This window comes from Mycobacterium sp. 852013-50091_SCH5140682, from assembly GCF_001665685.1.
In the GTDB taxonomy this organism is placed as follows: domain Bacteria; phylum Actinomycetota; class Actinomycetes; order Mycobacteriales; family Mycobacteriaceae; genus Mycobacterium.
The window spans coordinates 1-57671 of record NZ_LZTB01000011.1; the positions used below are offsets into that span (position 1 = coordinate 1).

Sequence of the window (57671 nt, forward strand, 5' to 3'; positions counted from 1 at the left end):
CCCCCCCCCCCCCCCCCCCCCCCCTTTTTTTTTTCAAGCAGAACACGGCAAACGCGATGCAGCGTAGTCTCGTGGGCTCGGAGATGTGTATAAGAGGCGGCGGCCGTACGCGCACTGCGGTAGCACTACCGCGCGAAGCGGAACAGCTTCTTGTTCGCGAACTCGAGCATGCCGACCCTGCCCAGCTCACGGCCGTAGCCCGACTTCTTGACGCCACCGAAGGGCACGTCGGGGCCGCCGAGCATGCCGGCGCCGATGAACACCATGCCGACGTCGAGACGGTCCCCGATGCGCTCAGCTCGGGCCAGGTCGTCGCAGATGACGACGGCGCTCAACCCGTACGGCGAGGAGTTGGCCAGTTCGATCGCCTCGTCGTCGCTCGACACCCGATACAGCTGGGCGACTGGACCGAACAGCTCCTGACTGTAGATGTCCATGGCGGCAGTGATGCCGGTGATAATCGACGGGGTGTAGACGTTGCCCTGGGGCTCGTTGTCGCCGACGAGAATCTCCGCGCCCTGGTCGAGCGCGCGCTGCACCTGAGCGGTGAGATCCGCCGTTGCCCCTGCCGACGACAGCGGACCGAAATCGCCTGCCTCATAGGACTGCCCGCCGATCGCCGCCGTGAACTTCTTCGCGAACTCCTCGAACAGTGCGTCGGCCACCACAATTCGTTTCGAACCGCTGCAACTCTGGCCGGTGTTGTCCATACGGCCGATGACCGCCTGTTCCACGGCGTGGTCGATGTCGTCGGTGTCGAGCACGAGGAACACGTCCGATCCACCGAGTTCAAGCACGCATTTCTTGAGCGCACGCCCCGCCTGCTCGGCCACGATCGCTCCCACACCCTCAGAACCGGTCAGCGAGATGCCCTGGACGCGGTCGTCGGCGATGATCTCCGAAAGCTGGCGGTGGGTAGCGAATACGTTGACGTACGCCTCATCGGGAAATCCCGCGTCACGGAAAAGCTGCTCAAGGGCAAGCGCGGACTCCGGGCATTGACTGGCATGCCGGAGCACAATCGTGTTGCCCAGAATCAGATTCGGTACCGCGAAGCGTGCGACCTGGTAGTACGGGTAGTTCCACGGCATGATGCCGAGGATGACACCGGTGCCCTGGAAGCGGAGGAAGCTTTTCAGGCCGTCCGCCACTTCGAGGACCTCATCGGCCAGCCACGCCTCGGCGTTCTTCGCGAACGCCGCTGAGATCGCGGACGAGAACCGCACCTCACCGATCCCCTGGTCGACAGGCTTGCCCATCTCCCGGTTGATGATCGCGGCGAGCTCGTCCTCGCGCTCGAGGAACAGTTCCGCGAGACGCTGTGCGAGGGCCGCGCGCTCAGCGACCGACGTCTCGCGCGCCCAAGTTTGGTAGGCGCGATGCGTCGACGCGAGAGCGGACTCGATCTCCTCCGCCGTGGCCGCGGGGTATTCAGCGAGGACCTGGCCAGTTGCCGGGTTGGTGACCGCAAAATTACTCATAGCGGGTGTCTCCCCTTCGATTTCAGTGCGCGACCGCAGCAGAAGTGGCCGGGTAGAAGCGCTGACGCGCCCGCCCACGGAGATGCTCAGCGGTGCCGTCCTGGTTGCCGGGCCGTTCTGAGGTCATCGGGACGCCGACATCCCAGAACGCGCCATTGCCGGTCAGATAGCGCCACGGTTCGACCTTGGCGACGATGACCGCGGGTCGCGCCTCCACGCCGCGAGCGTCGGTCAGCGCCGCGTTGAACTCGTCGATCGTCGTAGCAGTCCATGCTGCGCATCCCATGCTCGCGGCGTTCGCGGCCAGGTCGACATCGACGACCGGGCCGTCCAGACGGCCCGTCGCGTCGTTCCGCTCACGCAACTGCGTCCCGAATTCGGCGTCGGGACCACCCTTGGCAACCTGCAGCGGCCAGATGCACTGGTTTCCACGGTTGTCGATGACGATGACCGTGATCTTCTTGCGTTCCTGCACCGCCGTGACGAGCTCGGTCGGCTGCATGAAGTAGGTACCGTCGCCGATGAGTACGAAGACATCTCCGGGCGTATCTGCTCGCGCGATCCGATGGCCGAGTCCTGCCGGAATCTCATGCCCCATGCAGGAGTTCGCGTACTCGAAATGGATGTCGGTGCCGTTGGAGGCATCCCACGCCTTGTGCACGCCCTCGACGACGCCGCCCGAACCCAGGACCAGCACGTCATCGCTGCCAGTGTGCCGGTTCAGGGCATCGATCACCTGCGCTTGACTCATGTTCTCGTCAGGGAAGTCCTGAAGGTCGTGTACCAGCCGCTCCTGAGTTGCCTTCTGCGCAGCAGCGATCTCGTCCCGGAACGACTCAGCGGTTCCGTAGCCCGCCGACGCCAACTCGGTGTGCAGCGCAGTGAGTGACAGTTTCGCGTCGCCGACGACGGCGAACGAACCCATCTTGTGTGCGTCGAACGAGTTCACATTGAGATGAACGAATTTCACGCCGGGGTTTTGGAACAGTGAATGCGACGCAGTGATGAAGTCCTGCAGGCGCGTCCCCACGGCGATCACACAGTCGGCCTGACCCGCGATCTGGTTTGCTCCGAACGTGCCCGTGACACCGACGCCACCGACGCCCAGCTCGCCGAGGGGGCCACTGCCCTTGCCGGCATAGGTTTCAGCCACTGGGATGCCGAATTCGGCACTGAACCTGGCAAGTTCATCGGATGCCTTGGAGTAGCGGACGCCTCCTCCGGCAACGATGATGGGGCGCTGCGCATTTCGGATGATCTCGGCGGCGTCACGGATCTCGTCCTCGGTCGCGGGCCTGCGGCGGATCGGCCAGACACGCGGCGTGAAGAACGACTCGGGGAAATCGAAGTCGGCGCCCTGAACATCCTGCGGAAGGCACACGACCACCGCGCCGGTTTCGACCGGATCGGTCAGGACACGCATGGCCTCGGGCAGGGTGGACAGCAGCTGCGCCGGGTGGGTGATCCGGTCGAAATAGCGACTGACCGGACGGAAACAATCATTCGCCGAGACGTCGCGCTCAATCGGGTGCTCGATCTGCTGCAGCACCGGATCGCCGAACCGATTGTTGATGATGTCCGCCGGGAACAGCAGCACCGGAAGGCGATTCGTCGTTGCTGTGGCGGCGCCGGTGATCATGTTGGTGGAGCCGGGGCCGGCTGAAGCCGTGCAGGCGAGCGTCGACATGCGGTTGGTGGCCTTGGCGACACCGATGGCCGCGTGGACCATCGACTGCTCGTTCTTTCCCGGGTAGTGCGGGAAATCGACCCCGTACTCATCGATCCCTTGCGCAAGCCCGACCGAGTTTCCGTGGCCGAAGATGCCGTACATGCCGGGAATGAGGCGTCTGCGCTCACCGTCCATCTCGCTGTACTGGACCTGCAGGTATTCGACGATGGCCTGTGCCACGGTGCGCCTGCGGACGTTCTGGCGGACATTGTTGATCTCGGCGTCGGTGCCGGCGTCGACCGCGGCTGTGCTGCTCATGCGTTCTCCTCAGGTTCGAAACTACGTCGGCGGTGCGCCGACCCGTTCTGAAAATCAGGTTGTCACCGCGACGAGAACCCGTTGTGTCCCAATTTGATACGGGTTCGGGTTCCGGGCCGGGTGGAGGTGGGGCTGGTGTCGGTGAAGGCCGCTCAGAATCGGTACGGCTCGTGCGGGCCGACTGACGGAAGCGGACGCGGCCGCTCGCAGGTGCTCTCGATGTCGATATGCCGCCCGAGCTCGGACGACGCCTCGAACGCCAGAAGGATCTCCAGTACGTGGTAGGCGAAGTCGCCTCCCGTACGAGGTTCGAGACCGGTACGGATCGCATGCCCGAACTCGGCCAGACCGATACCGCGGTACGCGTCGTCGCGATGGGTGATCGGAGTCTCGCGCCAGTCCCCACCACCCGGAGGCGTCATGTCCAGCGAAAGGTCGCGGGGTTCTCCGCGGCGCAGCACCGGGGCGCCCGAGAAATGGTCAGGATTGGGCGCCGCCAGGGAACCCGCCGTACCGTAGATCTCCAGGTGGGGCAGGTTGTGGTTCCACACATCCCAGCTGACGATCACCGTGGCGGCCGCACCTGACTCGAAGTCGATGGTGCCGGTGACATGCGTCGGCGTCTGAATGTCGATGAGACCGTTGGATTCCCCGGACTTGCCAGGTCGAGGGCGGGTCTCCGAAGAGCGCGGCGCAGTGCCCGCGACGCGGCGGGCGGGGCCGAAGATGTTCACCAAATTCGTGATGAGGTAAGGCCCGATGTCGAGCATCGGCCCCGCGCCAGGGCTGTAGAACGGGTCGACGTTCGGATGCCAGTGCTCGTAGCCGCGGCAAGCGAACGTGGCAACCGCGGCGACGGGGCGCCCGATCCAGCCGTCATCGATCAGTTTGCGGCTGGTCTGCATACCGGAGCCGAGGAACGTCGCCGGGGCCGAACCGACCTTCACCCCCTGCTCTCGCGCGGCGTCGAGGATCTGCCTGGCCTCCTCTAGCGATGTCGCGAAAGGCTTTTCCGAAAGAACGTGCTTGCCTGCAGCGATCGCCTTCAGTGTGACGGGTGCATGCAGCTTCGGTGGGGTCAGGTTCAGGACGAGCTCGACCTCGCCGTCAGCGAGGAGTTCCTCGGGGGTGAGCGCCTTCGGTACCGAGTACTCCGCAGCGCGGGCCGCGGCGGCGTCGGTATTGACGTCCGCCAGGGCCACCACGTCGACCTCGGGGTGAACGCCGATCTTGTCCAAATACTGGTTCAAAACGTTCCCGACACCGATGATGCCGACTCGAATGGGTTCCATCTTTTCTGTTCTCCGTCGATGTTTTGTTGTGGGACAGCAGGTTTCAGCGCGCGGTCAGCCGCTCACGACGGGTCTTCACGGTTGCTTCCTGATCGACGACGCCGTCCGCGATCACGACACCGTAGTCGGTGAGCGCGGCCTGCGAGGAGATCCGGCATTCGCGCAGATCGTCGAGCACGGCGTCCGCATCCCGTTGCAGCGGGTCGCCGTAACCACCACCACCCGGCGTAATCGAGACGATCTTCTCGCCGCGCCTCAGGTCGTAGCGGCCCACGATCGGGATCTCACGACGCCGGCCGGTGTCGATGTCCTCGACCCAGGCGTCCGGAACTGAACCGCCCTGTCCGCCCCGGACGCCCTTGGGCGGATTCAGCTTCCCCTCGATGCCATAGGTGAGGGTCACCGCGTCGACTCTGGGCTCGATCGTGACTCGGGTGGCCAGTCCACCCCGCAGCCGGCCCGCGCCGCCTGAGTCGGTGACGAGCATGCGCTCACGGATCAGGATCGGGTAGCGCTGCTCGTCGACCTCGACGCTGTCGTGGTAGAGCAGCGCGCCGCATACCGGCCGCTGGTAGGTCGGCCAGCCGTCCACAAACGGAGTCGCAGGTCCGCCGACCCCGCCCACCAGAATCTGATTCACATATGCGTTGCCGTTACGCTCGTCGGTTCCCGAGATCACCGATTTCGCGGGTGCCTGCCCTGCCGCGCCCTCCGCAGTGCCATAGCCGTCGCCGATCTGCGAGAACGCTGCCTGCACCAGGTTGACGATCCGGTCGGCAAGGTTCGTCGTGCCCGACGAGCATGAGAAGGGATGTTTCGGCACCCCCACGGCGCATCCGTCGCGCAGCAGAACCTCGATCCGTCGGAATGTTCCGGCATTGCTCGGCAGATTCTCCGGTATGCCCGAAAGGATTCCGGCAAGCGCAGCTCCGGTCGCAGTGGCACGGGTCAGATTGAGCCCGTTGGGCAGATTGTCCGGGTTGTCCCGAAGATCGATCGAGATGCTTCCCTGGGCCGGCTTGACCTTGATCGTCGCCTGCAGCGGGACTCCGTCCGGACCGGTGCCGGGGAACGGGTCATGCGCGGTCGAGCCGTGGAGTTCGTATTCCGGCAGCGTCGCAATTGCGCTCGCGGCCAGGCGCTCTGAGTAGTCGAACCACGCGTCCACGAAGTCGACGAGATCATCGACACCGAACTTCTCGGCAAGCTCATGGATGCGGCGCTCGGCGATGCGCGAAGCTCCCACCGATGCCAGGTAGTCGCCGTACCACTGATCGGGAACGCGGATACGGGACCGGCACATGCGCACGATGTCGTCGATGTCGGTGTAGTCACGCTGCACCCTCACGCAGGGAAAGATCAGCGCACCCTCTTCGTAGACGTCGCGCGCGGTCGCGTAGAACGTCGTCGGCAGCGAGTTACCGCAGTCCGCCTGATGAGCCTTCGTCACCGCGGTGAAAACATGCCGCCCTTCGACGAATATGGGCACCAGGATGCAGTGATCCGCGGCGTGGGAGTTCCCGCGGTACGGGTCATTGTGAAGGAAGGCGTCGCCCTCCCGGATATCGTCGTGCAACTCGACCATGTCCTCGCCGAGAGGCCCGGCGCCGAACACGTGCACCGGCACGCCCTCTGCTGCCGCCAGCAATTGATTGTCAGCGGTCAGCACCGCGCACGAAAAGTCCCGTGCGGTGTTGATGACCGACGAACGTGCCGAGCGCAACAGGCCGTTCGTCATCTCGCGGACGATGCCGTCGAACGCGTTGGCAAGCACCGAAAGCTTGACTGGATCGAATTCGCGGGCCACGGTCACGCCTCCTTACGGGTCAAGTAGATGTTGGATCGGTCATCGAGCACGGCGTTCCACTCGGGCGGCACCACGATGGTCGTCGTCGGCTGGTCGATGACGGCGGGACCTTCGATCCGGTCCCCGGGACCGAGCGTCACTCCTCGATAACGGGGAGTGCGGTAGCTCTTGCCGCCGAACACCACCGAGTCGGTGCGGTGGAACTCACCGGCACCGTTGGTCGAGGTGTCGGCGCCGACCTGCTCGGGTCGCGGAATCTCGACGCGTACGCCCCAGGTGATGATCTCCACCCGGCTCTGGGGGTCGTGGGTGCCGTTGCGGCGGTCGTGTTCGGCATGGAATGCACGCTCAATCGTGTTGGCGGCGTTGCCCTCTGGATCAGGGATGCCACCGAGGTACACGCGGAGGTCCCAGGCCTGTCCCGGGTATCGCGCGTCCACAAAGTAGGTGACCTGGGCGCCGGAATCGGCGTGGGTGAAGCGTTTCGAGAAAGTCGCAGCCTTGACGCTCAACTCGTCGACGGCAGTCCGTGCCGAGGTCGCATCGAAACTGCGGGTGTCGTTGTGAAGCGGTGACAGGAACTCTGTCGCAATCGGCGCCCGATGCGCGCCGTAGGCCGCCAACACACCTGCGGTGGCGGGGATCAGCACCGTGTCTGCCTCCAACAGCGCGCCGATCGCGGCAGCGACCATCGCACCTGCGCCACCGCCCGCCACAACCAACGCTCCGCGCGGATCGACGCCGTGCTCGAGGGTGGCCTGGCGGATGGCCGTCGCCATGTGGTGCGCCGAGACATCCAGGATCGCTTGCGCGGCCTGGATCGTCTCCATCTGCAGCGGCTCGGCGATCCGGGTATCGATCGCCGCCACAGCGGCCTGCCGGTCCAGAGTGAACCCGCCCTCGAACCCGTCGGCGTCGAGATAGCCGAGTGCGACGCACGCGTCGGTGACGGTGGGCTGGTCACCGCCGCGGCCGTACGCTGCGGGACCCGGTGTGCTCCTGGCACTCTGCGGCCCGACGCGCAGCAGGCCTCCCCCGTCGATCCAGGCGATGCTGCCGCCGCCGGCACCGATGCTGGTGACCGCGACCGATGAGAGCCCCGTCAGGTGCCCGACGAATGGCTCACCGAGCCAGGCCTCCCGGGTGTGCCGGACCACGCCCTTCTCGACCAGCGAAACGTCGAACGTGGTGCCGCCCATGTCGCATACGACAACTGTGTCGTGGTCCGGCGCTGCGGCCGCACCGACGAGCGGCGCCATGGACGGTCCCGAATTCAGTAGCAGCACAGGCCGGTCGAGCACGTCGGCGACGTCCAGCACGGCACCCTCGGACGTGACCACCAGCAGGTCCCCCGAGAACCCGAACTCGACGAGATCCGACCGCAGCTTTCCGAGATGGTCGGCCATGAGCGGCTTGAGTGACGCATCGATCGAGGCCGCCGACGATCGCCGGTACTCCCGGATCGTGGGGTTCGCCTCGTTCGACAGTGTGTAGGGCACACCGGGCAGGATCTCCTCGATGAGCTCGGCGATGCGGCGCTCATGCACGTCGTTGATGATCGACCACAGACACGAAACCGCGACTGCCTCGATCCCCTCGTCCGCGAATGAGCGCAACACCGCGATGACCTGATCCTCGTCGAGCGCGACCAGCACATCACCCTCGGCCGACACCCGCTCCCGGATTTCGAAGGTCAGATGGCGGGGAATGTAGGGCGGCGGATAGGCCGCCTTGGAATCGAATGCGTCCCGGCGTCCGCCTTCACGCAGCAGCAGGGTGTCCGCAAAACCTTCGGTGACGAGCAGTGCGGTTTTGGCGACTTTGCCGGTCAGCACGGCGTTGGTGGCATGAGTGGTGCCGTACACGATCACGTCGGCGTTGCGCAGCACCACCTCGCCGCTCCACCCGACCGATTCGGCAGCACGGCGCACTGAGGCCTCGAAGCCCGTGAAGACCCGGTCATAAGTGGTCAGCGCTTTGCCGACCGCCATCTCACCGGTGTCGGAGCCGACCACCACGTCGGTGAACGTGCCGCCGGTGTCCACGGCAATGCGGTATCTGGCCTCGCCGCCGGCTGATTGCGGATGAACTTCGCTCATGTGTCGTCAGTACTTTCGTAGAACTTGTTTGGGAATGTCTTGGCGCTGCCGAGGATGGTCAGCGCGATCAGCGGTCGGCCACGCGGCTGCGGAGCAGGCCGACCCGCTCGATGTCGACCTCGACGGTGTCCCCCGGCTGCAGCCAGACCGGCGGAGTGCGCTTCGCGCCGATCCCCTGCGGGGTGCCGGTCGCGATCAGGTCACCCGGACTGAGCGTGAGGAAACTCGAGAGGTAGGAGACGACGCGCGCGACGGGAAAGATCTGGTAGCTCGTGTTCGAGCGCTGCATCTCGACGCCGTTGACCTTCGTCACCAACTCCAGGTCCTGCGGATCACCGACCTCGTCGAGTGTCACCAGCGCCGGACCCCAAGGAGTGGATCCGTCGACGGCCTTGCCTGCCAGCCACTGCGTGCCCCGGTACTGCAGGTCGCGCGCCGTGATGTCGTTCAACGGTGCGAGGCCCGCGACGTAGGAGAGCGCATCCTCCTCCGAGACCCGGCGCGCAGTCCGGCCGATGACGACCGCCAATTCGCCCTCGAAGTCGAGATTCTCACTGACCTCCGCTCCGCCGATCAGATCGTCCGGACCGATCAGCGTCGACGCGAACTTGGCGAAGATGTCGGGATAGTCAGGAAGTGCCCGTCCCGTTTCGGCCACGTGATCCTTGTAATTCAGCCCTACACACAGCACTTTGGCGGGGTCGACGATCGGTGCGGTCAGGCGCACCTGCGAGCGCTCCCCGACCCTGGCATCGGGATTCCGCCGGACCAGTGCATTCATGCCGGCCGATAGATCTGCAATGCCCGCCCCGTACAACTCGAGCAGTTCCCGCACGGAAGATGTTGTGCCGTGGACAGCCTCAGGCGCGTCTTCGAGCAAGCGGTGAAGGTCATAGACCACGTCGTCGACGAGTACGCCACCGCGGGTGGTGGATTGGTCTTCGTAGGAAACGATTCTCAAAGTTCACACTCCTTGGCGATGGCTCAGGACTGGGGGCAACGCTCGGCTACGGAGAGCACGGCGTCGGAGAGGCGGTCGGCAATATCGGTGACAACGTCCTCTGTCATGGGTGTCGACAAGGAAAGCAGGTTGGCCGGCGAACCGAGGAGGCCGCGTTCATAGGATGCCCACCACAGCCGATGTTGCACTGTCTCCTCGACCTTCTGAGCGCCCGCAGGGACGGCACGGAGCAGTGACCCGCGGCCGCGCACCTCCCAACCGGCGTGGGCGACACGGGAATTGACGGTCTTGCGGGCGGCGTCGCCGAGTGTGTTGAGGCGGCATACCTCCTTGTCGGTGTACAGCCGCAAGGCGACGGCCCCCGCGGCCATACTCACCGGGTTTCCCGAGAACGTGCCGCCGTGCGGCAGGCTGCCGGGCTTCGTCGGATCGACCTCAGCCATGAGCTCAGCCCGCCCGACGATCGCGCCGACAGGGAACCCTCCGCCGATGAGTTTTCCTGTTGTGAGCAGGTCAGGTTCGATGCCGTACTCACCACTGAATCCCCCGAACCCCAGCCGCAGACTGATCGTCTCGTCGATCAACAACACGATGCCGTGGCGAGTCGCCAGATCCCTTGCCTCACGGACGAATTCCTCCGAGATGGTGAGAAGCCCGGCGCGGTTGGGAAGCAGATCGAGGACGATCGCGGCATACTCCGCAGGCGCACTTTCGACCGCTTCGCGTAGGAACGCGGTGTCGTTCAGCGGCACCGCCGTGACATCCTTGACAACGCCCTCGGTGACGCCGCGGGTGTAGCTGGGTCCTCCTGGAACCAGAGCGACATCGGACGTGCCGTGATATCCGCCCTTGGTCACAATCACGCGTTCGCGGCCGGTGCTGGCCCGGGCGATGCGAATCGCCGACATCACCGCTTCCGTGCCGGAGTTTGCGAACCGCACCTGATCCAGTGCAGGTAGCCGCGAGATCAGCAGCTCGGCCAGCTCCCATTCGTCGAGGTTCGGGATGCCCCAGCTTGCTCCCGAGGACAGGGCCTTCGTCGCCGCCTCGGTGATCGCGGGGTGAGCGTTGCCGTGGATCAGCGAGGTGAAGTTGTTGTTCGCGTCGATCAGTTCACGGCCGCGGTCGTCCCAGATCCGGTATCCCTCACCGCGAATCGCGTAGGGACTCGGCGCACCGGTGTAGTACGTCGAGCGCCCGTAGCCGCCTGGCAGCAGCGGGAATCCCCGTGGTCCCCGGCGCAGATGTGGATCCTCGGCGGGCACCCGGTCAACGGCCTGTTCGCCAAGACTCTGTGTTGTCACCTTGTTTCTCTTCACTTTCCGTTAGTCACAACGTCGATCAGCGGCTGTCCGGTGAGCGCCAACCGCACCCGCTCCACTGCGCCCTCCTGCAACGCGCCAGTCGAGCGGTTCGAACGCCACGCGATATGCGGTGTCAGGATCGTGTTCGGCGCAGTCCGAAGAGGGTGCTCCGGGTCCAGCGGCTCATGCGCGAAGGTGTCGATACCCGCACCGGCGATGTGCCCGGAATGAAGCGCCGCCGCAAGCGAGGCCTCGTGAATCAAGCCTCCGCGTGACACGTTCACCACCACCGCGCCTTTGCGCATCCTGGCCAGCGCCTCGGCAGAGATGAGATTCCTGGTGTCATCAGTCAGCGGTAGGTGCAGCGAGACGACATCGGAATTCTCAAGGACGTCGGCGAGGTCTGACATCGGCACGAAACTCTCGGCGACGAACGGGTCGTACGCGCGGACGCGGGCTCCGACTGCCGAGTACATGCGTGCCACGTGCTGGCCGATGCGGCCCATACCGACGACACCCACCTCCAACTCGGATAGCACCGGGGTGTCATAACCGATGGTCCCGGCCCAGCCGAAGCCACGGATCGCGGCGTCGCCCGTCGGCAACCGCCGGGCAAGTGCAAGCCCCATGGCGAACGCGTGGGATGCCACCTCCTCCGAGGCGGTGCCCGGGACGATGGACACGGGGATCCCGGCATGGCTGGCCGCAGAGACGTCGATGTTGTCGTAGCCGATTCCATAGCGGATCACGGCCCGGCACTTGCCCATCACGGGGAAATCCGCCGCGGTGAGCCGCGCATACGGAGTGATCATGACGATCTCGGCTTCCGGTAGACCATCGCGGAAAGCGTCTGTGTCCGCCGCTGCGTTGAGTCTGTAGCCGAATTCCTCGGCGAGTGCGTGCTCGCGGTTCAAGTCCGGGAAGTGGTGGGGGGCAACCAGAATGGTGCCCTGCCCATCGCGGTTCGTCATCTGCCGTCCTGTTCGTGTCATGCTCTCGTTCCCTGCCGACCACCTGATGGCGCGTCGTGTTCGGAAGTGAGATCAAGTACAGCGCGAAGTCGAGGGCACCAACCGTGCCAGAACGGCACACATCGAGAGCCGAGCCGGCCGATGTGTCCCGAATCGGGACATTCGTGTCGGGATGCCGAGGTTTTGATTGTTCATGCACGGTGTCGGGCGGGTCCCCCACAAGATCACCGTCCGGCTGCGTGCTGCCCGCTCGGATGACGAAGAAAGGACTGCGGTGTCGCAGAACGGCAGATTCGAAGGACGCGTTGCCTTCATAACAGGCGGTGCGCGTGGACAAGGCGCCGGCATTGCGCGACGGTTTGCCGAAGAGGGTGCCGACATCGTCATTTCCGATATCGCGAAGCAGATCGACACGATCCCCTATCCGCTCGCCAGTCCGGACGACCTGGCGGCAATCAAGGCCGAGGTCGAGGCGGTCGGCCGGCGCTGCATCGCCGACATCGTCGATGTTCGAGAGCAGGGACAACTCGATGAACTGGTGGCCAAGGCGCTCGACACCTTCGGCCGCATAGACATCGTCTGCCCGAATGCCGGCATCACCGGAGCTATCGCCCCTTTCTGGGAGATGACGGAATCCCAGTGGTCAGACATGATCGCGGTCAACCTGACGGGTGTCTGGCATACGGTGAAAGCAGTTGCCCCTACGATGATTTCGCAGCAGTCAGGCGTCATCATCTTCACCGGCTCACTGAACACGCACGAGCCGTTGATGAACTACTGCAATTACGTTGCCTCGAAGCACGGCGTGGGTGGTCTCGCCAAGTCGGCAGCGCTCGAACTTGGGCCGCACAATGTGCGGGTCAACACCATTCTTCCGGGTCCGGTGAACTCGCCGATGATCAACAACCCGGTAATGAATGAGTTCATCGCCGGCTTCGAGGGAGCCACAGGCGACGACATGCTGAAGGCGTCCCGGGCCTGGAGTTTGCTGGCCGGACGCGGCGCCATACCGATCAGAGCCGTCGCCGACGCAGTGCTATTCCTTGCCTCCGACGCGGCCGACCATATTCACGGCGCCGAGTTGCTGATCGACAGCGGACACATGGTCATGCCGCCCATAAACGCCAATCCCGTAGTCGACTGAACACCCCGCGGTAGTCGGCCTGGATGCCACGCAACCAGGCCGACTATCCATGCTTTCCATGAATGTACGAGCGGCGTTGCCGCATAAGGGCGTCTGTAGGGTTGCCCGCCGTCAATCGAGCGTGAAGCCTCGACGCGTGTAGAACTCGATCTTGCGGTACAGCGTAGATCGGCCGATCTGCAGCAGCTTGGCTGCCTGGAGCCGATTGCCACCCGCCTCAGCGAGGGCATCCTGGATCTGCCGTAGCTCGACCTCTTCGAGTCGCGACAGGCGGCTCTTTGCCAGCGCCCGACGATGAGTATCGCTCAGGTGTTCCATTCCGAGTTCGGGTGACGCACAACGGACTGCTGCCGATGTGACGAACTCATGCAACTGCGCGACATTGCCCGGCCAGTCGGCCTCGGTGAGGACTCGGAGCAGGGTACGTGAGATACGAGTGTTCCCGTGCGGCCCGCGTTTGATGAAATGCGCAGCAAGCAAGGGGATGTCGTCACGGCGCTGCCGGAGAGTCGGCATCGCGATTTCGATACCGCCGAGCGCGGAAGTGAGCGCCATGGTGTCCTCGCCCATCCCGGCGAGGGTGATGACGACCGCCGGGTTGTCATGCGTTGCAAGGAGTTCCGCAAGGGCCGCACATGCTTCAGCGCTCAGGGCGTCGGCATGGCACAAGACCACCGACGCTTGCCTGAGCAGCGCCGACGTGATGTCGTCCAGGCAGTGTTGCTCGTTGAGCTCTGGCCGGGCGCAATCCAGAACCACCGTCTCCTCGGCCATCATCGATGCCATCGATGTGGCCAGCGTCAGTTTGCCTGTTCCTGGCTCGCCGATGATGCATGTCGGCAATCGTCGCCGTACTGCGCTACTGGCCACCTCAACCGCACGACGCAGCGCGACACTCTCCCCGATCACGGCCTCGAACGGATCCCGCCGTGTGGTTGACGGCGACGCTCCCGCACGTATGCCCTTGATGGGCGCCAGAGGCTTGAGCCGGATGACACTGCCGATCGTCTCGCCGCCGGACGATATCGGGCTGGCTCGAAGATGCAACGCCCGCTCCGGTTCGAGCATCACCTCGCGCTCCACCGGACGCGAGGTTTGTTCGGACTCGCGCGCATAACCGGCCAGTACCGCGTAGTCGGCCGGCTGCAGCATCTCAAGTGCTCCCCGCGTCGCGATCGTCATGCGGCTGTCCATCACGACGACAGACTCCGACCCTCGTTTGCGCACTTCGGACAGGTAGGAATCGAGCAACGATTTCTCGCGTACAGCCAGGCCTTCTGCGAGTCGTCGTGAAACCTCAGCCGCGGCACCCTTCACGATCCAGGCGATCGAGGCGGGATTGACGTCCATGCCGACATCCGCCGGGAGCGAAAGGCTCAGGAAGCCCCGCACCGCGCGGCGCAGCGGGTCGTAGATGGGCACCGACGTGCAACAGAAGTCTTCGAGACTGGCGACAAAGTGCTCAGGTCCCCATATTTGGACCGCGGCGCCCTCTTCGATCGCAGTGCCTTCAGCGTTGGTACCGGCGACGTCCTCCGACATCGCCCCCCCGAAGGTCGGAAACAGCCTCTCGGCCACTCGCCGTACCTGCGGCTCGCCCCGAAAGACCGCGACCGTCCCGGATGGATCAGCCAGGATCACGTGGGCTCCGCTGTCGGCGGCCAACCGCTCCAATTCGCCCAACACCGGCTCGGCGCAGCGCAGCACCAGATCATCGATCTCGGGCTCGTGGATGTCTTCGAACGTCCGGCGGTCCGGGTCGATGTTCCACATCATGCTCCGGCGCCAAGACCGTTCAATCACGGGCCGCAGCGACGACAGGTCAGTGCCGGCCGGATCCGCGACAAATCGGTCACGCAGAGTCCTCAGATGGGTCGCGTCCATCCCGATGCCTCCGCCAAGGCCATACGGTCCACGCGCTTTGCCTGCACGCCCTGAACTCGTGACGTCGGGCCGCGCATCTACCGCCAGAGGATTCGATGACGCACCAATCAAAATTGCATTCCCTTCCGCACCACCATGATGACATGCAGCGATATGCAAGGCCACTGGGAAGTTGCCAAAATCCAACGAACTCTACGTATGTGAAGAGGCAATCAACCCTGTGCGAAGCCCACGGACTCTGCGCCGAGGCCGCAGGCAACCGGGCCGCCACAGCCGGTGCCTGCGGTCAGCCTCTCGAGCAGCAATAATCCCGAGCGCACGCACGAGCCGCACCGTTCGCATCAAAGATGTTGCGGCAGAACGGAATCACACGATCCGTGAGCCACTCGCGTGCCGCTGACCTGCCATGCTGCCAAGGCGGCGGGGCGGCGGCGCACAGCCCGTGCTTCAATTCGGCACAGTCGGAGGCATATCGTCGTCGTTACGTTCAGCGCCACAGGTTTCGACCGCGCGACTGAAATAGTAAGGACACATCATGGGTGAACCATCTGCCAACACGGCAAGCTCAGCGCCACCCGCAACCGCGAGATGCCGGACACGACTCTCCGGGCGCATGGGCACCACTTCGCTGGTGCTCAGCGTACTCGCCTTCTCGGCCCCGATCGTCACGGTCTCCGGCTACATCGCGTTCGCCATCGGCTTCGTCGGAGAGGCCGCGCCTCTTGCCTGGGTGATAGCCACCGTCGTCCTTGTGGTGTTTTCCGTCGGCTACACCACCATGACCCGACACATCCATCGCCCGGGCGCCTTCTATGCCTACATCTCCCTCGGCCTCGGCAAGACGTCTGGCGTCGGCGCCGCCTACCTGGCGACGGTGTCCTACATCCTCATCCAAACAGGCGTCTACGCCTTCGCTGGAGTCACGGTCTCTCAAGCCATCGAGCACCTCGGCGGTCCAACAATCCCGTGGTGGGCGTGTACCGCGGTCGCATGGGTGATCATCACCGCCCTTGGGCACTTTCAGATCGAGCTGTCGGCCAAGGTTCTCGGCACCGTCATGGTCGTCGAGGTTCTCCTGGTGGTGGTGTTCAATGCGTTCACCCTCGCCAAGGGCGGAATGGGCGGCCTGTCGGTGCAGCCGCTGAACCCGGCACTGTTCATCGGCGGCGGCACCGGCCTGGCGCTGCTGTTCGCGTTCGGCAACTTCATCGGGTTCGAAGCGACTGCGCTCTACCGCGACGAAGTGCGTACTCCCAGTAGGACAATCCCGCGGGCCACATATCTGTCTGCGATCCTGATCGGCGGCTTTTATGCCGTATCGGCTTACAGTTTGGTGATCGCCTACGGCGGTGACGTCAAGGCACGCGCGAGTAACGACCCCACCACCATGTTCAACGATGCGTTGGGCCAATACGTCAGTCACAGTCTCGCGACGGCCACCCTGCTGCTGGTTGCGACGTCGGCCATGGCGTCGGTGCTGTCCGTACACAATGTCGTCGCCCGCTACCTGCAGAACCTCGCCGCTGACCATGCGCTGCCGTCCTTCTTGGCAGCGGTGCATCCGCGTCACATGTCGCCGTACCGCGCCTCCTTCGCCACCTCCATCGTGATCGGTGCGTTGTTGATCGCCGGCGCCGCAGCCATTGCCGACCCCAACCTCATCATCGGCGGCGGCAGCGGAGTCGGCACAGCTGGTGTCCTGGTCCTGATGGCCGTCGTCAGTGTCGCCGTGGTGCGGTACTTCGGCCGTACTGGTCGGCCTGCCGGCGAAACCCTGTGGAAGGTCACTATCGCCCCGGTAATCGCATCCGTCACGCTGACCGCGGTGGTGGTATTCGCGATCGTCCGATTCGATCTTCTCGTCGGAGGCGAACCAGGTGAAAGACTGTGGATGCTGCTCATCCTGCTCGCTTTCCCAGTGGCCGGCTCATTGGTAGCCCGCTATCTCAAGCACCGCAGACCAGATCTCTATCAGCGGCTGGGCCGGGCCGAAGGCGACGACGTGGCATCCGACCCGACCGGTGAGTCACAGGCCGCGGCGGCGGCTGCGACCCAGCCTGCATCCCGCTAGCAGAAGCTAGTTTCTCCTCTCGCGCAGAGATTCAACGGACCCTGTTGCGTAACAACTAATCCTGCGTTCCGCAACTGGCCTGTTTTCTAAACGCCCTGTGCTTCAAAAGATTCGATAGATCACCGCCACAACTGATAAGGAAGGCGCCACCGTGACCTCGACCGCGACCTGCAACCGTCAGTGGAACCCGGGCATCGAGATGGCTTCCCCCGATGACACAACGTCGTCGAACGCTGACGCCGCGTTCAGCACATGGGATATCCGCTACGGTTCCAGGAAGACTCGGACACTCAACGTGCAGGGGTCCGGTCGCCCGATCATTCTGTTGCACCCGTTCGGCGTTGCCGCCGACACCTGGGGACCTGTACTCGGTTCCCTCGGACGTTCCGGTAACACCGCCTACGCACCAGACTTGATCGGGGCCGGGCGCGCGGACGGCTTCACAACTGGACCGCTGTTGCCACAACTCGACGAGTTCATTGCAGCGGTCGTCGCCGCACACAGCACCGAAGGACCGGTCACTCTTGTCGGCGTCTCCCACAGCGCAGTGCTCGCCCTGCGAGCAGCCGCCGCTGCACCGCACAGCGTCAATGCCGTCATTGCTGTTGGAGTTCCGCACAGCGAGTCACCGATCGCCCGGTACCGGGCGATCGCAATGCGGTCATCTGTGCCACGGCTGTCGAAACCACTACGACGCGAACTCAGCCGGCTCACTGTGGACAACCCCGTCACCTGCCCCACCATCATTGTCCAAGGCCTGCGGGGCACATCGGGTGCGATCAACAGCGCCCGCAGACTGCAAGAAGCTCTGCCCCACAGTCGACTTGCGCTTCTGCCGCGCAGCGGGCCATTCACCCACCGCGACAACCCCATGCGGATCGCCGCGTACGCTCGCGAACTGGCAGCGATGGCACGCTGACCCGGAACAAACCCGCGGAATCTGCCATCAACAACGGCCCACCCTGACACCCGCAGACGGCAACCCGCTTTAATGAGCCAATGGCCACCTCGCGTGTCCGGGACACCGCACTGGGCTACTCGCTTGTCGCACCCAGCCTGTTCGGCGTCGTCACCTTCCTCGTGCTGCCCATGCTGGTGGTGGCGTGGCTGAGCCTGCACCGGTGGGATCTGCTGGGGCCGATCACCTACGTCGGGTTCGACAATTGGACTGCGGTGCTCACCGATTCGTCGTTCGCCACCTCACTGCTGGTGACACTGTTGTTCGTGCTGTTGGTGGTGCCGACCCAGACTGCGCTGGGGCTGTTCGCGGCGACGCTGCTGGCCCGCGGCCTGCCCGGCAGCGGCTTCTTCCGCACCTTTTACGTGCTGCCGTGGATCTGCGCCCCACTGGCCATCGCGGTGTTGTGGCGCTGGATCCTGGCACCCACCGACGGCGCCGTCAGCACCGTGCTCGGCCACCAGATCGACTGGCTGACGGATCCGAGCCTGGCGCTGCCGCTGGTGTCGGCGGTGGTGATCTGGACCAACGTCGGCTACGTCACGCTGTTCTTCCTCGCAGGCATCCTCAACATTCCCGAGGACGTGCACAACGCGGCCCGCACCGACGGCGCGAACACCTGGCAACGGTTCCGCCACATCACGTTGCCCATGCTGCGACCCACCATGTTCTTCGTCCTGGTCACCGGAATCGTCAGCGCAGCCCAGGTATTCGACACCGTCTACGCGTTGACCGCAGGCGGACCGCAGGGACGCACCGACGTGGTCGCGCACCGCATCTACGCCGAGGCGTTCGGCGCAGCTGCCGTGGGCCGCGCATCGGTGATGGCGATCGTGTTGTTCGTCCTGCTGGTCGGCATCACCGTGGTCCAGCACCTCTACTTCCGCCGCCGGATCAGCTATGACCTCACGTAACGTCGGGATCTACGTCGGGCTGGTGTTCGGCGCGGTCATCACGCTGCTGCCGTTCGGGCTGGGACTGCTGACGTCGTTCACCTCGGCGCAGCAGTTCAACACCGATTCACCTCTGTCACTGCCGAAACCGCCGACGTTCCAGAACTACCTGGGCCTCGCCGATGCGGGCTTCGGCCGGGCCATCGTCGTGACCGCACTCATGACCGCCGTGATCCTGATCGGGCAGCTGGTGTTCTCCGTGCTCGCCGCGTATGCCTTTGCCCGGCTGCAGTTTCCGGGACGCGACGCGCTGTTCTGGGTGTACGTCGCCACCCTGATGGTGCCGGCGACAGTGACGGTGGTGCCGCTGTATCTGATGATGGCCGAAGCCGGGTTGCGCAACACCTTCTGGGCCTTGGTGCTGCCCTTCATGTTCGGCTCGCCGTACGCGATCTTCCTGCTGCGCGAGTACTTTCGCTCGATCCCTGGTGACTTGATCAGCGCGGCCCGCCTCGACGGGGCCAACACGCTGGACGTGATCACCCATGTGGTGGTGCCTGCCAGCCGGTCGATTCTGGTCACCCTCGGGCTGATCACCGTGGTGACCCAGTGGAACAACTTCCTGTGGCCGTTGGTGATCACCAGCGGACACAAATGGCAGGTGCTGACGGTGGCTACCGCGGGCCTGCAGACCCAGTACAACGCGCAGTGGACACTGGTGATGGCGGCGACGACGGTCGCGATCGTGCCGCTGCTGGTGCTGTTCGTCGCGCTGTCCCGCAACATCGTCCGTTCGATCGTCGTCACGGGCATCAAATGAGGCCGCGCTTTTCGACGCTGGCGGCCACGGTCCTGGCGCTGACCATGGCCGTGCTCCTTGGCCTGGCCGTGCTTCTGGGCCGCGATACCGAACCGTCGGGACACGTCGTGGTGACCGTACGACTGTGGGATCAACAGGCCGCGGCGGCCTACCGGGAATCGTTCGCCGAGTTCAGCCGGGAGCATCCCGACATCGAGGTGCGCGTCAACACCGTGGCGTACTCGTCGTACTTCGACACGTTGCGCACCGACGTGGCCGGCGGCAGCGCCGACGACATCTTCTGGCTGTCCAATGCCTACTTCGCCGGCTACGCCGACAGCGGCCGGTTGATGGATATCGGAAAGACCCTGGGTCCCAATGCTGCCCGCGCGTGGGAGCCGTCGGTGGTCAGCCAATTCACCCGCCACGACGCGTTGTGGGGTGTGCCGCAGCTGACCGACGCCGGCATCGCGGTGTTCTTCAACGCCGACCTGCTCGACGCCGCCGGGGTCGACCTCACCGAACTGCTCAGCCTGCGGTGGTCCGACGGGCCCGACGACACGCTGCGCCCGCTGCTGGCCCGGCTCACCGTCGACGAGCACGGCCGCACTGCCGCCACCGAGGGCTTCGATCCGACCCGGATCAGGCAGTGGGGTTACAACGCGGCCAACGACATGCAAGGCATCTACCTGAACTACATCGGTTCAGCCGGAGGCCAATTCACTGTCGGCGATCGCTTCGCCTTCGACAACCCGCAAGCCGTCGAAGCGTTCACGTATCTGGTGCGGCTGATCAACACCGACCACGTCGCGCCGCCGGCCTCGGTCACCAACGGCAACGGCGATTTCTCGCGCAACACGTTCCTGCAGGGGCGGATGGCGTTGTTCCAGTCGGGCACCTTCAACCTGGCGGCCATCGCCAACCAGGCGCCGTTCCGCTGGGGGGTGGTGATGCTGCCCGAAGGACCGAAAGGCCGGGTCAGTGTCACGAATGGCATTGCGGCCGCCGCTAATTCGGCCACCAGGCATCCCGACGCGGTACGCCAGGTGTTGACATGGATGGGCAGTAAACAGGGCAACGCGTTCCTCGGGGCGCACGGTGCCGCTGTGCCCGCCGTGCTGGCGGCGCAGCCGGTCTACCACGATTACTGGAAGTCGCGTGGGGTGGATGTGACCCCGTTCTTCCGGGTGCTGCGCGGACCGCATGTTCCGGCGCCGGGCGGACCGGGCTTCCCCGCCGGGTACCAGGCGCTGCGGCCGTATTTCGATGAAATGTTCCGCGGCCGTACGGATGTCGCGACCAGCCTGGCCGACGCGCAGTGGGCCGCGAACGGTGCCGCGGCACGCTAACCGACCCGCAGCATCCCCTCGGCCCATGCCAGGTGTCCTTCGAAGCCAAAGGATTTCGCCTTGGCGCGATATTTCTCGACCAGCACAGGATAGGCCGTGTCGTCACGCGCTCCGGCCAGCAAGGCGCGCAGACGATCCGACACGATATCGAACAGCACAACGCCGGGTTCCGCCTGCTCGCCCTGCAACTGGTCGATCGCGGCCTGAACCTCGCATAGATCGTCATCGGATCCGCGGGCGATCAACTGTTCGGCCAACGCACTGAGCGCGACCCCACGGCCCAACCACTCGCCCGCGGCGGTCTGGCCGGCAGCGATGCCGCGCAGCGCGACGATGGCGCCGTCACGATCTCCCTCAAGCACCCGCCGCCGAGCGAAGGCGATGTCGATAGGCGCCAGGACAGGCATCGCAAACCGCTCCTGCGCGACGGCCTCCCGTGTCTGGTCCAGCAATGCGAAACCCTCGGCACTCTGCGGATCCGCCGCCACGAGCGCCAGCCCGCGTGCGCAGCGGGCCGCATCCAACGCGTAACCCTCGCCGAGTTCTTCGGCGAATCGCAGGGCTTCAGCAGTCTCGCGCAAGATTTCCTCGTCCATACGCAGCGTGCCGTAGGCCCAGCCTATGTTGACGCCGTACACCAACAGCACGCCGCGCGCCGCCGGGTTGATATCGCGCAACATTGCCAAAGCCCGATCGAGTTCGTCACGCCAGCCCGGTTGCCCGAAGCACGATCGTGCGACGGCCTGCAGCATCATCGCGATCAGCAACGGCGACTCCGTGACGATACTGCCTCGGCGCGGATCCCCGGCCGAGAGGTCGATCACGCGTTGCGCCAGCCGGACCAGATCGGTCATCTCCCCCATCGCGAATTTGGCGATGAGGGTGGTGTGCAGCAGGCCGACCGTCAGGTCAGGGTCGGCGATCGCGTCGAGGATTCCGACGAGTTCCGAAGCCAACTCGGCCGCATCACGAAAGTGCCCGTGCCCGAGCAGTGCACCCACCTGCCCGGCCATGCCGATGGCCAGCGACCGCTTGTCGTCGGCCTCCTCGGCCAGCGCCCGCAGTTCGTCGAATCCGCTGTCGCGCATCGGGCCACCGGAGCGAAAACTGGTGCCGGAGATCAACGCCCGCGGCGCGATGCGCAGGGCCGGACGCTGCGGGTCGTCGACGAGCAACCGATCAGCGACCTGACCGGCCCGCTGCCAACTCATCCGGGCAGCCCGGACATCGCGGAATCTCGACCAGTCTCCGGCACGCATGTGCCAGTCGTAGGCCTGACGGAGTTCGCCGCCGGCTTCGAGGTGATCGGCGATCAACGCGGCATTCTCGTCCCGCGGCTCGATCGCCGCAGCCACACACCGATGTAGCTGTGCACGTTCAGATTTCAACTGGGCACGGTACATCACCGACCAGATCATCGGATGCCGAAATGCGTACTGCGCCTTGGGTGTGGATGCCACCTGTTCGATGAGTTCGGCCGTGACCAGCCTGCTGAGCTGAGTCGTGTCGGCGAACTGGGCCAGCAGGGTTTCATCGAACCGTGCGCCCACGACGGCGGCGGCGCTCAGGGTGCGCTTGGCCGCGGCGTCAAGCCGATCGACCCGCGCGGCGATGGCAGCTTGTAACGTCGCGGGCACCGCAACATCGTCGGCACCGGTCGGACACAGATAACAGCCGCGCCCGCCGGCAAGTACACCGCGGTCCGCGAGATCACGCACGATCTCCTGCACGAAAAACGGGTTGCCCGCGGCCCGCTCGGCGATCTGGCCGGCCAGACCGCCGACCGACGCGTCGCGCCCGAGCAGTCCGGTGACCAGTTCGGCCGTCTGTTCATCGTCGAGCGGCGACAGCGCGATGGTCTGCGCGCCGGGATATCGGCTGAGCACGCCGTCGTACTCCGGGCGGTAGGTCACCAGCACCAGCGAGCGCGCCCGGGTCAACGTCGCGACCAGGTCGAGCAGCACCGCTTCACTGACCGGGTCGATCCAATGCGCATCCTCGATCACATACACACTCGTGGCCGGGCAAGCCGTCACCACCGCGTCGACCAGTGCCGTCACGCGTCTGCGCCGGGCGCCGGCCCCGATATCAGGCAGCCGGACTTCCGGGGCACCGATGCTCAACGCGTCCTCCAACAGCACCCGGTCGGCTTCGTCGATGTCAGGTAGCCTGGCCCGCAACAGGTTCCGCGCCATCGCGTCGTCACCGACCCCGTCGACGCCGAACATCGCCCGCATCAACTCCGAAACCACCGAGAGCGGAACGTCGGCGGTGTGCGACTCACAGAACGCCGAGAACACCTGAATGCCACGGCCGACCGCGATGGCCAGGGTCTCGGCGATCAAGCGGCTCTTCCCGATTCCCGGGGGGCCGACCACGCCGGCGACGCATCCCGCACCGCCGGCGGTCCGGTCGAGCATGCCGACCAGGGCGGCCAGTTCCCAGCTGCGGCCGACGAGTCGGGTGCCGCCGCGTCCGATGCGCGCCTGCTGATGCGGGGCGATCCCAACCAGTCTGCGAGCGGACACCGGCTCGGTGGCGCCCTTGATCCGGACCTGTTGCGGAGCGTCGAGCACGACGGTGTGCTCGACCAGCCGTGCGGTCGATTCGCTGAGCATCACCCCACCGGCGGGTGCCACCGACTCCATCCGCTGTGCCAATCCGACCTGGGCACCCACCGCGGTGTAGCCGAGCGGGCCAGAGCCGATGTCGCCTGCGATGACCTCACCGGAATTCAGGCCGATGCGCAGCTGCAGCGGCAACCCGTCGCGGCGGCCGACATCGACCGCCAGCCGCTGTACCTCCTGCTGAATTTCCAACGCCGTCAAACAGGCACGAAAAGCGTGATCCTCCAAGGCAACAGGTGCCCCGAACAACGCCATGATGCCGTCGCCGGTGAACTTGTCGACCGTGCCACCGTAGCGCTGGACCACCCGGGCACAGCGCTGCACCAATTCGGTCATGATCTCGCGCAGCCGTTCGGCACCGACCGCGGCCGCGATGTCCATCGAGTGCACGACATCGGCGAACAGAACCGTCACCTGCTTGTACTCGGCCGGCCCGGCCGCATCGGCGAGCGGGGCGCCGCACGCGTCGCAGAACCGAGCACCATCGCGCGCCACCCGGCCGCATCGTCGACACGTCACTACCGTCATCTGGCTCTCTACCGACCCGGAACTCCCCGCTCAGGATAGGTCTGTGGGCAAGCCTTGATCGGTAGATTGTGCTGATGCCCGTCTACAACAGCCGTACCCGGCGTCGCCTCGCCGCGGCGGCCCTGCTGGCCGTGACGATTTCGGTGACGACGCAGGCGTGCGCGGCCGGGCATTCCCCGAGCTCGACGGCACCGGAAGCGCCGCCGGCCGCGGCGACGGCTGCCCCCGCCCCCGCGGCGCCGTTCACCGCATCTCCCCCGCTCAATGGCCCGAACGACAACACGCCCAAACCCGCTGACGAAGACCGCGACATCGTCAAGACCGCATCACTGACACTGACCGCCGCCGACACCACCGCAGCCGCCGACAAGGCCACGACCATCGTCACCGATGCCGGCGGACGCGTGGACAGCCGCTCGGAGGATGCCGGTTCCAGTTCGGGGCGCGCCCACGTCGCGCTGGTGCTGCGGGTACCGGTCACCAAACTCGACAAGACGCTCACCGACGTCAAAGGCCTCGGAACCGTCAACACGCTCGAAATTCATGCCGACGATGTGACCAACCAGCGCGTCGACCTCGATGCGCGGATCACCGCATTGCAGACCTCTGTCGACCGGCTGCTCGGGATCATGCGCGACGCCAAGGATCCCGACGCGTTGATCAAAGCCGAGAACGCGTTGTCCCAGCGGCAGGCCGACTTGGACAGCCTGCGCGCGCAGCGGGCTCACCTCGGTGAGCAGATCGCCTTCAGCACGCTCAACCTCGACGTCTATGCCGAGAACTTCGGCGGCCCGACCAAGCAGTATCACGGGTTCTTCGGTCAGGTCGAACGCGGCTGGGACGGCATGGTCAGCTTCGCCTCGGGGGCGGTCATGCTGTTCGGGCTGCTGCTGCCCTGGCTCGCGGCGCTGGCGCTGGCGGGCGGTGCCGGCTACGCCGCCATCCGACTATTGACGACGCGGCGCCACTGACCCGTCACCGCCGCTGGGCCAAATTTGCTCCTCACGTGCGCGGCAGGCTGGTGCCGAGCACCGTCAGCTCCAGCGCCAACGCACTGCCGCACACCAGGATCAGCACCGCGAACGCCACCCAGTCCCGAGCCTTGGGCCGCGACGGCAGCGCCGAGATCTGGCCCGTGCCGCCGCGCGCGGTGATCGCGTCACCCATCTCGTCGGCGCGGCGCAGTGCCACGGTGACCGACGCGGCCAGCAGATCGACGACGTCGCCCACCCGTTGCTTGCGCCGGGCCCGGAACGACTCTGCGCGTTCTTTGGGCCGCAGCCGTCGTGCCGCATACAGCGTGCGGAATTCGTCGATCAGCATCGGAAAAGCGCGCAGCGCCAACGCGATTGTCACCGCCCAGTCGTGCACCGGAATGCCCACGAACCGCAACGGGCGGCCCAGTGTCGCGACCGCCGGGGCGATGTCGGCGACGTTGGTGGTCCAGGACACCAGAGCCCCGAGGCCGAGCAAGACGATCGACAACGCGGTGATGCGCAGGAAGTTGAGCAGCCCGCCGAGGCCGATGTGCATCGACCCGACATCGATGATCGGGGCGCCGCCTGCCAGCGTCGCCGTCGCCGCGCCCAGCGCCATCAGCACCCACAACCAGAACGGCACCGAGGGCAACGCGCCGCGCGGGATGTGCGCCAGCCGGGCCACTGCAAGCACCAGCACCCCGACGAAGGCGATGGGCACCCACCCGGGGTAGAAGGTCAGCAGCACGCCGATGCCTGCCACCGCCAGAAGTTTGGTGCCGGCCCACAGTTGGTGGATGACACTGTCCCCGGGCACCGGCCGCAGCAGCACCATAGGCCTGCGTTGCCCTCGGGTCGGCGCGGTCATCGAGCACCTCCTGTCGCAGTGGGCGCCATGGCCAGTTCCCCGTCCCGCAGATGCAGCGTGCGCGGGCAGAGCCCTTCCAGGCCGGAGAAGTCGTGCGAGATGACCACGACGGTCAGCCCGGTGTCGCGGCGCAGATCCTCCAGCAGTCGCAGCAGCCCACGCTGACTGGCCGCATCCAGACCGGCCAGCGGCTCATCGAGGATGAGCGCACGCGGGGCGCGGCCGAGCAAACCGGCCAGGACCACTCGCCGCATCTGGCCGCCCGAGAGCTGATCGATGCGGCGTTTGGCCAGGCCCGGGTCCAGGCCGACGGTGGCGAGGGTGGCCGCGACGCGAGCCTGATCGTCGACCGCGAAACCCGCGGAAGACGCGATCTCGCGCTCGACGCTGCTGCGCATCAACTGCAGCCGCGCCGCCTGGAACGACATCGCGACGGCCCCGACCTGCCCGGACACCGGTGCGCCGTCGAGCAGGCACGCGCCGTAGGTCGGCACGGTGAGCCCGGCCATGATCCACGCCAGGGTGGACTTGCCGGACCCGTTGAGGCCGTGGACGAGCAGTCCGTCGCCCTCGTTCACGGTGAACGTGACGTCGCGCAAAGCCGTTTTCGCCCACGGGGTTCCGCTGGCGTACTCGTGGCCCACGGCGGTCAGCTCCAGCACGGGTGCGCCTGCTTCATGCCCGGCAACCGTGCCGGCAGGCACCGCGGCGGTCTGCACCATGTCGGTGTTGTCGGACGTGCCGCCTAGGTTGATCGCTCGGTCGGCCGAGGACGCTTCGGCGTCGTAGTGGGTGATGTGCACGAGTGACATCTCGTGGTGCCGGGTCAGGCCCGACAGTACGGTCATCAAAGTGTCGCGGCCGTGCTGGTCGACCATGCTGGTGACCTCGTCGGCGATGAGCAGCGCGGGTTCACGGGCCAGGGCACCTGCCACGGCCAACCGCTGCAGCTCGCCTCCGGACAGTCCGCCGGTGTCCCGGTCGGCCAACCCGTCGAGGCCGACTTCGGCCAAGAGCCGGTCCACATCCGTCGTCGTACCGGGCGGCAGTCCCCAGACCACATCGTCGGCAACCCGGGTACCGAGCACCTGACTTTCGGGGTGCTGCATGATCACCGCGGTCCCGCCGACGCGGCCGAGCCCCACCACCCCTGCGCGTTCGACGGTGCCTGCCGTGGGTTCCCGGCCTGCCAGTACCAGCATCAGGGTGGTCTTGCCCGAGCCGTTGGGGCCGGTGACCGCGACGTGTTCGCCCGGCTGCAGATCCATCGACACCGGCCCCAGTGCGTCGTGATCGACGCCCGGATACCGGAATCGGACGTCGGCAAGGCGGGCAGGCACCGGCGCCACGGTTCCCGTGCCTGCGGGCGTATCGAGTTTGTGGACGTCGGGGACGCCGGCCAGCCGGGTCAGTACCCGCGACAGCGCCCACCAGCCGACCAGGCTGACGAAGCAGATACTAAAGATCCCCGAGCCGAGGATCAGCACGGGCCAGTAGTCCAGCAGCGTGGCGAAGCCATGCTTGAGCGGATCGGCGAAGTCCCGCAGGACGGGGACGCGGGCCATCGCCACGGCAAGGCCGTCGATGTTCGCCGTCATCGATTCGAACGCGAGAATGCGCAGCCGCGACAACACGGTCATGACCCCGACCAGCACCATGCCGAACAACGCACCGGCGACGACGGCGGCGGCGAGAACAGTCGGGGTGCCGCGGCCACGCCGTTTCACGATGCCCGTCAGCCCGCCGATGTACGCGCAGTTGACGACGGTCATGAAGCCACCGAGCCCGGCGATGAGGAACGCGATGGTGGCCCCGGCGACGGTCGCGGCCAGCAGCACCCGCATCCGGTAGCGGTACGCCAGCAGGCCCATCGGCACGGTGCCGAGCATCGATAGGCCCGCCGCGAACGGCACCACCACCGCGATGATGGCCGTGGCGGCACACAGCGCCGCCATCACTGCGGCCTGGGCGAGTTCCCCGGGGGTCAGCGGACCCGCTTTCCGTGGCTGGGTCGCCGGTCCGGGAGCTGTCATTTCTCGATTCTGCCAGCCAGAATCGGTACGGTTCGGTGGCCGTTGTGTGACGGGCGACACGACAGGGCCCATAGACTACATAGAAAATCTATGTAACTATGGAGGTATGCCGACCCCCATCGCGGAAGACGCCGCGGCGCACCACAAGACCGAACTCGGCGCGGAATTGCTCTCGGTCGTGGCACGGCTGAATCGTCTCGCCACCCAACGTACCCGGCTGCCGCTGCCATGGGCCCAGGCCCGGCTGCTGTCCACCATCGAGGACCAGGGCCAGGCCCGGATCTCCGACCTCGCCTACCTCGACCACTGCTCGCAGCCCACGATGACGACGCAGGTACGTCGCCTCGAAGACGCCGGACTGGTGTCCCGCACCGCCGACCCCGGCGATGCCCGCGCCGTCCTGATCCGCATCACCGACGAGGGCCGACGCACCCTCACCCAGGCCCGGATCGACCGCGCCGCCGCGATCAACCCGCGGCTCGATCGCCTCGCCCCCGAGGACCGCCAAACCCTCGCGGCGGCTGTCGAGGTCATCCGACGGATCCTCGAGGACCGCGACCCGGCCGACGACAACTAGCACCGAACCGACAACAGACAAGGAGTTCTCGCCCTGATGTGGCGCCAACCCAAGGCCGTATGGTCCGTAGCCTTCGCCTCCGTAGTCGCCTTCATGGGCATCGGACTGGTGGACCCGATCCTCAAACCGATTGCCGACAACCTCAACGCCTCACCGTCACAGGTATCGCTGCTGTTCACCAGCTACATGGCGGTGATGGGCGTGGCGATGCTGATCACCGGCGTGGTGTCGAGCCGCATCGGTCCGAAACGGACGCTGCTCCTGGGCCTGGTCGTCATCATCGCCGGTGCGGGACTTGCCGGGATGAGCGACACGGTCATGCAGATCGTCGGCTGGCGCGCGCTGTGGGGTCTGGGTAACGCGCTGTTCATCGCGACCGCACTGGCCACCATCGTCAACTCCGCCAAAGGCTCTGTGGCACAAGCGATCATCCTCTACGAGGCCGCACTCGGCCTTGGTATCGCGGTCGGCCCGCTGGTCGGCGGCGTGCTGGGGTCGATCTCCTGGCGCGGCCCGTTCTTCGGAGTGTCGGCGTTGATGGCGTTCGCCTTGGTGATCACCGCCTTCCTGCTGCCGACCACGCCTCGCGCCGAACGCGCGACCACGCTGGCCGACCCGTTCCGGGCGCTGCGCCACCGCGGGCTGCTCGGCGTGTCGATCACCGCGCTGCTGTACAACTTCGGCTTCTTCACCCTGCTGGCGTTCACCCCGTTCCCCCTGGACATGAGCGCGCACGAGATCGGCCTGATCTTCTTCGGCTGGGGCCTGGCGCTCGCGTTCACGTCCGTGGTGGTCGCGCCGCGACTGCAACACCGGTTCGGCACCGTGCGCGTGCTCATCCTCAACCTGATCGCCTTCACCGCGGTGCTGACTGCGATGGCGGTATGGACCGACTCCAAGGCTGTACTTGCAGCGGGTGTCGTGATCGCCGGCCTGTTCATCGGCGTCAACAACACGCTGATCACCGAGACCGTGATGAAAGCGGCCCCGGTCGAGCGTGGGGTGGCCTCGGCGGCCTACAGCTTCCTGCGGTTCAGCGGCGCTGCCGTCGCACCGTGGCTGGCCGGCCTGCTCGGCGAGCAGGTCAGCGTGCACCTGCCGTACTGGGTGGGCGCGGCCGCGGTGCTCGCCGGTGCCGTGGTGCTGTTCGCGAGCCGCACACACCTGCGCCACATCGACGACGACCACGCCATCGAGGATGAACTCGACGAGCTCACCGACGAGGCGACCGCGGTCACCATGGGCAGCGAGAGCTAACGGTTTTCGTCGTCGAGATCGACGTCAGGGTTGTGATCATGTGAAAACGACGACCCTGGCGTCGATCTCGGCGATCCCGCCGAGGGTCACGCGCTACCGTCGGGTATGACCTCCACTGCCGAGCATCTGCGAAACACGCTGGACGGGCGCTGGCGCGACACCAAGAACGCCATGCGGGCCAATCTGTCGGACGAGAAGTTCCGGCCGCACTACACGCCGAACACCGCCATCGCCCGGGCGAAGGTCGCCGAGCAACTCAAGATCATGGCCGCGGCCGGTGCCGCCGAAGACGGCTTCCGCAAGGAACACGGCGGCAATGGCGACGTCGGCGCCGCGATCAGCAGCATCGAGATGCTCGCGATGTCCGATCTCTCGCTCATGGTGAAGGCGGGCGTGCAGTGGGGCCTGTTCGGCGGAGCCATCGAGAACCTCGGCACCGAGCGACACCACAAGGCTTATGTGCGGCGCCTCATCGACCTCGATCTGCTCGGGTGTTTCGCGATGACCGAGACCGGCCACGGCAGCGACGTGCAGTCCCTGGAGACCACGGCCACCTACGATCCCGAGACCGAAGAGTTCGTGATCCACTCCCCGACCCCCACGGCGCGTAAGGACTACATCGGCGGGGCTGCCGAAACTGCCCGTGTCGCAGCAGTTTTCGCGCAATTGATCACCCCGGACGGCGAAGGCCACGGGGTGCATTGCTTCGTGGTGCCGATCCGTGACGACATGGGCAACGACATGCCGGGTGTGACGACGTCGGACTGCCACTACAAAGGTGGGCTGCCGGGCGTCGACAACGGCCGCATCGTGTTCGACCACGTGCGGGTGCCCCGGGAGAACCTGCTCAACCGTTACGCCGACGTCGCGCCCGACGGTACCTACAGCTCACCGATCGAAAACCCGGGCCGACGCTTCTTCACCATGCTCGGCACGCTGATCCGCGGTCGCGTCACCGTCGGCGGCAGCGCCGCAGCGGCAGCGCGCGTCGCCCTCGACATCGCCACGCGATATGCATTGCAGCGCAGGCAGTTCGAAGCGCCGAAGAGCGACAACGAGGTGCTGATCATGGACTACCTGGTGCACCAGCGTCGGCTGCTGCCGTTGATCGCCAAGTCCTACGCACTGCAATTCGCGCAGAACGAGCTGGTGTCCAAATGCCACGAACTGCAGACCTCGGACAACCCGGACGCCGAAGAGCAGCGTGAACTGGAGGCACGCGCGGCGGGACTGAAAGCCGCCAACACCTGGCACGCCAGCAAGGCCATCCAGGAAGCACGCGAAGCATGCGGTGGCGCAGGCTATCTCGCGGAGAATCGGCTGATCGCGCTGCGCGCCGACACCGACGTGTTCACCACCTTCGAGGGCGACAACCACGTGCTGACGCAGCTGGTGGCCAAGGAACTATTGACCGCCTACGCCGACGACATCAAGGGCATGAGCCCGGTCGAATGGGTGCGGTTCGCCGCCAACTTCGCCGGCGAGCGCGTGCTCAAGCGCACCTCCGCGGAGACCATCATCCAGACCGTGCTGGACAGCCGCCAGGACAACGAGGAGGAAGGCAGCCTGTTCAACCGCGGCACCCAGGTCAAGATGTTCGAGGACCGTGAGGAATACCTTCTGTCGACGGTGGCCCGGCGGTTGCAGGGCAAGGCCAAGGAGATGAGCGCGTTCGACGCGTTCAACGCCGTGCAGGACCACGTGCTGCACGCCGCATCTGCGCACATCGACCGCATCATCCTGGAGGCGTTCGTCGCAGGCATCGCGGCATGCGAGGACGACACCGCACGCGAACTACTCGAAGACGTCTGCGACCTGTATGCGCTGTCGGTCATCGAGGACGACAAGGCCTGGTTCATGGAACACCGGTACCTGTCCACCGAACGCGCCAAGGCCGTCACCCGGGGCATCAACGAGCGCTGCCGTACCTTGCGGCCGCACGTCGAAACCCTCATCGACGGCTTCGGCATCCCCGAGCAATTGCGCTACGCGGCAATGCTCGATCCGGCCGAGCTGGTCAACGGCTAAGGGGCGGGCGGCAGCGGGTCGACGGCCTGCAGCTTGCCGTCGTCACCGATGCGGAACCGCACTGTCGCGATGCCAGTGGGCGCCTTGGGCGAATCCTGCCCCTGCTGCCACTGATAGTTGACCACCACGCTGTCATCGGCGTTGGTCACCACGTTGATGTACGGACGTGGCTGCGGCGTGGCCGGGCCCAGCGGCGTCTGCCGGTCGAAGAACAGCAACTGGCCGACACTGTTGGGCTGCGGGTTCTTCTGCCCGACCTGCACCCAGTACAGCCGGCAGTTGGCGGTATGGCCGTCCCTGACCTGAATCCACTGCGCCCCGGCTTCGGGGTTGGGCAGGTTGGCGATCGCCTGCGCGACAGCGTCGGCGCTGGGGCCGTCAGTCGGCTTGCAGGTGTCCGGCTTAGGCGGCGGCGCCGAAGACGGGCTCCAGCCGCAACCGGCTGCGACGAGCCCGACGAACGTGGCGGTGGCGATCAGCCGAGGGTGCACGCCACGAGCCTATCGAACCCTGGACGGTTCCTGGGGGCGCGCCGTCTTGGTGCGCGCGTACCGGAATACCTGCCAACAGAGGAGGCTGATCACTTACAGTGACGCGCGACCCCGACCGAAGGAGATGCTGATGGCCTGGTTCCTCGCCATGGAAGGACCATTCAACAAGGCTGTGCTGTACCAATTGCAGGAGTCGGCTGACGTCGACAAGATCGCCGAAGAACTGGCCAGTGCCGCGACACTGGACCGCGCGGTGCCCGTGCCGGCCGTTCTGCAGAACAACACCCGCCAAGAGGTCACGGTGTACATCCGGCCGGCCGCGTGGGGCGTCTGGACCTTCTATCAACTCACCGACGAGGAACGGCAGGCGCTGGCGTCAGCGGCGAATCCGTTGGTGGAAGCACTCGCCCAAGCTGCCCGGCAACAGCAGCAGGGCAAGAAGTAGGACGTGGTTGCTCCCCCGGATGGACTCGAACCATCAACCGCCCGATTAACAGTCGGGAGCTCTGCCAATTGAGCTACAGGGGACTATCTTCTGCGTTAAGTCCGCGCGGAGCGTGCTCCGTGCGGGCCGAGCGTTGACTCTAGCGTACGGACCGCCGCTGCCGCCAATGCGCTCCCGGACGGGCGCGTCGGCGTAGCGGTGAGGCAGGATGGAAGCACACATTCGCCGTCTGGGAGGAGCGCCGTGATCCGCTATGCCGCCGTGATCGCCGTCGGCTATGTACTGGGTGCCAAGGCGGGCCGACGCCGCTATGAGCAGATCGCCAGCACCTATCGCGCGGTAACCGGCAATCCCGCGACCAAGGCCGTGCTCGACGCCGGGCGTCGCACCATCGCCAAGCGGGTGTCCCCCGACCCGCAGTTCGTGAGAATGACCCCCATAGACGCAGAAACGTCGGTGCTCTCCATGGAGAACACCGACGGTTCGAGGGTCAAACGGGCCGGTAGTTAGCCGATTCCCTGATTGATGGTCTGACCGGGCAGCAGCGGGCCGGTGGTCAGGCCGCCGTTCTGGCCGGTGCCCTGCGGGCCGATCGAGAACGACGGGGCATAGCCGTTGCCATTGTTGGAGTAGGACAGGCACTTACCGTCGTCCTTGTTGCCGAACCACGCCAGGCAGGCCGGAGATGCGCTGACCTCACCGCCCTGGGGGGTCATGGTCGCGATGAACGCCGGGGCAGCGACTGCGGCCGCCACAAATGCGCCGACAGCGACGAACCGCCGCGTGCGGGTGCTGATCAATGTCACCAGAGTTGCCTTTCTCGCGTCGTCCAGGTCGACAGCGCGTTCACCATATCGTGATGTGAGCAATCACGCAGTCAGGTCGTCACCACTGGCCTGTTCCAGCAGGCTGCGGCGGTAGGACTCCATGGCCACCAGGTCCCCGAACAAGGCGTGGTATTCATCACCCTGTTCGACCGGTGACATGCGCTGCAGCTTGGATTTGACCTCGGCGATCTGCCGCCCGACCCACACTTCCTGCAGGCGGGCCAGCACGCTGCCGATGTAGCGCGGCAACTGCTCGTCGTCCTCGACGTTGATGGCCTCCACGCCCAGTTCGTTGACCAGGTTCGCCGCTGCGGGCGAGTTAGTCTGCTCGCGGACCACCTCGATCCACTGCGCACCCGAGAGCCCGGCGGCCGTGCCACCTGCGGCCTCGATCGCGGCCCGCACCGCGGCGTAGCCGGGATGAGTGAAGCTCTCCACGGTCAGTGAGTCGAACACCGGCCCGGCGAAGCCCGGGTACTGCAGCCCGGCCTTGAGCGCCTCACGCTGCGGCCACAGCGTCGGGTCCGTGGGGTTCGGCCGTTGCACGGGTGGCGCTTTCGGACGGTCCTGCGGTTCCGGGGAGCGATGATCGTCACGGCGTGCGGGCCGGCCTGCTTCCTCACGAACCCGGCGGATCACCTGGGCCACGTCATCCCAACCCACCCAGCCCGCCAGCTGGCGCGCGTACTCGTCACGCAGCGTGGGATCTTTGATCCGGCCCAACATGGGCACGCACCGGCGCAGCGCGGCCACCCGCCCCTCGGCACTGTCGAGGTCGTGTTCGGCGAGCGCACTGCGAATGACGAACTCGAACAACGGGGTTCGCCGCGCCACCAGATCGCGCAGGGCGCCGTCACCCGACCGCAACCGCAGATCGCACGGGTCCATGCCGTCGGCAGCGACCGCCACGAACGACTGCCCCGACAGGTTCTGCTCCCCCTCGAACGCCTTGACGGCCGCGGCCCGCCCGGCGGCGTCGCCGTCGAACACGTAGATCAGCTCACCGCGAAAGAAGTTGTCGTCCATCATGAGTCGCCGCAGCATCGATAGGTGCTGCTCACCGAACGCGGTGCCACACGAGGCCACCGCGGTGGTGACGCCGGCCATGTGCATGGCCATCACGTCGGTATAACCCTCGACGACGACGGCCTGATGCCCCTTGGCGATATCGCGTTTGGCCCGGTCGAGCCCGAAGAGCACCTGCGACTTCTTGTAGAGCACGGTTTCCGGGGTGTTGACGTACTTGGCCTGGTTCTGGTCGTCGTCGAAGAGCCGGCGTGCGCCGAACCCGATGGTCTCCCCCGACGACACCCGGATGGGCCACAGCAGACGCCGGTGGAAGCGGTCCATGGGACCGCGTTTTCCTTCCCGGCTCAGCCCGGCGGCTTCGAGCTCTTTGAACTCGAAACCCTTGCGCAGCAAGTGCTTTGTCAGCTTGTCCCAGCCGGACGGGGCGAATCCGCAGCCGAACTGCGCGGCCGCTGCGGCGTCGAAGTTGCGCTCGGTCAGATACTTGCGCGCCTCTGCGGCTTCCTCGGACTTCAGTTCTTCGGCGTAGAACTCCTGCGCGGCGGCGTTGGCGGCCAGGAGCCGACTGCGGCTGCCCCGGTCGCGTTGCACGTTGGTGGTGGACGAACCCGTGTAGGTGACGGTGTAGCCGACGCGATCGGCGAGCAGCTCGACGGCCTCGACGAAGCTGACGTGCTCGATCTTCTGGATGAAGGCGTAGACGTCACCGCCCTCGCCGCAGCCGAAGCAGTGGAAGTGGCCGTGGTTGGGCCTGACGTGGAACGACGGCGACTTCTCGTCGTGGAACGGGCACAGACCCTTCATCGAATCCGCGCCGGCACGACGCAGTTGGACATAATCGCCGACGACGTCCTCGATGCGAATTTTTTCACGGATGGCCGCGATATCGCGATCAGGAATCCGGCCGGCCACGGGCATAGTCTATGCGGCGCTTTCCCGGTGTCTGACCGGGTTTGCCCCCGGTACCGTGACACCGTGAGCTACGGCGGGGGCCCGGGTATGGATCCGTTCGGCGGACAACCCTTCGGTGGATGGGCACAGCCTCCGACCTACCAGGCGCCGCCGCCTCAGCAGCAACCGACGACCAACCGGTTCGCGAGGCTGTCGGTGGTCTTCGCCGTCGTCGTCGCGCCGTTGAGTGCCCTGTACAGGGCTTACCACAGCTACAGGGGCACCGCAGCTCCCCAGACCAGCGGCATCGATGTGGTGAAGGCCAACCTGGACAAGATCGCATGAACGAAAGCTGGGTCGAATCCCACGGGCGCCGAATGGCTTACGCCAGCTACGGGCCCGACGCGGGTGAACCGGCGGTGTTCATCGCCGGCGCGGGCTGCGGCAGGCGGATGGCATTCGGCCTTGAGATGCTCGACGACGCCGGGGTTCGGTTGATATCCGTCGACCGCCCGGGCATCGGCGCATCCACGCCCGATCCGGGTAAGACCCTCGACAGTGTCGCCGCCGACCTCGCCGCGGTGATCGACACCATTGTCGGGTGCCCGGTCCCTGTGGTCGCCAATTCCCAGGGCGCCCCGTTCGGGTTGGCTTTGGCGGCCACCGGCCGCGCCTCGCGGCTGGTGCTCGTGTCGCCGATCGACGACCTCGGTCATCCCGCGGTGGCCGCACAACTGTCGCAGACCCACCGCGAATTCGTCGCCGCGATCACCGCAGACCCTGACGGGGCGATGCACGATCTTTCCGGCTACACCGCGACCGCCCTGTTGAACATGATCATGACGGGCTACCCGGCGTCGGACGCGGTTGTCTACGACCAGCCAGGCTTTCGCGCGATGTTGCGTGCCGCCCTCGATGACGGTTTCGCGCAGGGGGCGGCCGGCTACGCCCGGGACACCGTGCTCGCGACGTCGCCGTGGCCGGCGCACCTGCTGTCACCGGGAGTCGACGTGCACGTGTTGTTCGGCGCCGACGACACCGTGCACTCACCAGATCTCGGTGCCACGCTGGCCGCCAGAATCCCCGGGGCGACGCGCAGTGTCATCGCCGGTTTCGGTGGCGCGCTGTTGTGGGCCCGCCCGGATGTCGTGATGGGCCGGCTGCGCGGCTGATCACCCCAGCGGGCGGGGCGAGCGCGCCTCGTGGACACGCTCCAGCCGACCCTCGGTGTAGGACGCGATCTGGTCGATGACGACCCGCAGCCGGGCCCCGTCATCGGGGGCCGCGATGAATTCCGGCGCGAACAGGGGGTCGAGGCTCACCGGGGCCTGCGCCCACAACGCCAGGGCAACCTCGTGGATGAGAGTGCGCTGGTCGGTCTGGATCTGCAGGTGCTGGTGGTCGGACATGATGAACTGCAGCGCCAGCATCTTGAGCACCGCCACCTCGGCGCGCACCGTGGCGGGCACAGCGAGGTCGGTGTCGAAGCGCCGCAGCGGGCCGTCGCCTGCGATTTTGCGGGTCTCGGTGATCGCGGCGTTGGCGAATCGGCCGACGAGCTCGCTGGTGAGCCGCTTGAGGGCGACCGACGCGGCCAACGTCCCGTCGTACTTGCCCACCCCGGTGACCACGGGCATGCGCGACAGGCGGTCCGCGGCGGCCAGCAGATCGTCATGGCTGAGCACCGGAAACGACTTGGCGCCCAACTGCGCCAGCGACGCTGCCGCGTCGGCGTCTGCGAGGACGCGCAGGTCGATGCGCCCGGAGATCACCCCGTCCTCGACGTCGTGCACCGAGTAGGCGACATCGTCGGCCCAGTCCATCACCTGCGCTTCCAGGCAGGGCCGCTCGGCAGGAGCGCCGTCGCGCACCCATGCGGCCGCCTGCGCGTCGTCGTCGTAGAACCCGAACTTCTTGCGCCCGCCGTAGCGCTGCCACGGGTATTTGGTGACCGCGTCCAGTGAGGCCCGGGTCAGATTCAACCCAGCCGAACGACCTTCGCTGTCAAGGGCTTTGGGTTCGAGCCGGGTGAGGATCCGGAAGTTCTGGGCGTTGCCCTCGAACCCGCCGAAAGACTGCGCGATCTCGTCGAGCGCGCGTTCCCCGTTGTGCCCGTACGGCGGGTGGCCGATGTCGTGGGCGAGGCCGGCCAAGTCGACGAGGTCGGGGTCGCAGCCCAGCCCGATCGCCATGCCCCGACCGATCTGCGCCACCTCGAGAGAATGGGTGAGCCGGGTGCGCGGCGTCTCGCTCTGCCGGGGCCCGACCACCTGGGTTTTGTCGGCCAACCGGCGCAAGGCCGCGCTGTGCAGCACCCTGGCCCGGTCCCTGGCGAAATCGGTGCGATGCACGGTGTCGGTGCCGGGAAGTGCGGCAGCCTTCGGCGCTTCGACCACCAGGCGTTCCCGGTCGAAGTCGTCGTAGGGGTCGTACCCGTCGTCGTTCACCGAGGCACAGTCTGCCAGGACGCAGCAGCGATACCGTGCAGCACATTAGATTGGCCGTCATGCGCATCGCCCGTCTGCTGCCCATGCTGCTCACGGTCCTAATGGTCGGGCTACTGGTGGCCCCGGGTGCCGGTGCGGAACCGCCGCTGCGACTGTCGACCCAGTTGACCGACAACGCGGGCGCGCTCTCACCGCAGCAGCGCACCAGCGTGCAGAACGCCCTCGACAAGCTCTACGACCAGCGGCGCATCAAGCTGTGGGTGGTTTTCGTCGAGGATTTCTCCGGACAGAACGCGCTCGGCTGGACCCAGCGCACCATGACCATGAGCGATTTCGGTGACGACGACGCCGTGCTGGCGGTGGCCACCGTGGACCGCGCGTTCGCCTTCCAGGTGCCGTCGACGGTCACCAACATCAGCTCCTCGGATGCCGACGACATCCGCCGCAACAGCATCACCCCCGCCTTGCGCCGCGACGACTGGGCGGGCGCAGCGATCGCGGCGGCCAATCGGCTCAACACCGAACCGCAAGCGGCGCCGGGCTTCTCGTGGCCTGCATTGGTCGCCGCCCTCGGCGTGGTGCTCGCGCTGGCCGGGCTGCTGTTCTGGTGGTCGGCACGCCGGCGCGCCAAGCGCCGCAAGGCCGAATTCGAGGCCGCCAAACGCGTCGACCCCACCGATCCGAACGCGCTGGCGACGGTCCCGCTCGAGGCCCTCGACGAGCTGTCGCGTTCGATCGTCGTCGACGTCGACAATGCGGTGCGCACCAGCGACGCCGAATTGCAGTTGGCGGTCGAGGAATTCGGATCGAAGCAGACCGAGGCGTTCAGCCGGGCGGTGACCAATGCGAAAACCGCACTGGCGCAAGCGTTCAACGTGCGGCAGATCCTCGACGACGCGGTGCCCGAAACCCCGTTGCAGCGGCGCGACCTGTTGACCCGGGTCATCGTGGCGGCCGCCAAGGCCGATCGTGAACTCGACACTCAGAGCACAGCTTTCGATCAGTTGCGCGACCTGGTGATCAATGCCCCGACGCGGCTGGACGGCATGACCCAGCAAGTGGTCGACCTGACCGCGCGCCTGGCGCCGGCGCAGCAGACGTTGGACACGTTGCACCAGCAGTTCGATGCGGCCGCGTTGAGTTCGGTTGCGGGCAATGTCGATGCGGCCAAGGAGCGGTTGGCGTTCGCCGATCGCAACATGACGTCGGCCCGCAGCCTGGTGTCCCGTCCCGCCACCGACCAGACCGCGCTGGTGGACGCCGTCCGCGCCGCGGAATCCGCACTGGGACAGGCCCGCACCCTGCTCGACGCGGTGGACAGCGCGGCAAGCGACATCAATCGGGCGATCGCCGGGCTGCCCGCGGCGATCACCGATATCAACAACGGCATCAGCCAAGCCACGGCCCTGCTCAACGATCCGTCCACGCCACAACCGGCCGAGCTGAAAGCCGCGCGAGACGCCGCTGCCACTGCGGCCACCGATGCGAGCGCCAATGGCAAGGCCGACCCGTTGGGCACGTTCACGCGATTGACCAAGGCCGACGCCGACCTCGATCAGCTGCTGGCCAGCGTGCACGCCCAGCGCGAGGCAGCCGAGCGGCTCGCGCGCGCCCTCGACCAGGCTATCGACACTGCGCAGTCCCGGATCAAGGCCGTGTCGGACTTCATCGACACCCGGCGCGGCAGCATCGGTCCAGAGGCACGTACCCGGCTCGCCGAAGCCGGCCGACAGTTGGACGCCGCGCTGGCCAAGCGCGCCGCGAACCCGAATGAGGCTGTCGCACATGCCAATGGCGCGTCCACGCTGGCCGCGCAGGCACAGGGGCTGGCCAATGACGATGTGCGCGCCGCGCAACGGTCCTACACCTCGCAGTACGGCGGCGGTGGCGGCTCGGACATGGGCGCGGTGCTGGGCGGCATCATCATCGGCAACGTGCTGCGCGGCGGCCTCGGCGGTGGGTTCGGCGGCGGCTACGGCGGGGGCCGCAGCATGGGACGGCCGACGTCGTACGGCGGCGCGTCACGCTCGTCGGGCCGCAGCTACAGCGGCGGCAGCGGCCGGTTCTGACGAACGCGCCCTAACTCGGCCCTGTGTCGACGAGTGCGACCTGCGTGGGCGCAACCGTGGTGCCGTCCTTGCGACGGAAGCCGATGCCCACCGGGTCGCCGGTCTCCGCCTCGATGAAGCGGTAGTCACTGCTGTGCGGCCGGGCCAGGTGCACGTGCCCCCACTGCCCGATGGCCGCCAACACCGGGATGAGGTCATGCCCGGCGTCGGTCAGGACGTAACGGCTGCGGGTGCGATCGCCCGGCTGCTGATAGTCGACGACTTCGAGAATGCCTGCCTGAACCAACTCGGAGAGCCGCGCACTGAGCACATCCGAAGCCACCCCCAGCGCGTCGCGGAACTCCGAGAACCGGGATTTGCCGAGCAGCGCCTCCCGAATGATCAGCACGGCCCACCGCTGCCCCAGCACCGACATGGTGCGGGCGATCGGACAGGCGTTATCAGTCCACGGATCGGTGCGCATACCGCTATTCTAGCTGAGTTGGGAATACCTACCCAGCTCGTCTGCTTGATGAAGGTGATGTTCGGGCAGTCAACCGACTTCGAAGGAGAATCGAATGTCCCATCAGATCAAGGGTTCGACGGCCGTGGTAACCGGTGGCCAGCGCGGACTGGGCAAAGCGATCGTGGACGAATTGCTCGCCCGCGGCGCCACCAAGGTCTACGCCACGAGCCGAAGCCCCGAGCCAAGCGCCGACCCCAGGGTGGTAGTCGTCCAAGCCGAGGTCACCGACGCCGACTCGGTCGCCAGGCTCGCCGAACTCGCCAGTGACGCCACGATCGTCGTCAACAATGCCGGCGTGCTGGGCGGCCGGTCGCTGTTGCAGTCCGACTTCGACGAGATTCGCTCGGTGCTGGAGACCAACTACTTCGGCGCGCTGCGCGTGACGAGGGCGTTCGCCCCGCAGCTGGCCGGCGGCACCCTGGTCAACATCGCCTCGGTGTTGTCGTGGCTGCCCGGTTCCGGCGCCTACGGCGTCTCGAAAGCCGCGCTGTGGTCGGCCAACAACTCACTGCGCCTGGAGCTGCAGGGCCAGGACACCGATGTGGTGGGCGTGTACCTCGGTTACACCGACACCTCGATGGTGGCCGATCTCGATGTGCCCAAGAACGATCCGGCCGACGTCGCGCGGCAGATCGTCGACGGCATCGAATCCGGTGCCGACGAGGTGCTCGCCGACGAGCTGACGCGGCGGGCCCGCGTCGGAGCCTTCGCGTAGGCCCGGGGAGATACGCCATGACAACGTATCGGGCCTATCAGGTCACCGGCCAACGCAATTTCGAACTTGTCGACCGCGAGGTGGTGCCACCCACGCCGGGTCACGTGCGCGTCCGAGTGGACAGCTGCGGCGTATGCCACAGCGATTTCCTCGCCGTCGAGGGACTGCGCCCCGAACCCGAACGACCGGTGGTTCCCGGTCACGAAATCGTCGGCGTCATCGACGCGGTCGGCGCCGGAGTCAACCGGTGGAAGCCAGGCGACCGCGTCGGCGTGGGATTCCTCGGCGGCCAATGCGGCGAGTGCGAGTCCTGTCGCCGAGGCGATTTCGTCAACTGCGCCGATCAGCCGCAACCCGGGACCACCGAGGACGGTGGCTACGCGGAGATGCTCTATGTCCGGGCGACGGGACTGGTCCGGATACCTGACCAGCTGTCTGCCAACCTCGCCGCTCCCCTGCTGTGTGCGGGCGTCACGACGTTCAACGCGTTGCGCGCCACCGGCGCACCGCCAGGAGCACTGGTCGCGATCCAGGGCCTCGGCGGCTTGGGCCACCTCGGCGTGCAGTACGCCAAGAAACTCGGGTACCGCGTCGCCACCATCGCCCGAGGCGCCGAGAAGGCCGAACTGGCAACGGCTTTGGGTTCGGACTACTACATCGACAGCGCCGCGGAGGATCCCGGTGCGGCGTTGAGCGCCTTGGGCGGCGCCGCTGCTGTGATCGCGACCGCAGCCAGCGGCGCATCCATGAGTCCGCTGGTGACCGGGCTGCGACCGCATGGACAGCTCGTCGTCGTCGGCGCCGCTCCGGACCCGATCGAGGTGAACACCGCCGACGTGATCTTCGGCGGCCGCAGCATCGTCGGTAGTCTCACCGGTTCGTCGATCGAGAACGAGGACAGCCTGGCGTTCAGCGCCGCCAACGGCATCGCCCCGATGATCGAGGTCATGCCGTTCGAGGAGGCTCCGAAAGCCTACGAGCGCATGATGTCCGGGCAGGCACGCTTTCGGATCGTCCTCGATGTCGCGGGCTCGCAGCAGTGACGCGGCACAGTAGCGCCGTCGACCACCCGAGCCGGCGGCTGCTGATCGCACTGCCCGACGGGTACGACCGGGCTCGGGAGCGTTACGAATCACTGGTTCCCGCAGTCGATCTCAGCGCGTACACGGCCGCGGCGAACTGGGACGAGGTGGTTGCGATCGCGAAACAGCAAGCCCCACACGGCTTCATGCGGTACCACAGCATCGACGTCGCGCCCACGATGGCACTGTCGGCCGCGACGCGGCGCGCCACCGAGTACCTGATGGGCAATCACACCATCGCCGAGCGCATGTACCGTCACGACCCCGCGGTCATGTTGCACGCACCGCTGCGCACGCTGCTCTACGACGCGCCTCAGGGCACCGTGCTGGCCCTCGACCAGCCCAGCCTGCTGTTCGACAGTTACGACAACCCGGCCATCGCCGCCGTCGGCCGCGAACTCGACGGCCTGGTGGCGGCGCTGGTCGAACTGCTCGACGGCGACGTTCCGCCGCAGCTGCGTTAAACCCCGTTTCCCCGCCGAGCAGACGCAAACTCGCACTATTTCGAGTGAAATAGTGCGAGTTTGCTGGGGGCCCCTCCCGCTTGCGGGGGACTGCCCGTGGGAGAAAGTCAGCAGCCCTTGAGCCGGACCGCGAGATAGTCGGACACCTTGTCCAGCGCGACGCGCTCCTGGGTCATGGCGTCGCGCTCACGGATGGTGACCGCGCCGTCCTCGAGCGTGTCGAAGTCGACCGTCACGCAGTACGGCGTGCCGATCTCGTCCTGGCGGCGGTAGCGACGGCCGATGGCCCCGGCGTCGTCGAACTCGACATTCCAGCTCTTGCGCAATTCGGCAGCCAAGTCGCGGGCCTTCGGCGACAGGTCGGCATGCCGCGACAGCGGCAGCACCGCAGCCTTGACCGGGGCCAGCCGGGGGTCGAGCTTGAGCACCGTGCGCTTGTCCACGCCGCCCTTGGCGTTGGGCGCCTCGTCCTCGGTGTATGAGTCGACCAGGAACGCCATCAGCGAACGGGTCAGACCGGCTGCGGGCTCGATCACGTACGGGACATAGCGGGTGTCCGTGGCCTGGTCGTAGAACGACAGGTCGGTGCCGGAATGCTCTGAGTGCGTGGACAAGTCGAAGTTGGTGCGGTTGGCGATGCCTTCCAGCTCACCCCACGGGTTGCCGGCGAAACCGAACTTGTACTCGATGTCGGTGGTGCCTGCGCTGTAGTGCGACAGCTTCTCCAGCGGATGCTCGTACAGGCGCAGGTTTTCCGGGTCGATGCCCAGGTCGATGTACCACTGCAGCCGGGTGTCGATCCAGTACTTGTGCCATTCGCCCGCGGTCGAGGGCTCGACGAAGAACTCCATCTCCATCTGCTCGAATTCGCGGGTACGGAAGATGAAGTTGCCCGGCGTGATCTCGTTGCGGAAGCTCTTGCCGATCTGACCGATGCCGAACGGCGGCTTCTTGCGCGCGGTGGTGACCACGTTGGCGAAGTTGACGAAGATGCCCTGCGCCGTCTCGGGGCGCAGGTAGTGCAGGCCTTCCTCGCTCTCGATCGGGCCGAGGTAGGTCTTGAGCATCATGTTGAAGTCACGCGGCTCGGTCCACTGACCCTTGGTGCCACAGTCCGGGCAGACGATCTCGTCCATCGGCACGGAGTCCGGGTCGTCGATGCCCTTCTTGAGGGCATAGGCCTCCTGCATGTGGTCCTGCCGGTGCCGCTTGTGGCAGTTCAGGCACTCCACGAGCGGATCGTTGAACACGTCGACGTGACCGGAGGCCACCCACACCTGGCGGGGCAGGATGATGGCGCTGTCCAGGCCGACGACGTCTTCGCGGCCGGTGACGACAGATTTCCACCACTGCCGCTTGATGTTCTCCTTGAGCTCGACACCAAGTGGCCCGTAATCCCACGCCGACTTCGTGCCGCCGTAGATTTCGCCGGACTGATAGACCAGACCACGGCGTTTGGCCAGGTTCGCAACGGTGTCGATGATGGATGCCACGGTGCAACAGAGTAGCGATACCGCCGCGAGCACCGATAATCCGCCAGAACTGTTGACATGCGATTCCGCGCATGTATTCTGACGGTTAATGAAAACCGTTTCCAACTTCGCCGATACTACGCCACCGGATCCCGACGCCGATCACGACGCGGTGCACGATCACGCCGGCGTCCCGGCACTGGAACTCCCGCCGCGCCAGGTGCTCGACACCGCCGGGGAGCTGCTACGGGCACTGGCCGCGCCGGTACGGATCGCGATCGTGTTGCAGCTGCAGCAGTCGGGACGCTGCGTCCACGAACTGGTCGACGCGCTCGACGTTCCGCAGCCCCTGGTCAGCCAGCACCTGAGGATCCTCAAGCAGGCCGGCGTGGTGTCCAGCGAGCGGGCCGGCCGCGAGGTGCTCTACCGTCTCGTCGACCACCACCTGGCCCACATCGTCGTCGACGCGGTCGCCCACGCCTGCGAGGACCGCCGGTGACGGGCGCGGTCCGGTCCACCCGGCAACGGGCCGCGATCGCCGAGCTGCTCAACGAGACGGAGGGCTTCCGCTCCGCTCAGGAACTGCATGACGAACTGCGCCGCCGCGGCGAGGGCATCGGCCTGACCACGGTGTACCGCACGCTGCAGACGATGGCCACCGCAGGCGTCGTCGACACCCTGCGTACCGACACCGGCGAATCGGTATACCGCCGCTGCTCAGAACACCATCACCACCATCTGGTGTGCCGCACCTGCGGCTCGACCGTCGAGGTCTCCGGTGGGCACGTCGAATCCTGGGCCGCCGAGGTCGCCCGCGAGCACGGTTTCTCCGACATCAGCCACACCATCGAGATCTTCGGGGTGTGCGGCGAATGCGGCGGATCAGCCGACTAGCAACGCAGATAAGCCAGCACGGCGAGAACCCGGCGATTCTGTTCGTGATCGGGCGGCAGCGTGAGCTTGGCGAAGATGCTGCCGATGTGCTTCTCCACCGCGCCGTGACTGATCACCAGAGTGCGGGCGATGCTCGTGTTGGATCGGCCCTCGGCGATCAGCGCGAGCACCTCTTGTTCCCGCACGGTCATCTCCCGCAGCGGGTCGTCGCGACGGCGTCGTACCAACAGCTGCGCGACCACGTCCGGATCGAACACCGTTCCGCCGGACGCCACACGGTGCAGCGCATCGAGGAATTCGTCGATCGCCGAGACCCGGTCTTTGAGCAGATAGCCGATCGCACCGGCGCCGTCGGCCAGCAGGTCATCGGCATACGAAACCTCGACGTACTGGGACAACACGAGTATGGGAGAACGGCGCACCCGCTGTCGCGCCTCGACCGCGGCGCGCAATCCCTCATCGGTATGCGACGGCGGCATCCGGACATCCACCACCGAGACGTCCGGCCGATGCTCTTCGATCGCCTGCACCAGCGACGGCCCGTCACCTACTGCGGCGACGACGTCATGACCATTTTCGGTCAGCAGCCGGATCAGGCCCTCCCTCAGCAGGACGGCATCGTCGGCGACCACAATTCTCAGCACGGCAATTCCACCCCGATCGTCGTCGGTCCGCCCGCGGGACTGACCACCGTCAGCGTGCCACCGACCGCCCGCACCCGGTCGACGAGGCCGGACAGGCCATGGCCTTTCGCCACATGTGCACCGCCGTCCCCGTCGTCGACGATCTCGGCGCCGAGCCGACCAGGCCCATGCGCCACGGTGACCCAGCAATTCGCCGCGCCGCTGTGCTTGGCGACGTTGGTCAGCGACTCGGCGACGGCGAAGTAGGCAGCGGTCTCCACCGCCGCGTCGAGCCGACCGGCCGGGGTGCCGAGCTCAGGGTCGATGACAAGCTCGACCGGGACAGTGCACCGGACCGCCAGAGCGGCCAGCGCGCTGGGCAGGCCCCGGTCGGTGAGCACGGGCGGCGCGATGCCGCGCGACAGCGCGCGCAGCTCGTCCAAGGTGTCCTGGGTTTGTCCGAGCGCCTCGTCCAGCGTCTGCCGCAGCGCCTCGGGATTCTTGTCCAGCTGTTGGCGCGCACGGCTCAAGTCCATCGCGAGGCGGACGAGTCGGTGCTGCGGACCGTCGTGGATGTCCCGTTCGAGCCGACGCAGCGCGGTCGCCTCCGCCGACGCCGCGGCCGCCTTCTGCTCCGTCAGCACGGTGATCGTCTGGCGCATCTCAGCCACGCCGGTCAGCAGGAGCCGGCTGAAACCCGCCGCGATGAGCGCGCAGCCGCGCACCACGAACGGGAGGGTGATCAGGCACAGCACCCCGATGGCAGTCTGGAGGCCGACCCGCGCAAAGGTGCTGTCGCCGAGCCCGATCAGCTGGGCGAGTGAGCGGTTGTCCGGGCCCCGCGGGATGGTCCAGTCCCACACGACGGTCAACGTGCCGCCGATCGCCAACGCCCACCAGCTCACGACGATGCAGAACGTGGCCACCGCGACCGGGAAATACAAGATGCTGTGCGCGAGGTCGAGCCAGAACTGGATCTGGGTGAGCGGGGTGAGGATCCGTTTCCACACGCCGGCACCCCGTTCGGCCTTCCGGTAGACCGGCCGGGGCAGCGGCCGGCACAGCACCGCAGGGATACGCCACCGCTCGACGTCGGCGAAGAAGCGAGCGATGAACAGCGTGCCGGCGAGAATGGGAAAGCCGACGACGATGACCAGCGTGCTGAGCCCCGCCGACACCCCGGTCACGATGACGCTGCAACTCGCGACGGCGAACGGGAATCCGAGCAGCGTGTAGCCGGTGTCGATGCCGAGCTGACGGAGGAAGCCGACGCGTTCGGGCTGCGCCGCGCCGGCCAGCGTGGGAACGGTGCTCATGTCCTCGACGCTAGGCACTTCTCGGGCGCCCTCCTATCCGGTGCACCAGTGTGTTCGAGGTAGGGCTGTCCCCACCCTCCCGCACCGTCGCCACTAGACCGGGTCGCGCGCAAGTGCCAGAACGGTGTGTTCGGTCAGTGGGGCCAGCTCGATGTCACCGGGGGCATGCGGGTCGATCCACGCCATCTCCTCGATCTCGGCGGCCGGGTGCGGCTCGCCCTGGAGGCTGACCAGATACAGCTGTGCATCGACGACGTGGCCGGGTTCATTGGCGGCGACGGCGTGGTGAGTCCCCAGCGGGCGCACCGTCGTCAGGTCGAAGCCCGTGCCGAGTTCCTCGGCAACCTCGCGGGCGAGTGCTTGCAACGGTTCTTCCCCGTGCTCGATCTTGCCGCCCGGCTGCATGAACTTCGACGTGCCGCGCTTGCGGACGACGAGCACCCGGTTGCGCTCATCGAGGACGACCGCGGCCACGATGTGCAGAACCGTCATGACATGAGGTCGCGACGCACATCGGCACCCGTCGCCAACACCATGAGAATCAGCGTGCGCAGTGCGTCGTCGGTGAGCCCGGCTGCCGGGAAGTTGTAGCGCAGCATCACGTCGGCGACCTTCTTCGCGGGGCTCTTGCGCGCCGACCCCTTCGGCGTCGACCCGTTGGCGGGTGTGGTGACCAACTTCTCCACCAGGACCACCGAACCCAGCATGGTGCGACTGGCGTGGCCGGCCACCCGTTCGCGAATCTTGTTGTTGAGCGGCAGGTCCCACGCCAGCGGCTGGGTCAGTGACACCATCTCCAGCCCTTCGGCGATGGTGACGACCCGCACCGAGGCGACCGACCCGTCGACCGTCACGGTCAGCGCGTCGTCCTCTTCCTCGACAACGGACATCACCTCGCCGAGGGCGGAGGACAACTGCTGCAGCAGGCTGGTCATTCGGCCCTGCCTCTCAGGCTCATCATTCGGCCCTACCGAAGCGGCGGTTGCGGTTGACGTACTCCTCGCAGGCCGCCCACAGGTCGCGACGGTCGTAATCGGGCCAGAGCTTGTCCTGGAACACGAACTCCGCGTACGCGGCCTGCCACAGCAGGAAGTTGCTGGCCCGCTGTTCCCCTGACGTGCGGATGAACAGGTCGACGTCGGGGATGTCGGGCCGGTGCAGGTGCTTGGCGAAAGACGCCTCGTTGATGCGGCCCGGGTTGATCTTGCCTTCGGCCGCTTCCTCGGCCAACGCCTGCGCGGCCTCGACGATCTCGGTGCGGCCGCCGTAGTTCACGCAGTAGTTGACGGTGATGACGTCGTTGCCGACGGTCATCTGCTCGGCGATGTCGAATTCCTTGATGACGCTGCGCCACATCTTCGGACGTGAGCCCACCCAGCGCATGTTCACGCCCATGGCGTCCAGGTTCTCCCGACGCCGCCGCACCACCTCGCGGTTGAAGCCCATCAGGAACCGGACTTCCTCGGTGCTGCGCTTCCAGTTCTCGGTGGAAAACGCGTACACGCTCAGATGCTTGATACCGAGTTCGATTGCGCCGCAGGTGATGTCGATCAACACCGCCTCGCCCATCTTGTGCCCCTCGGTACGGCCGAGGCCGCGCTGGGTGGCCCAGCGGCCGTTGCCGTCCATCACCACAGCGACGTGGTTGGGCACCTGATCGGCCGGAATCTTCGGCGCGGACGCCTTGGACGTGTGCTGCGGCGGGCGCGAAAAACGACCGTTGGTGTTGGGCGGCAATTCCGGGAAGACCACCGGCCACGTCGACGTATCCGGGAAGACCGGATAGTCGTCAGGCGCCGGGGGCAGCTGCGGGTAGGTCGTCTTGCCCCGTGTGAATGCCATGTGCCATATCCTGCCCGACCAGCGCGGCCCGGCGGTCGGCGACCGTCCGATCCACGCGGTAGGCCCGCTCCACCAGAGGCAACGTCCGCAGCTGACGTTCCAGATGCCACTGCAGATGCGCGGCGATGAGCCCGCTGGCCTGGCTGCGGTGCCCTGACGTCGTCGTCTCGGCGTATTCCCAGTCGCCGTCGTGCAGCGCCGTCATCAGTTCGAGTACCGCCTGCGGCGGCGTGGACGATCCGCTGGGCCGGCAGTGCACGCAGACGCTGCCGCCTGCCGCGACATGGAACGCGCGGTGCGGGCCGGGTGCGGCACAGCGGGCACATTCGGTCAGCGCCGGCGCCCAGCCGGCCACCCCCATCGCCCGCAGCAGATAGGAATCGAGCACCAGCTCCCGAGCCCGCGAGCCGTCCGCGACCGCCCGCAGTGCCGCCACCGTCAAGCGGTGCAGCGCGGGCATGGGCGCCCGCTCTTCGCCGGCCAACCGTTCGGCCGTCTCCAACATGGCGCACGCGCAGGTGTAGCGACCGTAATCACTGACGATGTCGGCGGCGAACGCGTCGATGGCCTGGACCTGGGTGACGATGTCGAGATTGCGGCCGGGATGCAGCTGAACATCGATGTGAGCGAACGGCTCCAGCCGGGCGCCGAACTTACTGCGGGTACGCCGCACCCCCTTGGCCACCGCGCGCACCAAACCATGGTCGCGGGTGAGCAGGGTGACAATCCGGTCGGCCTCGCCGAGCTTGTGCTGGCGCAGCACCACCGCCCGGTCCCGGTACAGCCGCATCGTGACAGTCTCTCATCGTGGCCCGACAGATTCCGGAACGCACCGCCGATATCCTCAAAGCGATGGGAAAATCCACGGCCACCGACGCGACCTCTCCGGTCTTCCCTACCCTCGTCAGCCAGCTGTACCAACTCGCCAGTGGCGCCGTCACATCCGAGCAACTGGTGCAGCGGTCGCTGCACGCCATCGCCGCCAGCCAGTCCACCCTCAACGCGTTCCGGGTCGTGCTCGCCGAGCAGGCGATGGCCGACGCCGACGCCGCCGACCGCCAACGCGCGGCCGGTAAACAACTGCCGCTGTTGGGAATTCCCATCGCGGTCAAAGACGACGTCGACATCGCCGGAGTGCCCACCCGGTTCGGCACCGACGCAGAGGCGCCCCCGGCCACGGCCGACGCCGAGGTGGTGCGTCGCCTCAAGGAGGCCGGCGCGGTCATCGTCGGCAAGACCAACACGTGCGAGCTCGGACAATGGCCGTTCACCGGCGGACCGGGATTCGGACACACCCGCAATCCCTGGTCGCGTAAACACAGTGCGGGCGGCTCGTCCGGAGGCAGCGCAGCGGCCGTCGCCGCCGGACTGGTCACCGCGGCCATCGGCTCGGACGGCGCAGGCAGCGTCCGCATCCCCGCCGCGTGGACACATCTGGTCGGCATCAAACCGCAGCGCGGCCGGATCTCCACGTGGCCGCTGCCCGAGGCGTTCAACGGCATCACCGTCAACGGGGTACTGGCCCGCACGGTCACCGACGCGGCGCTGGTGCTCGACGCCGCGTCGGGCAATGCCGCAGGCGATCTGCATCAACCACCACCCGTGCAGGCCGCCGACTTCGTGGGGCAGGCGCCGGGACCGCTGCGGGTGGCGATGTCGACGGCATTCCCGTTCACCGGCGTGCGGGCCAAGCTGGACCCGGAGATCCTCGCCGCGTTGCAGACCGTCGCCGAGCAACTCGATCAGCTGGGACACAGCGTCGTCCGAAAAGACCCCAACTACAGCCTGCGGATGTCGTGGGACTTCCTGTCCCGCTCCACCGCCGGACTGCTGGACTGGGCCGAACGGTTGAGTGACCGCGAACTCGGAGTGGACTACGACGAGCGCACGGTGATGAACATGCGCATCGGTCGACTGCTGTCCCAGGACGTGTTGCGTAAGGCGCGGGCCCACGAGGCCGAAGCTCGGCGCCGCGTCGGCTGGATATTCAATCTCGTCGACGTCATCATCGCGCCCACCACCGCGCAGCCCCCGCCCCTGACCCATGAATTCGACCGGCGCGGTTGGGCCGCGACCGAGCGCAGCGCGATCCGGTACTGCCCGCTGACGTGGCCGTGGAACCTCTTGGGCTGGCCTGCGATCAATGTTCCGGCCGGATTCACCTCCGACGGGCTGCCCATCGGTGTGCAGTTGATGGGCCCGGCCCACAGTGAGCCGCTGCTGATCTCGCTGGCCGCCGAGTTGGAGGCCCTCAACGACTGGGCGGCACGACAACCCGCGCCGTGGTGGAACACCCCGCAGGACCGCCCGGTGAAGGTCGTCGAGGACGTCGCGGACACCCGGGATGCGTCGCTGGCGGCTGCCGCAGTCAACGCACTCACCTGATTTCGCAAGCGCCTTCGCCGCAGGAGCAAAGGATCGAGTAGTCGCCTACTCTATCCGCGCCACACAGGGTCTTCCTAGCCTGATGCCAGGCGACCGACAGCCGCCGGTCGGCGTTCCCCAAGCATCTGGAGGCTCCCATGGCAATCAGGAATCTCACCCGATCAGCTGCGGCTGCGGTCATCGGCACGGCCGTCGTCATCCCGGTTCCGGCCGCCGCTGATCCCCTCCCCTTCGGACCCGACACCTGTATCCAGGGTTACGTCTGGCGGGAGGCCCGCACCGGCGACACCGTCTGCGTCACCCCGGACGAGCGGTCGACGGTACTTCAGCAGAATTCCAACCCCGGCGCGCACAAGGACCCCAACGGCGCGTCCGGCCCGCAGAGTTGCGCCCAGGGTTACGTTTGGCGCGAGGCGTTCGACGGCGACACGATCTGTGTCACACCGGACTTCCGCCAGCAGATGCTCAACGACAACGCCGCCGCGGCGTCACGCAAGCAGGCCACCCAGCCGGTGCCCACCCCCGGCGCGTCGGCCAGCGGGTCAACCGTGCTGTTCGAGGTCACCGGGTCCGGCGAGGTGTTCAACATCGTCACCGACCCCTCGGGAGCCGACGTCCCCGATCACACCAAGATCCCGTGGCAGCGCACCATGACCATCGGACCGGATGTCCAGATGCTGCAGGTCGTCGCGACCGGTCGCGACGCTCCCGGCCCGGGCTGCCGCATCACGCTGGACGGCAAGGTCGTCGCCGAACAGCCGATCGGCGGTAGCGCGCACTGCGTCTTCACGCGGTCGTGAGCGTCAGAACCCCAGCCGCCCCAGCTGTTTGGGGTCACGCTGCCAGTTCTTCGCGATCTTGACCCGCAGGTCCAGATAAACCTTTGTACCGAGCAGCTTTTCGATCTGGGTGCGGGCCGCGGTGCCGACCTCTCGCAGGCGCGCGCCGCCTTTGCCGATGACGATGCCCTTCTGGCTGTCGCGTTCGACGTAGAGAATCGCGTGCACGTCGATCAAGGGATTGTCGTCTTCCCTTCCTGGCCTTTCTGAGACGTCCTCGATCACCACGGCCAACGAGTGCGGGAGTTCGTCGCGCACGCCTTCCAGCGCGGCTTCGCGGATGAGCTCGGCCATCAGGACTTCCTCGGGCTCATCGGTCAGTTCACCGTCGGGGTAGTAGGCGGGGCCGGGCGGCAGCTTGGAGACGAGGACATCGGTGAGCACGTCGAGTTGCTCATTGGCGGTGGCCGAGACCGGCACGATGTCGGTGTCCGGCCCGACCAGCTCACTGACCGCCATGAGCTGCGCGGCGACGCGGTCCTTCGGCACCTTGTCGATCTTGGTGACGATGGCGATCAGCGTCGTCTTCGGTGCCACAGCGCGGATCTGCTGATAGATCCAGCGGTCTCCGGGCCCGATGGCCTCGTCGGCGGGGATGCACAAGCCGATCACGTCCACCTCGGAGTAGGTGTCCTTGACCAGATCGTTGAGCCGCTGGCCCAGCAGCGTCCGCGGCCGGTGCAGGCCGGGTGTGTCGACCAGGATGATCTGGAAGTCCTCGCGGTGCACGATGCCGCGGATGGTGTGCCGGGTGGTCTGCGGGCGGTTCGACGTGATCGCGACCTTGCTGCCGACCAGGGCGTTGGTCAGTGTCGACTTGCCGGTGTTGGGCCTGCCGACGAAACAGACGAAGCCTGACCGGAATTCGCGCTCGTCGCTCATACCGGATTCCCTGCCCGGTCGGTGACGATCACCGCGGCGTCGGCGGAGAGCTCCCGCACCGCAGCCACTCCGGCGTCATCCGCTGAACCGCCGACCAGTACCGCCGCCTCCAATCCCGCGGCGCCGCTGGACACTGCGGCCGCCACCGCCGACTGCAGCGCCGTCAACTGCAGCGCCGCCAGCTGTACGGGTGCACCGGCGTAGGTGCGGCCGTCGATATCGCGGACCGCGGCGCCCGCTGAGGCCTCGGCCCGGCCCATCGCCCCGCGGGCGAGCACCACAAGTTTGGTGTCCTCGGCATCAAGTTCGGTCATCTGATTTTTGCTCCTCTTCGTCAGTCTCGACCGGACTCACCAGCACGGTGTTGATCCGCACCCGGCCGCGATGATCGGGGCCGCCCTCTGCGTGCAGCCGCAGCCGACCCCAGTTCACCTCCGCACCGGGCAGCGGGACGCGGCCCAGTTCCAGGGCCAGCAGACCGCCGACCGTGTCCACGTCCAGGTCCTCGTCCGGCTCCAGGTCGTACAGTTCGCACAGATCCTCGATCGGCAATCGCGCCGACACCCGGAACTGCTTGTCGCCCAAGTCCTCGACGGGAGCCACCTCGTCGGTGTCGTACTCGTCGGCGATCTCCCCGACGATCTCCTCCAGCACGTCCTCGATGGTGACCAGCCCGGCGATCGCGCCGTATTCGTCGACCAGCAGCGCCATGTGGTTGCGGGCCAGCTGCATCTCGTTGAGCAGTTCGTCGAGCGGTTTGGAATCGGGGACGAACACCGCCGAACGCATCACCTGGGCCACGGTGGTGTCCCGGCCCCCGTTGGTGGAGTAATAGGTCTGCTGGACAAGGTCTTTGAGGTAGACGACACCGACAACGTCGTCGACGTTCTCCCCGATCACCGGCATCCGCGAATGTCCGCTGCGCACTGCCAGCGAGGTGGCCTGTCCGGCCGACTTATCGCTTTCGATCCACACCATCTCGGTGCGGGGCACCATCACCTCGCGGGCCGGGGTGTCGCCGAGTTCGAACACCGACTGGATCATCCGGCGTTCCTCGTCGGCGACCACGCCGCGTTGCTGGGCCAGATCCACCACTTCGCGCAGCTCGATCTCGGATGCGAACGGTCCGTTGCGGAACCCGCGGCCCGGCGTGAGGGCGTTACCGATCAACACCAACAGCCGGCTGATGGGCGTCAGCAGCACCGAAATCGCTTGCAGCGGAATGGCAGACATCAGCGCGATCGAGTAGGCGTTCTGCCGGCCGACGGTACGCGGGCCGACGCCGATGGCCACGAAGCTGGTGACCACCATGATCGCCGCCGCACTCACCAGGCCCCAGGTCACCCCGAGACGGCCGTCGAGGTAGGCCACCAGCAGCACCGTGGCACAGACTTCGCACGTAATACGCAGCAGCACCACGAGATTGATGTAGCGCGGACGCTCCGCGACGACGCGGGCCAGCCGCACCGCACCGGGCCGCTCGTCGCGCACCATTTCGTCGATGCGGGCGATGGACACCGTCGACAACGCCGCGTCGATCGCTGCGAACAGGCCGCCGAACCCGACCAGCGCGATGGCGCCGAGCAGTGGGGCGAGTCCGCTCACGGTTGGTCGAAGTATCGGGACTCGTCCAGCAGGCGCTGATCCTTCTGCGTCTGACGGTCGTCGTGATAGGCCTGCACCTGGGTGGCCACCCACTCTTCGAGGAGCTGGCGCTGCAGCGCGAACATCTCCTTCTCCTCGTCGGGCTCGGCATGGTCGTAGCCCAGCAGGTGCAGCACGCCGTGCACCGTCAGCAGGGCCAGTTCCTGGCCGAGCGAATGCCCGGCCTTGACCGCCTGCTGCTCAGCGAACTCGGGGCACAGCACGATGTCGCCCAGCATCGCCGGGCCGGGCTCGGGCGAGTCGGGCCGGCCTCCCGGCTCCAACTCGTCCATCGGAAAGCTCATGACGTCGGTGGGCCCGGGCAGGTCCATCCACCGCATATGCAGATCGGCCATCGCGGCGCTGTCCACCAACACCATCGAAAGTTCGGCGGCGGGATGCACATCCATCTTCTCGATGACGAACCGTGCGACGCTGATGAGTTCCGATTCCGAGACGTCGATGCCCGACTCGTTGGATACCTCGATGCTCATCGCCGCGACCGCCCGGTGGACGATCGGCGCTGGGCCCGGTTCAGCAATGCCGGCTCCTCATGTCGTGCGTAAGCGTCGACGATCTCCGACACCAGCCGGTGGCGCACCACGTCGGCACTGGTCAATTCGGCGAAATGGATGTCTTCGATACCGTCGAGAATGGTCATGGCCGCGCGCAGCCCGGAGGTCGCGCCGCCGGGCAGGTCCATCTGGGTGATGTCGCCGGTGACGACGACCTTGGACCCGAACCCGAGCCGCGTCAGGAACATCTTCATCTGCTCGGCCGTGGTGTTCTGCGCTTCGTCGAGAATGATGAAGGCGTCGTTGAGCGTTCTTCCCCGCATGTAGGCCAGCGGCGCGACCTCGATCACGCCGGCGCTCATGAGCTTTGGGATCAGCTCGGGGTCCATCATGTCGTGCAGAGCGTCGTAGAGCGGCCGCAGGTATGGGTCGATCTTCTCGCTCAGAGTGCCGGGCAGGAAGCCAAGGCGTTCACCGGCTTCCACCGCGGGGCGGGTCAGGATGATGCGACTGACCTGTTTGGTCTGCAGTGCGCTGACGGCCTTCGCCATGGCCAGGTAGGTCTTGCCGGTGCCGGCCGGGCCGATGCCGAACACGATGGTGTGGGCGTCGATGGCGTCGACATAGCGTTTCTGGTTGAGCGTCTTGGGCCGGATGGTCTTGCCGCGCCGGGACAGGATGTCCAGCGTCAGCACCTCGGCAGGCGACTCGTCCTCGGTTCCGGTGAGGATCGCGACGCTGTGCCGCACCGCGTCCGGCGTCACCGCCTGCCCACTGGAGACCACGGCCACCAACTCGGCGACGACACGCTCGGCCAATGCCACATCGGCCGGCTCGCCGGAAAAGGTGATCTCGTTGCCGCGCACGTGGATGTCGGCGGCGAGCAGGCGTTCGAGTGCCCTCAGGTTTCCGTCAGCCGAACCCAGCAGACCCACGATGATGTCGGGTTGAACACTGATGCTGCTGCGGACCGATTCCGACGTGGAGGCCGAGGAATCGGCTGTTGTCTCGCGGGGCGTCACGTGGGTTTTGGTTCCTACTTCCGGATGTCGAGTTGTGGCAGTTCCAGGACAGTTTGCTCACCCCAGTTTACCGCCGGTCGGTGACAGCGTCCCAATGGATAAAGCAGGGCAGACGCGGAAGGGGCGCCCCGGTGAGGGCGCCCCTTCGCAATCAGTGCTGAGTGTCAGTGGCTCTGGTGCACGCTGGTGTCCACCTGCGGCACGGTCACATGCGGGCCGATCTGATCCAGCCAGTCGTGGTGGCTGACGTCCGCCTGCGCGGCACCGGCCAGACCCAGAACCGCGGCGGCCATTCCGCTCGCGATGATGGTGGCAAATCCGAACTTCTTCATGGTGATCCCCGGACCCTTCGTCTTCTAGGTGTCGGCCGGTGGTGTGTTCATCGCCGGTCTGATAGTTAGAACACGCAGGTCAGGGACTTAATTCCGGTGGCAGCAATTGATCGGCGCATGGCAGGAATTGATCGCTCGGCGCCCGTGGTCCAGCCGATTCTGAGCCGCGGCTGGCTACCGACCCCCGGTGGTCAGAGCGCCCACCGCGACGTCAGCGCCCCGATGGCGCCCAACGCGACCGCCGCGGCCGTCGACGTGCGCAGCACCGTCGGCCCCAGCCGTACCGCCCGGGCCCCTGCCGCATTCAGCGCGGCGATCTCCTCGTCGGCGATACCGCCCTCCGGGCCGACGATCAGCATCAGTGAATCGGCTTGAGCGATAGCCAGTTCGGTGATCGGCACGGTCGCCGACTCGTGCAGAGCCAGCACGAGTGCGCCGGCGGCCACCGCATCGGCGACGCGCCGGGTCAGCTCGGCCGTCGACACCACACCGTCGACCGTCGGGATGCGGGCCCGGCGGGACTGCCGGGATGCCGCGCGAGCCACCGCGTCCCAGCGGCGTAAACCCTTGTCCGCCTTCGGACCGTCCCAGCGGGCCACGCAGCGGGCCGACTGCCAGGCCAGAAACGCGTCCGCGCCGGCCTCGGTGGCCAGTTCGACGGCCAGCTCAGAGCGGTCGGACTTGGGTAGCGCCTGCACGATGGTCACCAGCGGGCTGGGGGCGGCGACGACGCGCCGCTGCAGCACCCGGGCCGACAGCCGCCCCTTTGCGGTCTCTTCGACGACGCAGTGCGCCAGGGTGCCCGCGCCGTCGGCGAGGTCGATCTCTTCACCGACTCGGATACGGCGCACATTGGCCGCGTGGAAGCCCTCGTCGCCGTCGAGCAGCGCCAGCTCACCGGTCGCGGGCAGCGCGTCAAGGTAGAACAGTGCCCTCGTCACAGCGATGCCACGAGGTCAGCGGCCGGAGAACGTCTCGCGCAGCCGGCTGAATAATCCGCCGTTCCCGGTCGCCGACGCCGACTGGGTCGAGCGCACCTCGGCGG

Annotated in this window: 54 protein-coding genes and 1 tRNA gene (1 of these 55 running past the window's edge); 22 read left to right on the plus strand and 33 right to left on the minus strand. The window is 66.6% G+C overall.

The features are described from left to right. Positions 1-125: 125 nt before the first annotated feature. The 8 genes from A5784_RS03555 to A5784_RS03590 form a co-directional block, all read right to left on the minus strand. A complete protein-coding gene (locus A5784_RS03555; protein ID WP_064942410.1) occupies positions 126-1481 on the minus strand; it encodes an aldehyde dehydrogenase family protein in 1356 nt (451 codons plus the stop codon). A gap of 22 nt (positions 1482-1503) precedes the next feature. Then, positions 1504-3468, minus strand: coding sequence for a 3D-(3,5/4)-trihydroxycyclohexane-1,2-dione acylhydrolase (decyclizing) (gene iolD / locus A5784_RS03560; RefSeq protein WP_064942412.1), 1965 nt, complete (start codon positions 3466-3468; stop codon positions 1504-1506). Positions 3469-3620: 152 nt separating this feature from the next. Continuing rightward, entirely contained in the window at positions 3621-4760 is a 1140-nt protein-coding gene (locus tag A5784_RS03565; protein ID WP_064942414.1) for a Gfo/Idh/MocA family protein, read from the minus strand. Between the two features lie 43 nt (positions 4761-4803). Beyond that, positions 4804-6573, minus strand: a complete 1770-nt coding sequence (locus tag A5784_RS03570; RefSeq protein WP_197514624.1) for a hydantoinase B/oxoprolinase family protein — start codon at positions 6571-6573, stop codon at positions 4804-4806. Further along, complete coding sequence (locus tag A5784_RS03575; protein WP_064942416.1) at positions 6570-8666, minus strand: hydantoinase/oxoprolinase family protein; 2097 nt, start codon at positions 8664-8666, stop codon at positions 6570-6572. The genes A5784_RS03570 and A5784_RS03575 overlap by 4 nt, the downstream gene beginning before the upstream one ends. A 67-nt stretch (positions 8667-8733) precedes the next feature. Next, positions 8734-9627: a fumarylacetoacetate hydrolase family protein gene (locus A5784_RS03580; protein WP_064942418.1), complete on the minus strand. Its 894-nt coding sequence runs from the start codon at positions 9625-9627 to the stop codon at positions 8734-8736. A 23-nt stretch (positions 9628-9650) separates the two neighbouring features. Further along, positions 9651-10931: an aspartate aminotransferase family protein gene (locus A5784_RS03585; RefSeq protein WP_197514625.1), complete on the minus strand. Its 1281-nt coding sequence runs from the start codon at positions 10929-10931 to the stop codon at positions 9651-9653. Positions 10932-10942: 11 nt separating this feature from the next. Further along, positions 10943-11902, minus strand: coding sequence for a C-terminal binding protein (locus A5784_RS03590; protein ID WP_064942420.1), 960 nt, complete (start codon positions 11900-11902; stop codon positions 10943-10945). A gap of 193 nt (positions 11903-12095) precedes the next feature. Between A5784_RS03590 and A5784_RS03595 the strand changes: the two genes are divergently transcribed. Then, positions 12096-13046 carry a mycofactocin-coupled SDR family oxidoreductase gene (locus tag A5784_RS03595; RefSeq protein ID WP_082944644.1) on the plus strand — a complete coding sequence of 317 codons (951 nt, stop codon included), beginning with the start codon at positions 12096-12098 and terminating at the stop codon, positions 13044-13046. Between the two features lie 111 nt (positions 13047-13157). On the opposite strand, the gene A5784_RS03600 is transcribed toward A5784_RS03595, so the two are convergent. Continuing rightward, the gene (locus tag A5784_RS03600; protein ID WP_156750358.1) at positions 13158-15116 is read right to left on the minus strand and encodes a sigma-54-dependent Fis family transcriptional regulator; all 1959 of its coding nucleotides are present in this window, start codon (positions 15114-15116) and stop codon (positions 13158-13160) included. A 427-nt stretch (positions 15117-15543) separates the two neighbouring features. Between A5784_RS03600 and A5784_RS03605 the strand changes: the two genes are divergently transcribed. The 5 genes from A5784_RS03605 (at position 15544) to A5784_RS03625 (ending at position 21000) form a co-directional block, all read left to right on the plus strand. Continuing rightward, the gene (locus A5784_RS03605) at positions 15544-17001 is read left to right on the plus strand and encodes an APC family permease (protein WP_064942424.1); all 1458 of its coding nucleotides are present in this window, start codon (positions 15544-15546) and stop codon (positions 16999-17001) included. Positions 17002-17152: 151 nt separating this feature from the next. Then, positions 17153-17920 carry an alpha/beta fold hydrolase gene (locus tag A5784_RS03610; RefSeq protein WP_064942426.1) on the plus strand — a complete coding sequence of 256 codons (768 nt, stop codon included), beginning with the start codon at positions 17153-17155 and terminating at the stop codon, positions 17918-17920. A gap of 80 nt (positions 17921-18000) precedes the next feature. Beyond that, positions 18001-18873: a carbohydrate ABC transporter permease gene (locus tag A5784_RS03615; RefSeq protein ID WP_064942428.1), complete on the plus strand. Its 873-nt coding sequence runs from the start codon at positions 18001-18003 to the stop codon at positions 18871-18873. Continuing rightward, on the plus strand, positions 18860-19672 hold the full coding sequence (locus tag A5784_RS03620) for a carbohydrate ABC transporter permease (protein WP_064942430.1): 813 nt from the start codon (positions 18860-18862) through the stop codon (positions 19670-19672). Before A5784_RS03615 ends, A5784_RS03620 begins: the two co-directional genes overlap by 14 nt. Further along, positions 19669-21000, plus strand: a complete 1332-nt coding sequence (locus A5784_RS03625; RefSeq protein ID WP_064942432.1) for an ABC transporter substrate-binding protein — start codon at positions 19669-19671, stop codon at positions 20998-21000. The genes A5784_RS03620 and A5784_RS03625 overlap by 4 nt, the downstream gene beginning before the upstream one ends. Here A5784_RS03625 and A5784_RS03630 read toward each other — a convergent pair. Next, entirely contained in the window at positions 20997-24155 is a 3159-nt protein-coding gene (locus A5784_RS03630) for an ATP-binding protein (RefSeq protein WP_064942434.1), read from the minus strand. The two genes, A5784_RS03625 and A5784_RS03630, sit on opposite strands and share 4 nt — an antisense overlap. 143 nt (positions 24156-24298) lie before the next feature. On the opposite strand from A5784_RS03630, the gene A5784_RS03635 reads away from it, so the two are divergent. Further along, the gene (locus tag A5784_RS03635; RefSeq protein ID WP_064942804.1) at positions 24299-25126 is read left to right on the plus strand and encodes a DUF4349 domain-containing protein; all 828 of its coding nucleotides are present in this window, start codon (positions 24299-24301) and stop codon (positions 25124-25126) included. Positions 25127-25157: 31 nt separating this feature from the next. Here A5784_RS03635 and A5784_RS03640 read toward each other — a convergent pair whose 3' ends face one another. Together A5784_RS03640 and A5784_RS03645 are read right to left on the minus strand one after the other, a co-directional pair. Next, positions 25158-26000 carry an energy-coupling factor transporter transmembrane component T family protein gene (locus tag A5784_RS03640; protein WP_064942436.1) on the minus strand — a complete coding sequence of 281 codons (843 nt, stop codon included), beginning with the start codon at positions 25998-26000 and terminating at the stop codon, positions 25158-25160. Next, positions 25997-28033, minus strand: coding sequence for an ABC transporter ATP-binding protein (locus A5784_RS03645; RefSeq protein WP_064942438.1), 2037 nt, complete (start codon positions 28031-28033; stop codon positions 25997-25999). The genes A5784_RS03640 and A5784_RS03645 overlap by 4 nt, the downstream gene beginning before the upstream one ends. Positions 28034-28139: 106 nt before the next feature. On the opposite strand from A5784_RS03645, the gene A5784_RS03650 reads away from it, so the two are divergent. The 3 genes from A5784_RS03650 to A5784_RS03660 all read left to right on the plus strand — a co-directional run bounded on the left by A5784_RS03650 (position 28140) and on the right by A5784_RS03660 (position 31895). Continuing rightward, positions 28140-28610 carry a MarR family winged helix-turn-helix transcriptional regulator gene (locus A5784_RS03650; RefSeq protein WP_064942440.1) on the plus strand — a complete coding sequence of 157 codons (471 nt, stop codon included), beginning with the start codon at positions 28140-28142 and terminating at the stop codon, positions 28608-28610. 36 nt (positions 28611-28646) lie between these two features. After that, positions 28647-29867: an MFS transporter gene (locus A5784_RS03655; RefSeq protein ID WP_064942442.1), complete on the plus strand. Its 1221-nt coding sequence runs from the start codon at positions 28647-28649 to the stop codon at positions 29865-29867. Positions 29868-29972: 105 nt separating this feature from the next. Then, the gene (locus A5784_RS03660) at positions 29973-31895 is read left to right on the plus strand and encodes an acyl-CoA dehydrogenase family protein (protein ID WP_064942444.1); all 1923 of its coding nucleotides are present in this window, start codon (positions 29973-29975) and stop codon (positions 31893-31895) included. Here the strand turns inward: A5784_RS03660 and A5784_RS03665 are convergent. Then, the gene (locus tag A5784_RS03665; protein WP_064942446.1) at positions 31892-32386 is read right to left on the minus strand and encodes an LppP/LprE family lipoprotein; all 495 of its coding nucleotides are present in this window, start codon (positions 32384-32386) and stop codon (positions 31892-31894) included. The genes A5784_RS03660 and A5784_RS03665 overlap by 4 nt on opposite strands. A gap of 130 nt (positions 32387-32516) precedes the next feature. Between A5784_RS03665 and A5784_RS03670 the strand changes: the two genes are divergently transcribed. After that, entirely contained in the window at positions 32517-32831 is a 315-nt protein-coding gene (locus tag A5784_RS03670) for a hypothetical protein (protein WP_029373115.1), read from the plus strand. 10 nt (positions 32832-32841) lie between these two features. Here the strand turns inward: A5784_RS03670 and A5784_RS03675 are convergent. Continuing rightward, positions 32842-32914, minus strand: a tRNA-Asn gene (locus tag A5784_RS03675). A gap of 160 nt (positions 32915-33074) precedes the next feature. Here A5784_RS03675 and A5784_RS03680 point away from each other — a divergent pair. After that, complete coding sequence (locus A5784_RS03680; protein WP_062832026.1) at positions 33075-33341, plus strand: hypothetical protein; 267 nt, start codon at positions 33075-33077, stop codon at positions 33339-33341. Here A5784_RS03680 and A5784_RS03685 read toward each other — a convergent pair. Continuing rightward, entirely contained in the window at positions 33338-33637 is a 300-nt protein-coding gene (locus A5784_RS03685; RefSeq protein ID WP_502687488.1) for a DUF7155 family protein, read from the minus strand. The two genes, A5784_RS03680 and A5784_RS03685, sit on opposite strands and share 4 nt — an antisense overlap. Before the next feature lie 63 nt (positions 33638-33700). Continuing rightward, positions 33701-35599, minus strand: coding sequence for a DNA primase (dnaG, locus tag A5784_RS03690; RefSeq protein ID WP_197514626.1), 1899 nt, complete (start codon positions 35597-35599; stop codon positions 33701-33703). Between the two features lie 63 nt (positions 35600-35662). Here dnaG and A5784_RS38725 point away from each other — a divergent pair, with 63 nt between their 5' ends. Together A5784_RS38725 and A5784_RS03700 are read left to right on the plus strand one after the other, a co-directional pair. Beyond that, on the plus strand, positions 35663-35923 hold the full coding sequence (locus A5784_RS38725; protein ID WP_197514627.1) for a hypothetical protein: 261 nt from the start codon (positions 35663-35665) through the stop codon (positions 35921-35923). Beyond that, the gene (locus A5784_RS03700) at positions 35920-36750 is read left to right on the plus strand and encodes an alpha/beta fold hydrolase (protein WP_064942452.1); all 831 of its coding nucleotides are present in this window, start codon (positions 35920-35922) and stop codon (positions 36748-36750) included. Before A5784_RS38725 ends, A5784_RS03700 begins: the two co-directional genes overlap by 4 nt. Here A5784_RS03700 and A5784_RS03705 read toward each other — a convergent pair whose 3' ends face one another. Then, entirely contained in the window at positions 36751-38025 is a 1275-nt protein-coding gene (locus A5784_RS03705) for a deoxyguanosinetriphosphate triphosphohydrolase (RefSeq protein ID WP_064942454.1), read from the minus strand. It abuts the gene before it with no gap. A gap of 59 nt (positions 38026-38084) precedes the next feature. Here A5784_RS03705 and A5784_RS03710 point away from each other — a divergent pair, with 59 nt between their 5' ends. Further along, positions 38085-40094, plus strand: a complete 2010-nt coding sequence (locus A5784_RS03710; RefSeq protein WP_064942456.1) for a TPM domain-containing protein — start codon at positions 38085-38087, stop codon at positions 40092-40094. 10 nt (positions 40095-40104) lie between these two features. Here A5784_RS03710 and A5784_RS03715 read toward each other — a convergent pair whose 3' ends face one another. Further along, positions 40105-40557, minus strand: a complete 453-nt coding sequence (locus A5784_RS03715; protein ID WP_064942458.1) for a winged helix-turn-helix transcriptional regulator — start codon at positions 40555-40557, stop codon at positions 40105-40107. Positions 40558-40651: 94 nt separating this feature from the next. Between A5784_RS03715 and A5784_RS03720 the strand changes: the two genes are divergently transcribed. From A5784_RS03720 to A5784_RS03730, 3 genes are read left to right on the plus strand one after another with little or no spacing between them, the layout of a single operon-like run. After that, positions 40652-41314 carry an SDR family oxidoreductase gene (locus tag A5784_RS03720; protein WP_064942460.1) on the plus strand — a complete coding sequence of 221 codons (663 nt, stop codon included), beginning with the start codon at positions 40652-40654 and terminating at the stop codon, positions 41312-41314. A 17-nt stretch (positions 41315-41331) separates the two neighbouring features. Next, a complete protein-coding gene (locus A5784_RS03725) occupies positions 41332-42357 on the plus strand; it encodes an alcohol dehydrogenase catalytic domain-containing protein (protein WP_064942462.1) in 1026 nt (341 codons plus the stop codon). Further along, positions 42354-42860: a DUF302 domain-containing protein gene (locus A5784_RS03730; RefSeq protein ID WP_064942464.1), complete on the plus strand. Its 507-nt coding sequence runs from the start codon at positions 42354-42356 to the stop codon at positions 42858-42860. The genes A5784_RS03725 and A5784_RS03730 overlap by 4 nt, the downstream gene beginning before the upstream one ends. Positions 42861-42967: 107 nt before the next feature. Here the strand turns inward: A5784_RS03730 and A5784_RS03735 are convergent, their stop codons facing one another. Next, a complete protein-coding gene (locus tag A5784_RS03735; protein WP_064942466.1) occupies positions 42968-44353 on the minus strand; it encodes a glycine--tRNA ligase in 1386 nt (461 codons plus the stop codon). An 88-nt stretch (positions 44354-44441) separates the two neighbouring features. Here A5784_RS03735 and A5784_RS03740 point away from each other — a divergent pair, with 88 nt between their 5' ends. After that, positions 44442-44831, plus strand: coding sequence for an ArsR/SmtB family transcription factor (locus A5784_RS03740; RefSeq protein ID WP_029373131.1), 390 nt, complete (start codon positions 44442-44444; stop codon positions 44829-44831). Beyond that, on the plus strand, positions 44828-45226 hold the full coding sequence (locus tag A5784_RS03745) for a Fur family transcriptional regulator (protein WP_064942468.1): 399 nt from the start codon (positions 44828-44830) through the stop codon (positions 45224-45226). The genes A5784_RS03740 and A5784_RS03745 overlap by 4 nt, the downstream gene beginning before the upstream one ends. Here A5784_RS03745 and A5784_RS03750 read toward each other — a convergent pair. From A5784_RS03750 to recO, 6 genes are all read right to left on the minus strand, one after another. Continuing rightward, positions 45223-45867 carry a response regulator transcription factor gene (locus A5784_RS03750; RefSeq protein WP_064942807.1) on the minus strand — a complete coding sequence of 215 codons (645 nt, stop codon included), beginning with the start codon at positions 45865-45867 and terminating at the stop codon, positions 45223-45225. The two genes, A5784_RS03745 and A5784_RS03750, sit on opposite strands and share 4 nt — an antisense overlap. Next, complete coding sequence (locus A5784_RS03755) at positions 45864-47165, minus strand: sensor histidine kinase (protein ID WP_064942470.1); 1302 nt, start codon at positions 47163-47165, stop codon at positions 45864-45866. Before A5784_RS03755 ends, A5784_RS03750 begins: the two co-directional genes overlap by 4 nt. A gap of 93 nt (positions 47166-47258) precedes the next feature. Next, positions 47259-47657, minus strand: a complete 399-nt coding sequence (locus A5784_RS03760) for an NUDIX hydrolase (RefSeq protein ID WP_064942472.1) — start codon at positions 47655-47657, stop codon at positions 47259-47261. Then, positions 47654-48100, minus strand: a complete 447-nt coding sequence (locus A5784_RS03765) for a hypothetical protein (protein WP_064942474.1) — start codon at positions 48098-48100, stop codon at positions 47654-47656. The genes A5784_RS03760 and A5784_RS03765 overlap by 4 nt, the downstream gene beginning before the upstream one ends. Positions 48101-48122: 22 nt before the next feature. After that, positions 48123-49007, minus strand: coding sequence for a decaprenyl diphosphate synthase (locus tag A5784_RS03770; protein WP_064942476.1), 885 nt, complete (start codon positions 49005-49007; stop codon positions 48123-48125). Beyond that, on the minus strand, positions 48955-49797 hold the full coding sequence (gene recO, locus A5784_RS03775; RefSeq protein WP_064942478.1) for a DNA repair protein RecO: 843 nt from the start codon (positions 49795-49797) through the stop codon (positions 48955-48957). The genes A5784_RS03770 and recO overlap by 53 nt, the downstream gene beginning before the upstream one ends. Before the next feature lie 62 nt (positions 49798-49859). Here recO and A5784_RS03780 point away from each other — a divergent pair, with 62 nt between their 5' ends. Together A5784_RS03780 and A5784_RS03785 are read left to right on the plus strand one after the other, a co-directional pair. Beyond that, complete coding sequence (locus A5784_RS03780) at positions 49860-51392, plus strand: amidase (RefSeq protein WP_064942809.1); 1533 nt, start codon at positions 49860-49862, stop codon at positions 51390-51392. 137 nt (positions 51393-51529) lie between these two features. After that, on the plus strand, positions 51530-52192 hold the full coding sequence (locus tag A5784_RS03785; RefSeq protein ID WP_064942480.1) for a hypothetical protein: 663 nt from the start codon (positions 51530-51532) through the stop codon (positions 52190-52192). Between the two features lie 3 nt (positions 52193-52195). Here the strand turns inward: A5784_RS03785 and era are convergent, their stop codons facing one another. The 8 genes from era to dnaJ all read right to left on the minus strand — a co-directional run. Further along, positions 52196-53113, minus strand: coding sequence for a GTPase Era (era, locus tag A5784_RS03790; protein ID WP_064942482.1), 918 nt, complete (start codon positions 53111-53113; stop codon positions 52196-52198). Beyond that, positions 53110-53427, minus strand: coding sequence for a cytidine deaminase-like protein (locus A5784_RS03795; protein WP_064942484.1), 318 nt, complete (start codon positions 53425-53427; stop codon positions 53110-53112). Before A5784_RS03795 ends, era begins: the two co-directional genes overlap by 4 nt. Further along, positions 53414-54718: a hemolysin family protein gene (locus A5784_RS03800; RefSeq protein ID WP_064942486.1), complete on the minus strand. Its 1305-nt coding sequence runs from the start codon at positions 54716-54718 to the stop codon at positions 53414-53416. Before A5784_RS03800 ends, A5784_RS03795 begins: the two co-directional genes overlap by 14 nt. After that, a complete protein-coding gene (gene ybeY / locus A5784_RS03805) occupies positions 54715-55251 on the minus strand; it encodes an rRNA maturation RNase YbeY (protein WP_064942488.1) in 537 nt (178 codons plus the stop codon). Before ybeY ends, A5784_RS03800 begins: the two co-directional genes overlap by 4 nt. Continuing rightward, positions 55248-56294 (minus strand): PhoH family protein, encoded by a 1047-nt coding sequence (locus A5784_RS03810; RefSeq protein WP_064942490.1) that lies wholly within the window; start codon positions 56292-56294, stop codon positions 55248-55250. Before A5784_RS03810 ends, ybeY begins: the two co-directional genes overlap by 4 nt. Before the next feature lie 164 nt (positions 56295-56458). Then, positions 56459-56626, minus strand: coding sequence for a hypothetical protein (locus A5784_RS38105; RefSeq protein WP_109784132.1), 168 nt, complete (start codon positions 56624-56626; stop codon positions 56459-56461). Between the two features lie 191 nt (positions 56627-56817). Then, the gene (locus A5784_RS03815) at positions 56818-57567 is read right to left on the minus strand and encodes a 16S rRNA (uracil(1498)-N(3))-methyltransferase (protein ID WP_064942492.1); all 750 of its coding nucleotides are present in this window, start codon (positions 57565-57567) and stop codon (positions 56818-56820) included. 15 nt (positions 57568-57582) lie between these two features. Beyond that, positions 57583-57671 carry the 3' portion of a molecular chaperone DnaJ gene (dnaJ, locus tag A5784_RS03820; RefSeq protein ID WP_064942494.1) on the minus strand. 1063 nt of this gene lie beyond the right edge of the window, so 89 of the gene's 1152 nt are visible here — the last part of the coding sequence; its start codon lies beyond the right edge, outside the window; the stop codon is at positions 57583-57585.

Coding starts and splice junctions, on each gene's coding strand:
- A5784_RS03565 (WP_064942414.1), bottom strand. CDS start 4,760: ATGGAACCCATTCGAGTCGGCATCATCGGTGTCGGGAACGTTTTGAAC.
- A5784_RS03575 (WP_064942416.1), bottom strand. CDS start 8,666: ATGAGCGAAGTTCATCCGCAATCAGCCGGCGGCGAGGCCAGATACCGC.
- A5784_RS03725 (WP_064942462.1), top strand. CDS start 41,332: ATGACAACGTATCGGGCCTATCAGGTCACCGGCCAACGCAATTTCGAA.
- A5784_RS03555 (WP_064942410.1), bottom strand. CDS start 1,481: ATGAGTAATTTTGCGGTCACCAACCCGGCAACTGGCCAGGTCCTCGCT.
- A5784_RS03595 (WP_082944644.1), top strand. CDS start 12,096: ATGCACGGTGTCGGGCGGGTCCCCCACAAGATCACCGTCCGGCTGCGT.
- A5784_RS03700 (WP_064942452.1), top strand. CDS start 35,920: ATGAACGAAAGCTGGGTCGAATCCCACGGGCGCCGAATGGCTTACGCC.
- iolD (WP_064942412.1), bottom strand. CDS start 3,468: ATGAGCAGCACAGCCGCGGTCGACGCCGGCACCGACGCCGAGATCAAC.
- A5784_RS03710 (WP_064942456.1), top strand. CDS start 38,085: ATGCGCATCGCCCGTCTGCTGCCCATGCTGCTCACGGTCCTAATGGTC.
- A5784_RS03780 (WP_064942809.1), top strand. CDS start 49,860: ATGGGAAAATCCACGGCCACCGACGCGACCTCTCCGGTCTTCCCTACC.
- A5784_RS03740 (WP_029373131.1), top strand. CDS start 44,442: ATGAAAACCGTTTCCAACTTCGCCGATACTACGCCACCGGATCCCGAC.
- A5784_RS03620 (WP_064942430.1), top strand. CDS start 18,860: ATGACCTCACGTAACGTCGGGATCTACGTCGGGCTGGTGTTCGGCGCG.
- A5784_RS03655 (WP_064942442.1), top strand. CDS start 28,647: ATGTGGCGCCAACCCAAGGCCGTATGGTCCGTAGCCTTCGCCTCCGTA.
- A5784_RS38105 (WP_109784132.1), bottom strand. CDS start 56,626: ATGAAGAAGTTCGGATTTGCCACCATCATCGCGAGCGGAATGGCCGCC.
- A5784_RS03755 (WP_064942470.1), bottom strand. CDS start 47,165: ATGAGCACCGTTCCCACGCTGGCCGGCGCGGCGCAGCCCGAACGCGTC.
- A5784_RS03605 (WP_064942424.1), top strand. CDS start 15,544: ATGGGCACCACTTCGCTGGTGCTCAGCGTACTCGCCTTCTCGGCCCCG.
- A5784_RS03720 (WP_064942460.1), top strand. CDS start 40,652: ATGTCCCATCAGATCAAGGGTTCGACGGCCGTGGTAACCGGTGGCCAG.
- A5784_RS03630 (WP_064942434.1), bottom strand. CDS start 24,155: ATGACGGTAGTGACGTGTCGACGATGCGGCCGGGTGGCGCGCGATGGT.
- A5784_RS03625 (WP_064942432.1), top strand. CDS start 19,669: ATGAGGCCGCGCTTTTCGACGCTGGCGGCCACGGTCCTGGCGCTGACC.
- A5784_RS03715 (WP_064942458.1), bottom strand. CDS start 40,557: ATGCGCACCGATCCGTGGACTGATAACGCCTGTCCGATCGCCCGCACC.
- recO (WP_064942478.1), bottom strand. CDS start 49,797: ATGCGGCTGTACCGGGACCGGGCGGTGGTGCTGCGCCAGCACAAGCTC.
- A5784_RS03590 (WP_064942420.1), bottom strand. CDS start 11,902: ATGACGAACCGCGATGGGCAGGGCACCATTCTGGTTGCCCCCCACCAC.
- A5784_RS03670 (WP_029373115.1), top strand. CDS start 32,517: ATGGCCTGGTTCCTCGCCATGGAAGGACCATTCAACAAGGCTGTGCTG.
- era (WP_064942482.1), bottom strand. CDS start 53,113: ATGAGCGACGAGCGCGAATTCCGGTCAGGCTTCGTCTGTTTCGTCGGC.
- A5784_RS03770 (WP_064942476.1), bottom strand. CDS start 49,007: ATGGCATTCACACGGGGCAAGACGACCTACCCGCAGCTGCCCCCGGCG.
- A5784_RS03795 (WP_064942484.1), bottom strand. CDS start 53,427: ATGACCGAACTTGATGCCGAGGACACCAAACTTGTGGTGCTCGCCCGC.
- A5784_RS03640 (WP_064942436.1), bottom strand. CDS start 26,000: ATGACCGCGCCGACCCGAGGGCAACGCAGGCCTATGGTGCTGCTGCGG.
- A5784_RS03760 (WP_064942472.1), bottom strand. CDS start 47,657: ATGACGGTTCTGCACATCGTGGCCGCGGTCGTCCTCGATGAGCGCAAC.
- A5784_RS03650 (WP_064942440.1), top strand. CDS start 28,140: ATGCCGACCCCCATCGCGGAAGACGCCGCGGCGCACCACAAGACCGAA.
- A5784_RS03765 (WP_064942474.1), bottom strand. CDS start 48,100: ATGACCAGCCTGCTGCAGCAGTTGTCCTCCGCCCTCGGCGAGGTGATG.
- ybeY (WP_064942488.1), bottom strand. CDS start 55,251: ATGAGCATCGAGGTATCCAACGAGTCGGGCATCGACGTCTCGGAATCG.
- A5784_RS03615 (WP_064942428.1), top strand. CDS start 18,001: ATGGCCACCTCGCGTGTCCGGGACACCGCACTGGGCTACTCGCTTGTC.
- A5784_RS03785 (WP_064942480.1), top strand. CDS start 51,530: ATGGCAATCAGGAATCTCACCCGATCAGCTGCGGCTGCGGTCATCGGC.
- A5784_RS03660 (WP_064942444.1), top strand. CDS start 29,973: ATGACCTCCACTGCCGAGCATCTGCGAAACACGCTGGACGGGCGCTGG.
- A5784_RS03645 (WP_064942438.1), bottom strand. CDS start 28,033: ATGACAGCTCCCGGACCGGCGACCCAGCCACGGAAAGCGGGTCCGCTG.